Here is a 56,696-nt window from a genome sequence, read left to right as displayed (position 1 = left end):
AACCTCCAGCAGCTACGTCCAGCAAAACATCGCCGACTATCTCGATGACCTCGTCTCGCTTGGGGTATCCGGATTCCGCATCGATGCCTCGAAGCACATGCCCGCAACGGACCTCGAAGGCATCAAATCCAAGATGAAGAACCCCGGCGTGTACTGGGTGCACGAGGTGATCGGGGCGTCGGGTGAACCGATCCAGGAAAGCGAGTACCTCGGCAGCGGCGACTCGCACGAATTCGACTACTCGCGACAGCTCAAGCATGATTTCGACGCGCAAATCGCCAACTTGCGCTTCATCGGCGACGGCAAGCTCACCAGTGACCGGGCCGGGGTTTTTGTCGCCAACCACGACACCGAACGCAACGGCGAATCCATGAACTACAAGTGGGGCGCCAAGTACCTGCTGGGCAATGTTTTCATGCTGTCCTGGCCCTACGGGTCACCCACCGTGTATTCCGGATACGCGTTCACCGACAAGGATGCAGGCGCTCCGGGCGTCAGTGACGCATCGGTACCCAATGCCGACTGCGACTCCTCCGCCTGGACCTGCGAACAGCGGCAAGATGAAATCACCGGAATGGTGGGCTTCAACAACGCCGTCGGCGACGCGGCTGTCAGCAATTGGTGGGACGATGGCGGCAACCAGATCGCATACGGCCGCGGCAATAAGGGCTTCGTAGCCATCAACAACACCTCGGCGGCAACCACCCGCGAATACACCAGCTCGCTGGCCGGTGGCACCTATTGTGACGTGGTGTCCGGAGGCGATTGCTCGAAGACCATCACTGTGGGCGCCGACGGCAAGTTCACCGCGACACTGCCTGCCTACGGTGCCTTGGCCCTGCACATCGGTGGCGTATCCGATGGCGGATCAGGAACGCCGGATCCGGTCGAGGACACCGCTGATGTCAGCGTCGCGGTCACCGCCCAAACCGTCATGGGGCAGAACATCCGCATCGTCGGCAACCAGCCGGAACTAGGCAGCTGGGATCTGGCCAAGGCGCCACAGCTATCAGCTGCCAGCTACCCGAGCTGGAGCGGAACGGTGGACCTTCCGGCAGGAACGCAGTTCGAATACAAGTACGTCAAGTACGACCAGAGCGGCAATGCCACGTGGGAATCAGGGGCCAACCGCGTCGCGACCGTGAATGCGGACGGTTCCCTGAACCTGAACGACAGCTGGCGCAAGTAGCCACAAAAAAATGATCCCGCCCCAGTTCACACTGGGGCGGGATCATTCTAGGTTCAGCTACTTTTCGGTTTTGGCATTCAGCTTGTCCAAGGTTGCCTGCTTGGCTTTTTGCAAGGCCAGGCCTTCCTCGTCCAGCTCGACCTGCACCGGCTCGGCAGCCTGGGCAGGAAGACCGCGCCACAGGAAGTAGCCGTACGCGGCGGCCAGGGCGATGAAGACGTAGAGGCCAAGCATGCCCAGCATTGGCGAAATCAAGAAGTACACCACCAGGTCCGCGATAGCTGCCACAGCCAGCAGCAGCCAGCCTTCGCGAACGCCGCGCGCAATCATGACGAAGGAAGCGAAAATGGCGGCGTCAGCGAAATACATCACCCAGACTTCCGGGGTGGCGGTCAAGAAGCCGGAGTTGAAGAGGAAGGGGCCGAAGCGCAAGGCCACCAGCAGGATCAAGCCGACAACCATGCCCACGGCAGACCAGAGGTGGTCAAGGTGCGTTCAAGTAGTGCAATCTCGTGTGCATTTCCGGTCATCACCGACTACCTCCTTTAGGTGGTAGTGAGCCGCACCACCCTCATTTTAGGATACAGGCTAAGGGTTCGTGACGTGGGTCACGGGTCGAGGTAAGAGTAATGATCAGGACAACACAACGGAGTGCCACGCATGACTGCAACACTGACACGACCAGCGAACTCGCCGGTTCCCGAAGCAATCCCTGTCGTAAGTCCAGCGAAAGACATCATGGCAGATCCGGCAGCGTTGGGACTTGGCGCTTTTGCTTTGACTACCTTCGTTTTGAGTCTTGCCAATGCGGGAATTCTACCTGAAGCAGGTTCCGTGGTTCTCACCTTGGCATTGTTCTACGGTGGTATCGCCCAGATATTGGCCGGCATCATTGAATTTATCAAGGGCAATGTCTTTGGCGCGACGGCCTTTACCTCCTACGGAGCCTTCTGGTTGGGCTTCTGGTGGTTGGAAACCAACCCAACGGTCGCCGAAGCTGCCGGTTCTGTAGGTCTTGGCGCGTTCTTGTTGGCGTGGGCAATCTTCAGCGTGTACATGACCATTGCATCGCTGCGCACCAATGGCGTGCTGATTTCAGTGTTCGTTGTGGTCACCTTGACCTTCTTCGCCCTGTCGATTGGCGCCTTCAGCGGAGTCCACGCAATTCATGCACTTGGTGGTTGGTTGGGTCTGCTGACCGCATTCCTAGCTTGGTACGGTTCGGCCGCCGCCGTCATCAACGCCACGTGGAAGCGTTCGGTGCTTCCAACCTGGGCTAAGTCCTAACGCTGGGCGGCTGGAGCGCCGCAAAATCCGTCCCGAAGCTCGGCGAGCAATGGGGCGGATCCTGCGTTAACGGGCAAAATTAGGCGAACATGCTCGCCAATAACGAGGTGAACAGTGAATCGGCGTCTCTCGGCAGGCCTTTGGCGGTAAACCATTCGCACATGTTTACGCAGTCGCGATGGAGGTAATCCAAGCCTTGCGGATTGCCTGCCAAATCAACGCACTGCGGCACGTCGATAACTACTAGGCGCTCGCCGGCGACAAGTAAGTTATAGGCCGAGAAGTCTCCATGGGTTAGTCCCAATGTCACAAACTTCTCCATGGTCTCTGCCAGTTGATCCCATAGGGTGGCCAGCCTTGGGTCGTGGCGGGCCAGTTGTTGTAGCCGTGGTGCGGCGGCCGAGGGGTTCAGCGGATCTTCGATGAATTCCATGAGGATTTCGGTCCCGTCGATTTGTACCGGGTAGGGGACCGGGATGCCTGCTTGATGGCACCGGCGTAAATATGACCATTCGGCGTTAGCCCACTGCAGCGCGGCAACTTCACGCCCGTAGAGAGAATTGTTGCTGACGGCGCGGTTATCGCGCGAGCGCCGTGCGGCACGCCCTTCGGTATAAGACTGCGAGCGACTAAATTGAAGTTGCTCGCGGCGTCGATAGCGTTTAGCTGCAAGAAGTACGCTGCGTTGAGTGGTGGCTCGTTCAACAAGGAAGACATCGCCTTCCTTGCCGGTTTTGAGAACGCCTAGCTCGGTATCAATGGCCGCCGCATCCTCAATGATCCAAGCTGGGTAGGGTTGCGGGCCACGGGCAAGTTTTTCGATAAAGGGCCAGCTGGAATAGCGTTGCTCGGAGCCTAAATCATCGATGGTGGATTCGTTCCAAACGCGCGGTGAGCGCCGTGTGCGAACGTAGGATTGTGAGTCGTCTAGATTGGCGAACTCTGCGGAGTATGAAGACACGTTAAGTCCTTGAAAAGTAGGGGTGTTTGCTTGATTGGGGACAAAGCACTCATTGTTACCCCTCCTTCTCGTAGACTAATTGGCATTTACCAATGACTTGGACTCTACAGTACCGATTCTCTGTGATGCAATGGGTTCTATGAGATCTGTTCCTGAATATCGTCCACTGCCAAACGATATGTTTTGGGAGGGCGCAGTTAATGCGCGCTGGATTACCGGGGCGTTCTACCGCATGGGACGTCATGAATGGCTCACGGACCTGGGCTGGCAACAAATGCGCGGGGATGGAATAGCTCGCGTCATTGACCTGCGCAATCCCGGGGAAATCAAGCGCCGTGAACATGATCCGGTGCTGGACCATGAAGGTGTCGAAGGAGTGCAGGTTTTAGAGCTGCCCTTGGAAACCTCGGACAATGAGCGCTTTGCTTCGGTTGCGGTACCGTATATGAACCACACCAACATGTACCGGCTTGTGTGTGAAGAATTTGGGGATCAGCTGCGCGCGGTCTTCGAGGCGCTGAGCGAAACAGCAGAACACGATACGGTCATTCATTGCTCCGCCGGACGAGACCGTTCAGGACTTATCGCAACGCTGCTCCTGGACCTAGCGGGCCGCCGCGAAGACATCGTGGCGCATGATGAGCTGGCGGTACGCGGCATCAATGAATGGCACCGCGTATCCCCTAGAAAACACCCCTATGAGTCGTACCAAAACGAACCTGAACTGCGTCGCAACATCGCCGAGCGGGCGCAGGGGCTACAAGAGTTCCTACAGTGGTTGGGCAGCGCTAGAGATTTCTTATCCTCCTGCGGCATGCAAAGCGAAGACCTAGATCAACTACAAAATTTGGTCCGGCAACCAAAGCCGTGACAGTTACTCACGGGCGTTGTATGCTCGCGGCATGAGCACTCATCTACTACACCATGCGTTCAACTACATCGAGCTGACCGTCACTGACATGGAAGTGGCCAAGGCTTTTTATACGCGAGCATTCGGTTGGTCCTTCAAAGATTATGGCCCCAACTACGCAGGAATTCTCTCTTCCACCATCGACGGCGAGGAAGTTGGCGGACTAGCGCTCGCCGAACAGCCACGGCCCGCCGGGGGACCGCTGGTCCTGCTGTACTCCAAGGATCTAGATGTCACCAAGCAGGCGATCTCCGTAGCTGGCGGCCGCATTGTGCAGGGGCCCTATGAGTTTCCCGGTGGACGCCGATTGCACTTTGCAGACCCCAGTGGCAACGAACTTGGAGTCTGGTCAAAGAGCTAAAGTTGACTTAGTGCTTTGGCTTGTCAATCACTAGATTGGTGATCCGCATAGTGCAGATTCTACGTTCTTGCTCATCGGTGATCACCACGTCGTGACTTGTCATGCGCCGACCCAATTTAATCGGCGTGGCGGTAATAAAAATATAACCTTCGGTGGCCGAGCGGTGATGGGTGGCATTAACGTCCACGCCGACCACTACCTTGCCGAAGGTTGAGGCATACTTCACAGCGGCCCATGAACCTACCGCTTCGCCGACCGCCAGCGAAGCGCCACCATGCAACAGGCCGAAGGACTGGGTGTTTCCCGCTACCGGCATGCGCGCTACAACTTTCTGCACGGATTCTTCGAGGATTTCAACTCCCATCTTCTGATCTAGTGAGCCAAGCTCGATGATCCATGGCTCTAGTACTGGGTTGTTTGTTGACTCTTTTGTCATTGTTTCGTCTCCTGAGTGTCTTCGATCACGCGGTGCTGTTACTGTTAATGGTAATACTGACCGATCGTTCAGGAAGGAATTGTGTCGATGTCGACATCCCAGATTGGTGTGGTCCCAAGTTTCATTGCCGGGCAATGGCAGACCCCCGAAGCAGCCGGAGGCACCGAGGTTCTCGATGCCAACACCGGTGAGCTCATCACCATCGTCACCGGTGGAAAACTAGATATCGCGGCAGCCGTGGCATACGGCCGTGGCGTAGGACAGCGTGAACTGTCCAGCCTTTCGCTACATGAGCGTGCCTTGAAGCTCAAAGAGCTGGCCATGTACCTCAACGAGCGTCGTAAAGACCTCTACGAGGTCTCCTATAAGACCGGCGCCACGAAAATTGACTCAATGGTCGATATCGATGGTGGCATCGGTGTGCTCTTCACCTTCTCTTCAAAGGGCCGCCGCGAACTTCCCAACAGCAATGTCATCATTGACGGTACCGCTGAACCACTGAGCAAGGATGGTTCCTTCCTCGGCTCACATATTTACACCGCCATTTCAGGCGTGGTCGTGCAGGTTAACGCGTTCAACTTCCCGGTCTGGGGAATGCTTGAAAAGTTTGCTCCGGCCTTCATCGCTGGTGTGCCAACCATCGTGAAACCAGCAACACCCACCGGCTACCTGACCGAAGTTGCCGTGCGCATGATCATCGAGTCCGGCATCCTGCCTGAAGGATCCTTGCAGCTGATTTCCGGCTCTGCCCGAGACCTGATGGATCACCTGGACTACCGCGACATGTTCTCTTTCACCGGTTCGGCCGCTACTGCCAGCCGCTTGAAGTCACACCCGAATGTGATTGACGGAGGTGTACGTTTCAGCGCCGAAACCGACTCGCTGAACGCCGCAATCCTGGGACCAGACGCGGTAGAAGGCACCGCAGAGTTTGACGCCTTCGTCAAGGTTGTAGTCACAGAAATGACCTCAAAGGCCGGACAGAAATGTACTGCGATTCGTCGCAACATTGTCCCTGCCGCACAGGTAGATGCGGTGATTGCAGCCGTTGGCAAACGTATCGAAGAGCGAGTAGTGCTCGGAGATCCGCGCGTTGAGGGCGTCACCATGGGCGCACTCGCCTCGGTGGAGCAGATGCACGATGTGCGTGCTGCGGTACAGGACATGATTGATGCCGGTGGCGAGCTAGGCTTCGGTAATTTGGACGCACCAGTAGTTCGCGTAGCACCGGAGCGTGACGCACTGGCCGCAGGCGGCGCCTTCATGTCGCCGTTGGTCTTGCGTTGGGCCGATTCACGCAATCCGATCTTGCATTCGCGTGAAGCCTTTGGGCCGGTCTGCTCGGTCGTTGGCTACGACTCGGTGGATGAAGCCATTGAATTGGCAGCTATGGGAGCTGGCTCGCTGGTTGCTACGGTCTGCACTAACGATCCAGCAGCCATGCGCACCCTGACCCTTGGTATTGCCGCTCATCACGGGCGTGTGCACATTCTGAACCGTGAAACCGCAGGCAGCACCACCGGTCACGGCTCACCGGTTCCACACCTGGTTCATGGTGGTCCGGGCCGTGCAGGTGGCGGCGAGGAACTGGGCGGTATCCGCTCGGTAAAGCACCACATGCAGCGTACCGCCGTGCAGGGCTCACCAAATATGCTCACCGCACTGACCGGCGTCTGGCACACCGGTGCCGCTCAGCAGCTTGCGGGCAGCGAAAAATTTGGCGCTCAGCCAGGTAACGTACACCCGTTCCGTAAGTCACTGGCCGAACTGAAAATCGGTGACGGTCTAGCCTCGGATCTACGTCAGGTAAATCAACAGGAGATCACTGCATTCGCCAACGAAACCGGTGACACGTTCTACGCACACGTAAATCCAAAGGCTGCTGAAGCCAACCCGTTCTTCCCGGGAACCGTAGCTCACGGCTACCTGCTAGTTTCTTGGGCAGCAGGACTGTTCGTGGAGCCAGCTCCGGGACCCGTACTGGCGAACTACGGGTTGGAAAACCTGCGCTTCATCACGCCGGTAGCCGCCGGAGACTCGGTACGAGTGACCTTGACCGCGAAGAAGATCACCCCGCGCGTCACCGACGCGTACGGTGAGGTCGCTTGGGATGCCATCTTGCATAATCAAAACGATGAGATCGTCGCAACTTACGACGTGCTGACGTTGGTGGAGAAGGAAGACACCACCTACGCTAACTGGCAGGACTAGTACTAGCCCGGTTGGTAACAAAAAGGCGGTGGCTACGGAAATTATTTCCGTAGCCACCGCCTTTTGGCGTATCCGAGGATTAGAGCCTATTCGGTGACGGCCTGGTGATCCGCTAGCTGCGCGGTGGCATCACGGCGTGGCAGCACGCGCCACATGAACCATGCGTAGAGCGAGGCGATGACCATGAATACCCAGACGAACAACAACGCGAAGGCCGGGTTGTTAGTGAACAGGGTTGCCACGTAAACGGCCGAGGCCAGCGCCATCAGCAGCCAGCCGGAGCGGATGCCTTGAGCGACCAAGAAGAAGGCCATCAAGACCGCGGCCTCGGTGATGTAAGAAACCCAGATGGTTCCGGTCCCGGCAGTGAAAGCAAAACCAGTGGTGAGCATTTCACCTAGGTGAAGCGCGGTCAACACGGCTATGCCGAGCACCGTGGTGATGATTGCCGAAAGACCCAGCGGGGAACGAGTGACCTGCCGCGTGAACTTACCCTGGAAGCTATAACGGGAGAACCGCCAGAGACCAAAGACGCCGACAAACAGCGCAGGGATCGCATAGATCAAGAACAGCATGTCGTACTGCATGGCAATGACTAGCGGTCCGGCGAAGACCGCGAGGATCTGTGCCCACCAACCTAGGTCGTTACGATGCGCCAACAGAATGCATGCGACCAGCGAGAGAAGTGCGCTTAGTGCATAGAGTGCAACCTGCATGCCTGATTCAGTACCTGGCAGCTGGGAGAAAAGAGTGTAAAAAAGTTCTTCCACGACGCTTCTTTAAGTTTGACTGGGAAATGATCGGGTAGGTGCAAAATGCACCCTCTTGATGCTATCGCCGAAACCTGTGAAGACGAATAGCTCGGTACTGCGAAGCGACATAGAACATAGTTCGGCCCCGACTCCTGTAAGGTAAAAACGCATCAGGAACCGGGGCCGAAGCTATGAAATTACTTCTGTGTGGGGTGCAATCCGTCAAAGACCAAGGTAATTGCCTGGTTTTCCAGATCTTCGGCCTCAATCGGACCATCTTCGCGGAACCAATCCACAACGGAGTTGATCAGACCGAACAGCAAACGGGCGGTAGCCCGAGGATCAAGATCCTCGCGAAGCCTGCCGGTGCTCTGCGCTTCGGTGACCAGCTGTGCCAGCTGGCGGTCCATAGCGCGACGGCGATCCAACGCATTGCGTTCAAGCTCTGTATTACCGCGCAAGCGCAACAGCAAGGTGACGTAGCTACGCTTGGAAATCAAGATGCGGAAGGTGGCCCGCAAGAAGAAATCTAAGCGCTCATCGGCACTTCCCTGATGTACCTGAACCTCATCGATGACAGCTTCCAAAGGAATCAGTGCCTCGTCAAGGGCGAGCCGCAACAGATCTTCTTTCGAAGAAACGTGGTGGTAGATGGCGGACTTACTGATACCCAGCCGGTCCGCCAATTTACCCATCGACGTCGCTTCATACCCGTGTTCGTTAAAAGCTTCGACAGCAATACGAAGTACGGAATCCTGATCGTAGCCGGGGCGACCGCGCTTCACAGGCATGCGCGATTTTTCGATAAGTTTCATGATCCCTTAATTATCCCACGCTAGGTGGACTTTACTTGTCTCGCATGTCGAAGATGCGCTTGAGCTTGCCCATAGAACGCTCCAGCGTCTCCGGGTCAAGAACTTCAATGGCACATGAAGAACCAACATGGATCTTGATGAGCTTGGCCAACTCGCCGCCGGCCTTGGTAGCGTCCTCGGTGCTTATCCCGGCACGGCGCTCAACCTTGACCGCGAGCTGATCCATGCGGCCCGGGCGGGTGAGTACCAGCTGGAAGTGTGGTGAGAGTGCCGGCAACTTCAAGATGAGCTCTTCGATCTGGCTTGGGAAGAGGTTCACACCGCGCAAAATGATCATGTCGTCACTGCGTCCGGTAATACGACCCATACGACGGTGTCCTGGGCGAACCGAACCGGGTAGCAACCGGGTCAAATCATGGGTGCGGTAACGGATGATAGGCAAGGCCTGCTTGGTCAGTGAGGTGAAAACAAGTTCACCGTGTTCGCCGTCGCCAAGAACCTTCGTTGAGTCATAAGCATCCACGATTTCTGGGCGGAAGTGATCCTCCCAAATATGGCTTCCGTCCTTGAGCTCGCCAGATTCCCCGGCCACACCTGGGCCCATCACCTCGGAGAGTCCGTAAATATCGCAGGCATCAATGCCGAACATTTCTTCCAGCTCGTGACGCATTTCTTCGGTCCACGGCTCTGCGCCACATACGGCAACCTTCAAGGAGGTTTTGCGTGGGTCAAGTCCCGCACGCTGCATCGCGTCGCCGATAGTCAACAGGTAGGTCGGCGTGCACAAGATGGCATCCGGCTCGAAGTCCTGAATCATGGTGATCTGTTTATCGGTTTGTCCGCCAGACATCGGAATGACGGTGGTGCCTAGGCGCTCGGCTGCGGCGTGCGCACCCATTCCGCCGGTGAATAAGCCGTAACCGTAAGCGTTATGAACCTTCCAGCCGGGCTTTACGCCGGACAGGCGCAAGCAACGTGCACCCATTTTGGCCCAGTCATCGAGGTCCTGCTGCGTGTAACCAACCACCGTGGCTCGGCCGGTGGTTCCTGAAGATGCGTGGATGCGCGCTACCTGGTGCTGTGGAACAGCGAACATGCCAAAGGGGTAGCTTTTGCGTAGATCTTCTTTTTCGGTGAAAGGGAAGATCTTCAGATCTGCCAGTTCCTTCAAATCGCTAGGGTGCACACCGGCGGTGTCGTACTTGTCCTTATAGTAAGGAACATTGGTGTACGCATAGTCCAGAGTCTCTTTGAGACGGGTGAGCTGAATCGACTCGATCTGGTCCCGGCTCATGGTCTCTTCAGGATCCAGTGGATTAGGCAGGTTATCGCGGTCAGTTGTCTGTGACATGCTCATTCTTTCGTGTGGTGTGGAACGCTTAGCGGTTTTTAGGCTGTGGGACGGTGCGTGAGCGGCCGCGGAATTCGGCTACGGTTTCGGTACCGCCATCGCTCGTGGGCTGGGTGACGGTAATGTCATAGATCCCGCTGCGTCCTTGCTGGGAGACCCGGCGGCCCGTAGCAGTCAACAATCGACCAGGAATTCCTGGCTTGAGGAAGTTGATATCCACTCCGGAGGCCACGGTGATGGTGTCCTTGGAACCTTCGGCAGGGTTGCAGCTCAGTGCGAAGGCGGTGTCTGCAAGGCTGAAGATCATGCCACCGTGGGCGATACCAAAACCATTAAGCATTTCTTGGCGCAGTGTCATCGTAATGACCGCGTACCCGTCACTGACCTCGACAACTTCGATGCCCATCCACTGGGTTGCATAGTCGTTGTGCAAGATTGCGTGGGGCAATGCTTTATCTATTTGGGTTTCGCTCATAGGGACCTCCGCCGAATTAGTTACCGAACGATCATTAGGTAATACTAGATTGTGACCCATATCAAGCCCTGCTGTCTAATGGTAGGCGTCACAAAGGTGTGAATTTCTTGAGTCCCGAAACCGAAATCTCGCCGTGAGCAGGCCTCTAGGTGGGTCGAATTAAGCCGAAGAATCTTTATGATTGCGTTGACTGTCCCTGCACCGCGCAACGTGCAGTTAAAGACCACGGCGGCCCGCCGAACCTAGTTAGTGATCCTCACCAGGTCCTGCAGGCCGCCGCTTGTAGAGTTCGCTAAGCGAGCTACTTGGCTGAGCCGGTGTTTTTGCCTAAGGCGTCCAAGGCGAAGGCGTAGTCCCACGCGCGGTTCTTCCACGCTTCGTAGCGACCCGAAGCGCCGCCGTGCCCGCCTTCCATTTCGGTCTTCAGCAAGATCGGTTCACTGCCCGTGCCCACCTCGCGCAGCTTGGCCACCCACTTAGCTGGCTCAACATAGAGCACTCGGGTGTCATTCAACGAGGTAACCGCGGCAATCCGTGGGTAACTCACGGCGGTGACATTCTCATAAGGGGAGTAGGACTTCATGTAGTCGTACACTTCCTTATCCTCAATGGGGTTGCCCCACTCTTCCCACTCCAAAGCAGATAGCGGAAGCTCTGGATCAAGAATTGAAGTCAGTGGGTCCACAAAGGGAACCTGAGCAATGATCGCGGTGTATAGCTGTGGTGCCAAGTTAGCGATGGCACCCATCAGCAATCCTCCGGCAGAGCCGCCTAGCGCCACAATCCGTGCTGGGTCTGCCCAACCGGTGTCGATCAGGTAGTTAGTTGCATCGACAAAGTCGGTGAAGGTGTTCTTCTTGGTCAGTTTTTTACCCTGCAGGTACCAGTCGCGTCCCAGCTCGCCGCCGCCGCGCACATGGGCGATGACAAAGATGACGCCGCGGTCCAGCACACTCAGTCGTGGAATTCCGAAGCCTGGGTCCATCGAGGCCTCATAGGATCCGTAACCGTAAAGCAAGACCGGGTTAGGAACCGAGGTATCCAAATCTGCTCGACGCATCACAGTCAGCGGAATCTTGGTGCCGTCGGCAGCGGTGGCCCATTCACGAGTGGACAGGTATTGCGCCGAATCATAATCATTGACCGGGGTTTGCTTGCGCAGTACCAATTCCAGGTCGTCGAGCCACAGGTCATAGACCCGCGCAGGAGTGAAGTCCGAGGTATATCCAATGCGGATCAGCGGTGCTTCCAAGTTCGCGAAGGTCGCCGCGGCGGTAAAGAGTTCTTCGTCAAAGGCTGGCTCAATAATCGCTTGCTGGGACTCGGTGCCCAAAGACTCCAACACAATCAGCTGCACTCGTTCGCAGGTATCGCGGCGCACCGAAAGTACCAGGTGAGTTGCCGTCAGTGCCGTCCCTTCGACCTTCACCGTTGATTCGTGAGCCAACACCGTGGTCCAGCTAGCCGGATCGGTGTCGGCGCCTAGCTCGCTGAGCTCCGCCAGGGACACCATATTATTGGGGGCCTGGTAATCGTGGGTGATCACCGCACGAGCATCGGCGCCCGGTAGCAGATCCACCCCGTGAAGCAGTCGCAGTGAACGCGGTACGAGTAGTCGAACCTGCGCCTGCGGGTCATTCAAATCTAGGACGCTGGTCTCGGCGTATTCGGAGTTGCCACTGGAAATCAAAAGCTGCTGGTGATCTGTGCTCAGATCAAAGCCGAGCCACATGCCCGGGTCATCTTCTTGGAAGATGACAGTGTCGGTGGCTGGGTCGGTCCCCAATTTGTGTGCACGCACCTGATGTGGGCGCCAGGTGTCATCTACCACCAAGTAGTACACGGTGGATGAGTCCGGGGAGAAGGTCAGTCCGTAGAACACGCCCTCAATGACGTCGGGAAGTAGCTGACCGGTTTCTAAGTCCTTGATGTACAAGGTGAACCGTTCATCTCCCTGAGTATCGATGCAATAGGCCAGCAGGTTGCTTGGCTCATTGATGGCCATGCCGCCAAGCGAGAAGAACGATTGACCTTCTGCCAGCTCATTGCCGTCGAGTAGTACTTGCTCGCCTTCAAGTGGCTGTACCGGGTCGATTTCCGGTGGTGTCCAATCTTTACGTGCATCAGCTGAATCCTCGGCCTTGACGCGGCACTGAATGGTGTACGGTTTGCCCTCAACTGAGCGGGTGTAATACCACCAGCCGCGTCGACGCGTGGGAACCGACAAATCGGTTTCCACGGTGCGTGACTTGATTTCTTCGAAGATATCGGCGCGCAGTTGCTCTTGATTTGAGGTGACCGAGTCGGTGTACGAATTCTCGGCTTTCAGGTGGTCAAGTACCTGATTGCTGGTCTTTTCACGCAACCATTCGTAGTTGTCGGTGAATGAGTCGCCGTGGAATTCGCGGGTGGTTGGAATCTTTGCAGCCAGCGGTGCGCCGGCGGTCATCGAATCAGAAGTCATACATCTATTCAATCTCACGGTGAGCTGTTCTGGGGTTGGCTATGCTCAGCGCGGACAGGATGAGCCCGAAAAATTTACTAATTAAGGCGCGGACATGGACGGAAAGGGTGCCCGCTCAGCTCTATTGGTCATAGGCTAGCAAGCATAAGAATCGAACTGCATCCGGGGCACAAGGCCCTACTCGCAATAGAAAGTGATTCAGCAGTGAAAAACACACGCACAACTTTGAGGTCGAGGCGTATAACTCGGTGGATCGCTGCGGTATCCATCGGTTTCATGGCGCTGGTAGCCGGAGCACCCGGAGCATTAGCTCAGGGAAATGAAAGTGTCGACGGACAAACCTACGTTGTCGGCACCGATACTACCTTCGCGCCATTTGAATTCCGCAAGGATGGCAAGCTGACAGGTATCGATATGGACCTGCTCAACACCATCGCTAAGGATCAGGGCTTTAATGTCGAGATCCGTTCCCTAGGCTTCAGTGCCGCATTGCAGGCGCTGTCGTCAAATCAGGTTGATGGTGTGATCGCCGGTATGTCAATTACCGACGAACGCAAGGAGATCTATGATTTCTCCGAGCCATACTTTGAATCTGGCATCCAAATGGCAGTTGACCGTGATGATGAAGCGGTCAAGGGTTATGAGGACCTGAAGGGCAAGACCGTCGTCGCGAAGACCGGTTCCGAGGGTGAAACCTACGCGAAGTCCATTGCTAATGAATACGGGTTTAAGGTCAAGTCCTTGGACCAGTCGGCCACCATGTATGAATCGGTCAAGGCTGGCAGTGCCGTAGCGGTCTTTGATGACTACCCAGTGCTGGCCTATGGCATTGCACAGAACAATGGCCTGAAGACCGTTACCGATAAGGTGCCTGGCGGCTCTTACGGCTTCGCGGTGAACAAGGGTGAAAACACCGCCCTGCTCGCAGCATTCAACGATGGGCTAGCCGAGCTGAAAGCTAACGGCGAATACGACAAGATTCTAAACACCTACCTGGCTGATCCAAGCGAAGCGGTGCCAAGTAACTTCTTTGACCTGGTCGCCAAGTCCTTGCCGGCCTTGATGACTGGTTTGGGTAACACCTTGCTGGTAACCGCGATTTCCTTCGCGGTGGCCATGATGCTGGGTCTGGCCTTCGGGTTCATGAAGATTTCGGGCAACATTGTGGTGCGCGGAATTTCGACTTCCTTCGTCAATATCTTCCGTGGCACCCCGCTGCTGCTCTGGGCGTTCATGTTCTACTTCGGTCTGCCACAGCTGACCGGCTGGGATGTCAGCATCTGGGTTGCCGGCGTGCTGACCTTGTCGCTGAACTCGGCCGCATATATTGCCGAGATTGTTCGCGGCGGTATCCAGTCAGTTGATCCGGGACAGCTTGAGGCTTCGCGTTCACTGGGCCTTGGCTACGGTAAGTCAATGCAGAAGGTCGTTGTTCCGCAGGCTTTCAAGATGATGACACCGTCATTGATCAACCAGCTGATCATCATGCTCAAAGACTCCTCATTGTTGCTTGCCATTGGTTTCGGCGAGCTGCTCTACCAGGGTCAGCAGATTTACGCGGCGAACTTCCGAGTCACCGAGACTCTGATTATCGTCGGCTTCATTTACTTCGTAGCCATCATGGCCCTGACCAAATTGGCAAACTTTGCCGATCGGAGGTTTAACAAATGAGCACCGTAAGCGAAAAGACCACGACCTCCAAGATTCAGGTCAAGGATCTACGTAAGTCCTTCGGGTCTAACGAGGTCCTGCAGGGGATCAATCTTGACGTGGCAGAGGGTGAAGTAGTTTGTGTGATCGGGCCTTCGGGTTCCGGCAAGTCCACGCTCTTGCGTTGCCTGAACAAGCTCGAAGAGATCACCGCCGGCAAGGTGGTTGTTGACGGCTTTGATGTCACCGATCCAAAGGTTGATATCAACGAGGTCCGCCGCCACGTGGGCATGGTCTTCCAGCATTTCAACTTGTTCCCGCATATGTCGGTCGCGGAAAACATCATGTTGGCTCCGGTGGAGCTTAAGAAGATGAACCGCACCGAGGCACGAGCCAAGGCTGAAGAGCTATTGACCCGTGTGGGATTGTCCGACAAGGCTAATGCCCGTCCGGCGTCCTTGTCCGGCGGGCAGAAGCAGCGCGTGGCTATCGCCCGCGCGTTGGCGATGTCTCCTGGAATCATGCTCTTTGATGAGGCAACCAGTGCCTTGGACCCGGAAATGGTCGGCGAGGTTTTGCAGGTCATCAAGGAACTGGCGGACTCTGGCATGACGATGGTCTTGGTCACTCACGAGATGGGCTTCGCCCGCGAGGTGGGGGACCGGGTGGTCTTCATGGACGGCGGCGTCGTGTGTGAAGAAGGTAAGCCAGAAGAATTGTTTGGTAACCCTCAGCAAGAACGTACCCGCGATTTCCTTTCCAAGGTTCTCTAGGACTTTCTCGCCTTGAGCGTAGCTTCGGCCCGCCCCAACTCAACTGCTTGAAAGTTGAGTTGGGGCGGGCTTTTTTAATCCGTGAACAGGTGCACGGCAAGGCCACACCCATCTGCCTGAGCCAGTGCAAATCGTTGAGTTCCGCAACATTAGTTGAAGATTAAAGTAATTTGTCCTAGGGTGTAACTCGGAGCTCGCGCCGAACCGTCGGCGGCGAAGCTAATTGTTCGATATCCGAAATTAGTCGGATCTACTGACCAGGAGTCACCTATATGAACGCTTTTATCGAGAACCCTCGCCTGCAGACCGCTGCGCGCACGCTGTTGCGCTTGGCTTTCGGCTTCCTTTTCTTGGCCCACGGTTGGCAGAAATTCTTCCAGTTCACCATCGAGGGCACCGTTGCCGCTTTTGGTCAGATGGGCGTACCGGCGGCTGGCCTGATTGCTCCGGTGGTAGCAACCCTTGAAATCGTCGGTGGTATCGCTATTATTCTGGGGCTACTGACCCGAGTCTTCGCTGGCCTGCTGGGTGTCCAGATGGTCGTTGCGCTATTCATGGTGCACGCGCCGGGCGGAGTCTTTGTCGAAAATGGCGGCTTTGAGCTTGTATTGGCGTTGGCCGCCGGCGCATTGGCGCTGTTCCTCGTGGGACCGGGCCGCATTTCCTTAGACGCACTGTTCTTCAAGAACAAGCAGGCAGATAAGGTCCTCATTAACGCGTAACTATTCGCGTAGTGGCAAGCGCTGTGAGCCGCGCTGGTACTACTGAGCAATCCCTTGGTGTCACCCCATTCTTTGGGTGTGGCAGCAGGGGATTTCTGCGTTTCCGGCGAGGGTTTTCGAACCGGATATCTCCAGTTTTGATCGGTTGTGGCGCAATAATCGGCATTAGCGAGGGGAGTGGGGTGGGTCTGAAGTGGAGGATGCGAAGTATTTATGCGCAAGCATGACGCGTGCGGTTGACGTGATCGAGGGCACCCTCATATACTGAACGAACGGTCAGTATGTAAATTAATTTTCAGTGAGGTGAACCATGGCCCCGACCACACCGCAGGAGCCGGGACTAAGTGCCGTCCCAAGCTATGAAGAGCAGCAATCCCAGTCGCGTTTCGACGCCCTGATTGGCGACGATTCTCGGATTGAGCCCCGAGATTGGATGCCTGAGCCATACCGCAAGACGCTCACCCGTCAGATCTCCCAGCATGCGCACTCCGAAATTATCGGAATGCAGCCGGAGGCTAACTGGATCACCCGTGCTCCATCACTGAAGCGTAAGTCCATTTTGATGGCCAAGGTTCAGGACGAAGCCGGTCACGGGCTCTACCTGTATTCGGCTGCCGAAACCTTGGGCACCGAGCGCGATGAGCTCAACGATCAGCTACTGACCGGACGCGCCAAGTACTCCTCAATTTTCAACTACACCGCACGCAACTGGGCAGATATGGGCGCCATTGGTTGGCTTGTTGATGGTGCAGCCATCGCTAACCAGGTGCCACTGTGCCGCGCCTCCTACGGTCCATACGGCCGTGCCATGGTGCGAGTGTGCAAGGAAGAATCATTCCACCAGCGTCAGGGATTCGAAATCCTCCTCTCGCTCTCGCGTGGCACCGAGAAGCAGAAGCAGATGGCGCAGGATGCGATCAACCGCTTCTACGAACCATCGCTGATGATGTTTGGCCCACCAGATGACCAGTCCCCAAACTCCGCCCAGTCCATGGCGTGGAAGATTAAGCGCTTCTCCAATGACGAACTGCGCCAGCGCTTCGTAGGAATGATCGCCGAGCAGGTCAAGGTCTTGGGCCTGACCCTGCCTGACGAGAACCTGCACTTCGACGAAGAGAAGAAGCAGTGGATCCACAAGGATCTGAACTGGGACGAATTCATGAACGTTATCAAGGGCAATGGTCCAGCCAACGCCCAGCGACTCGAACGTCGCCGCGAGGCCCACCGCGAAGGTGCCTGGGTCCGTGAAGCCGCTACCGCTTACGCCGCAAAGCAAGAACAAAGTGAGGTTGCCTAACATGAGCCAAAAGAGCAATTGGCCCCTGTGGGAAGTATTCGTCCGTTCCTCCCGAGGACTTTCACATGTCCACGCAGGATCGCTACACGCACCGGATAAAGAGATGGCACTGCGCAACGCGCGAGATCTCTACACCCGTCGCAATGAAGGCGTCTCTCTATGGGTAGTGCGCTCCACCGACATCATCACCTCCGACCCGGATAGCAAGGATGCGTTCTTTGAATCCCCGCAGGGCAAGGACTACCGTCACGCGACCTATTACAAGGCCAGCGAAGGAGTGAAGCACCTGTGAACCACGAAGAACTCGACGCATCACTGGACAGCTTCGGCGACGCGCTGGCATCAGCCACTCGTGTCACCCCGGGTAACGCACTGCGTCCGGAAGATATTGCCGTTGCCGGTGCCAAGCCAAGTGACGAGGTCGCACAGTATGCGTTGCACCTCGGCGATGACGCGCTCATCTTGGCTCAGCGCCTCTCTCACTGGATCTCCCGCGCCCCAGAAATCGAAGAAGATATTGCCCTTGGCAACATCGCCCTTGATGTTCTGGGCCACGCCCGTTCCTTCTTGACCTATGCCGGACTGGCCTGGGACAAGAGCGAAGATGACCTGGCCTACTGGCGCGAGGAAGAAGACTTCACCTCACTACAGATCGTTGAGCAGCCTAACGGTCACTTTGGCGTCACAATTATGCGCCAGCTGATTATCTCCATCTATCAGCACTTGCTCTACAGCAAGCTCTTGGAATCCACAGATGAGACCATCGCGGCAATCTGCGCCAAGGCAGTCAAGGAAGTTGACTACCACCGTGACCACTCGGCCGCTTGGACTATCCGTCTGGGCCAGGGCACCGAAGAGTCGGCAGCAAAGATGCGTCACGCACTGGAAGTACTTTGGCCTTACACCGGCGAAATGTTCCAGGACGAAGAGCTTCACCGCACCCTAGGTGACGTGGCGGTACTGCCCTCTACCTTGCGCGAAGCGTGGGAAAAGGAAATCACGGACGTGCTGGCAGAAGCCGGACTAGAAATTCCTAAGTCAGGAATGGCGATGGCACACGGACGTGTCGGCGAACATTCCGAACATCTGGGCTTCATCCTGGCCGAGATGCAAGTACTTGCCCGCAAGCACCCCGGTGCGAGCTGGTAACCGATTCCCTAATCCGTTTGAAGGGAGCAACAGTCTTGAACAACGTCATGACTAACGCCGAGGAACTCTTTAGCATCGCCGCTAAAGTGACCGACCCAGAAATCCCAGTGCTTTCCATTGCGGACCTGGGCATTCTGCGCGAGGTGAACGCCAACGAAGACGGCAGCGTCCAGGTCATCATCACCCCGACCTACTCGGGCTGCCCAGCCATGGACGTGATCACCCAAGACCTCTACCTCGCTTTCGGCGAGGCAGGAATCGAGAAGGTAGACGTCAAGCTGGTACTGACCCCAGCATGGTCTACCGACTGGATGACCGAGGACGGTAAGCGCAAACTCGAAGAATACGGGATTGCGCCGCCCACCGGCACCGGTCACAGCGGACGGGTAACTCTGGGCATCAGCGTTAAATGCCCACGGTGTCACTCGCTAAATACCCGAGAGCTTGCGCGTTTCGCCTCGACCTCCTGCAAGGCGTTGTACACCTGCAAAGACTGTTTAGAACCCTTCGACTACTTCAAGGTGCTTTCATGAGCGAACAAACTATTCCCACCCGTCGTCGGGCCACCTTCCACCGTCTGACGGTTTCCGAAGTGCGCCGGCTGACCAAGGACTCGATCGAAGTAAGCTTCGCGATTCCCGAAGAGCTTTCTGCCGACTTCGATTACGTCGCCGGCCAGTACGTGGCGTTGCGTAAGGAACTGCCAAACGCAGAAGGTGAACTCGTCGAGGTTCGCCGTTCTTACTCAATCTGTGCTGCTCCCACCGGTAAGCAGATAAAGGTAGCCATCAAGAAAGATCTTGGTGGACAGTTCTCTACCTGGGCCAATGAGGAACTCGTGGCCGGGGACCAGATTGATGTGATGAGCCCAACCGGCGCATTCATTTCCAAGCACAAGCTCACCGGAATGAATGATCCTTCCACGGTGGATACCGTGAACCAGGATCAGTTCGTTGCGGTGGCCGCAGGCAGTGGCATCACCCCGGTGCTGGCTATTGCACGCACCATCTTGGAAGCCAACGAGAACACCCGTTTTGATTTGATCTACGCCAATAAGGCCGCCATGGACGTGATGTTCCTGGAGGAACTGGCAGATCTCAAGGATCGCTACCCCGCACGCCTGGCACTGCACCATGTGCTGAGCCGCGAACAGCGTATTTCCCCGTTGCTTTCCGGACGTATCGACGCAGAGAAGCTTTCGGCCTTGCTCAACAACGTGCTGCAGGCGCCGAAGGTTGACGAATGGTTCCTCTGTGGGCCGTTCGAACTGGTGCAGATGGTCCGTGATGAACTCAAGGTCCTTGAGGTCCCGGCCGACAAGGTGCGCTTTGAGCTATTTAGCACCGGTGAGCCGAACCGTCCGCAGGGACAGGTGGGCCGTCCGGTATTGGTGGATGAAAACGAGACGAGCTTTGAAATCACTTTCACCCTTGACGGGTTGCAAGGTGAGGTGAAGTCGCCTGTGCGTGCAAACGAAACGGTGCTAAATGCCGCCCTTCGAGTCCGCCAAGATGTTCCGTTCGCTTGTGCTGGCGGCGTGTGTGGCACCTGCCGCGCAAAGGTCACCTCAGGCTCGGTGACCATGTCGGAGAACTATGCACTGGAACCAGAAGAAGTTGAAGCCGGCTACGTGCTGACCTGCCAGTCGCACCCAACCAGCGACAAGCTCAGCGTCAACTTTGATTCCTAGGGGATAACAGATGATTGAACTTAGCATCAGCGAAGGCATCGCCACCGTGATGCTTAACGCTCCAAAGAAGATGAACTCTTTGGATCCAGCCGGCTTGCAAGAACTCTCTAAGGCCTATGACAAGGCAGCTCAAGGGGTCTCCGAGGGCACCGTACGAGCCCTGGTGCTACGCGGCGAGGGCCGCGGGTTCTGCGCAGGACGCGACATCTCTGGGGTGAACCCGGCTGATGACGACGTCATGGGCTACCTTGACGGGCTAGTCCAGCCATTGTTGGAGAAGATGTCCAGTTTCCCGGCACCCACCTTTGCCATCGTGCAGGGTGCTTGTCTTGGCGTGGGGCTCGGTCTAGCCGTGGCCACCGACGTGGTGTACGTGGCAGAGAACGCGAAGATTGGTTCTCCGTTTGCAAACCTCGGCGCGACCCTCGACTCCGGCGGTCACTGGTTGTTCACCGAGCGTCTCGGGGCACACCGCACCCTGGACATGATCTACACCGCACAGCTGATCTCCGGTGCCGAAGCGGTACGTTCGGGGCTCTTCTCCCGAGCATTCCCTGCAGAGGAACTAGTGGAGCGTAGCGAAGAAATTATCGCCAAGGTGGCGCAGGGCGCTACCCAAGCGTTCATCGCCTCGAAGAAGCTGGTGGCGCAGATCCGTGACGAGCGCGCAGGCCTCTGGGCCTCGATGCGCACGGAAAACAAAGCACAAGCAGCATTGTGCGACACGAGCGACTATGCCGAAGGATTTAAATCCTTCCAAGAAAAGCGGCCACCGGTCTTTACCGGCGGAAACTAAAAGTACAAACAAAGCAGGCGAGACGGAAGCTACTCTCTCGCCTGCTTTGTCATACCCGCGCTTAGCGAGTATCCGAGTCTTCGAAGATCAATAAGGTCTGGGTATCAAGCACCGTCGGCAAAGATTGCAATTGTTCAAAAACAACGCGTCGTAAATCCAAATTGTCTTTGGCGCGAACCAGGAGAATCACATCAAAGTTTCCGCCGACCAGTCCAATATGCTGCACCTCGGGAATCGCGGCGAGGTGGTCACGCAGTTCCCGCCAGGAGTGCTGACGCAGTTTCAGCGTCACGTAGGCACTGGCCTTCAACCCTGCTTTGACCGGATCGATTACGGCGGTATACCGGGTAATAACCCCGGCATCTTGCAGCTTTGCGATGCGTGAATACGCGTGTGCCCGAGAAACGTGGACGCGCTGAGCTACCGTGGTCACCGATTGCCGGCCGTCATTGGTCAGCTCTGCCAGGATTGCCCGGTCAACGTCGTCCAGCTTTAGTTCCGCATCCGCGGCCATTTGTTCTCCTTGCAGGGGGTAGGACGAGAATTCGCCAAACCCATTTTGAGCGTACTAATCGTCTACAAGTATACGTATCCTATGCTCAACTTTCTACGATTTTGGAGCGGACTGGATACAAAATGATCCGACTGCGCATAATTGATGACAAATGATGTTCGGGTGAGTTGAGTCACAAGACGTCGTTTCTTAGCACTCAACCAGATAACGAAAGGCGTGATGGCATGAGCACCGAAGCTCACGAAGATCGCATCTCATCGGTCAGCAAAAAGTTCGGGATTACCCCCGAAGATTACATGCTGCCAGCACGGCATATGATCAATCTGCTCAATGTTGATGGAACCCTCCGCGAGGAAAGCGACCAGGGGACCGAACCAGGGCACGAATACCCCTTGCCGAGCCCGGCCGAGCTGATGGATGCCTACTCCGCGCTCGCCGTGGGACGCCGTGTTAATGACCAGAACTCCGCCCTGGTCCGCCAGGGTCGCATGGCCGTTTACCCTTCCAGCCATGGACAAGAAGCCTGCCAGGTGGCAGCCGCCCTGTGCCTGGAGGAGAGTGACTGGCTCTTCCCGACCTACCGCGACACCGTGGCCGTACTCACCAAGGGTGTGGCTCCGATGGAGGTTATGACTAGCTTCCGCGGTGAATGGCACTGTGGTTATGATCCAAAGGCTTATAACTGCGCCCCGATGTCCACCCCGCTGACCACTCAGCTGTTGCACGGCGTCGGTGTGGCCCATGCGGCCAAGCTGCGCGGTGAAAAGACCGTAGTGGTTGCCATGTGTGGCGACGGTGCTACCAGTGAGGGCGACTTCCACGAGGCGCTGAACTTCGCCGCGGTCTTCAAACTCCCGGTGATTTTTTTCGTACAGAACAATAAGTACGCCATCTCGGTGCCACTCTCGCAGCAGAGTGCCGCACCATCGCTGGCACATAAGGCCGTCGGTTACGGTATGGCTGGCGAACGTGTTGACGGTAACGACCTGATGGCCTTGATGGCAGTGATGCGCCGTGCGGTGCGCCTAGCCCGTGAAGGCAATGGCCCGCTACTGATCGAAGCGCACACCTACCGCATGCAGGCACACACCAACGCCGATGACGACAAGCGCTACCGTGAGGACTCCGAGGTCCAGGAATGGATCGCGAAGGACCCGGTCACTCGCATGCACGCCTACCTCGACGATGCCGGGCTACTGACCGAAGAAGCCCAAGCAAAAATCACCGAGCGCGCCGAAGCTATCGCCAAGAAGCTACGCGACGGCATGAACCAGGACGCAAATACCCCGCCAAGTGAACTCTTTGAGCACGTATTTGCGTCCAAGACCACTCAGCTGGCCGAGCAGCAGGCGCTGCTGGCCGACGAACTAGCCCGTGAGGAGGCCTAGCCATGACCGCCACGACATCACACGTCAACCCAAATGTCAGCGATGCAACCGCACGCGCAGCTGCTAAGGCAGCAACCCAAAATCAGCCGGTCACCTTCGGCAAGGCACTAAACACCGCCCTGGCAGATGCCTTGGTCGCTAACGACTCGACGGTCATCTTCGGTGAAGATGTGGGAACCCTCGGTGGCGTTTTCCGCATCACCGACGGGCTGACCGCACGCTTTGGTTCCGAACGCTGCTTTGATACCCCGCTGGCCGAATCGGGCATCGTGGGCATGGCCATCGGCATGGCAATGAACGGCATGCGTCCGGTCATTGAAATGCAGTTTGACGCTTTCGCTTACCCGGCCTTTGAACAAATCGCCTCGCACGTAGCTAAGATGCACAACCGCACCCGCGGCAAGGTGGATCTGCCGATGGTGATCCGCATCCCATACGCTGGCGGCGTGGGCGGCGTGGAGCACCACTGCGATTCCTCCGAGGCCTATTACGCGCACACCCCGGGACTCAAGGTATTCACCCCGGCCACCGTCAAGGACGCCTACCTGATGCTGCGCGAAGCAATTGATTCGCCAGATCCAGTGATCTTCTTCGAACCAAAGAAGCTCTACTGGTCCAAGGAACAGGTAGATCTGCAGGTACTGGCCAGCGACTACGAGGCCAAGCGGGCCGCAACCACCGAGGGGGCCGCGCGCATTGCTCGTGCCGGCTCAGACGCCACGTTGATCACCTACGGTCCCAGCGTCTCTACCGCCATGGAAGCGGCAAAACTTGCCGCCGAAGAAGGCATCAGCTTGGAAGTCATTGATATCCGCACCATCGTGCCCTTTGACGATGAGACCGTCTGCGCCTCGGTGCGTAAGACCGGGCGCGCCATCGTGGTGGCCGAAGCCCAAGGGTTTGTCTCGGTGGCCAGTGAAATTGTGGCCCGCGTGCAGGAGAGGTGCTTCCATTCGCTGGCGGCGCCGGTGCTGCGCGTGACCGGCTTTGACATTCCTTATCCGGCACCAACCTTGGAAAAGTACAACTTGCCAAGCGCCGAACGCATCCTCGATGCGGTAGATCAACTTCAGTGGGAGGCGTAAATTGAGCGTCAAGACCTTTCTGTTACCCGACCTAGGTGAAGGACTCACCGAAGCGGAGCTGGTGCGTTGGATGGTCGCCGCGGGGGACACCGTCGCGGTTGACCAGCCTATCGCTGAGGTAGAAACAGCTAAATCGTTGGTGGAGATCCCTTCGCCCTTTGAAGGTGTGGTCGCTACCTTGCACGGTGAAGCCGGGCAGATGATGCTCGTTGATAAGCCGTTCTTCTCGGTGAACACCGGCGGGGAGGATGAAGCGCCGGCGCAGCAGCCAGCCGAAGGCGCGCAAACCTACCTCGAAGAAGAACTTGCCGGCACGCAGGTTCCCGAGGAAGAAGACGAAGGCAGCGGTAACGTGCTGATCGGTTACGGAACCGGTGGAGCCAAGACCAACACCAGCCGGCGTCGTCGCCCACGCGCCGGAATTACCACCGCGTCCGCCTCCAGCGAGACCACCACGGTTGCCACCAAGGTCATCAATCCTTTGGTGCGCAAACTGGCGAAGGAAAACTCGGTGGATATCACTCAGGTCACTGGCACCGGACCTGACGGTTTGGTGCTGCGCGGTGACGTGGAAGCATTGATCGGCCAGGGCTCGGAGGCTGCAGCACCATCGGTTCAGGCGACCGCCGCACCGGTAGCGCCTACCCAAGCTCCGGCTGTGGCAGCGCAGACTACTGGTGAGGATTCACGCACCGCACTTCCAGTGGCAAGCTCGCAGGTACTGACCGGGGTGCGCCGCACCATCGCAAACGCGATGGCTACCTCGCGCCGCGAAATCCCAGAAGCTACCGTCTGGGTGGACGTTGATGTCACCAAACTGCTCAAGCTACGGTGCAAGTTGAAGGAAGCTCAGGGCAGTGCGCCAAGTATGCTCGCACTGATCTCACGCTTCGCCATCGCAGGGCTGGCACGTTTCCCAGAAATGAACAGCCGCATCGACACCGAAGCCGACGGCGGACTGCGCCATACCCTCTTCGAGGGGGTCAACTTGGGCTTCGCAGCGCAAACCGAGCGCGGACTGGTTGTTCCCAACGTGCGTGAGGCGCATAAGCTCAACGCCGTGGAACTCTCGGCCGAGTTTGCCCGTCTGGCAACTTTGGCTCGCGAAGGTAAGGCCGGGGTCCGCGACCTCTCGGGCAGCACCTTCACTATCAACAACTACGGGGTGTTCAACGTTGACGGTTCGGCAGCGATCATCAACTACCCAGAAGCAGCGATCCTCGGCATTGGTAGGGTCGTAGAAAAGCCGTGGGTAGTCAACGGCAAGATCAAGGTTCGCTCCATCTGTGAGCTGACCCTGAGCTTCGACCACCGTGTTTGTGACGGCGGAACCGCCGCAGGCTTCCTGCGTTACGTCGCGGACGCGATGACCGATCCAAAGGCCGCCTTAGCAGCCCTGTAATCGGAAGTAAGTAAAAGGGCATCGCCCGGCCAACAGGCCGGGCGATACCTTTTTACCCTGTATTCGTTGTATTTTTTGCAAGTCAACGCGGGTTTACTAGACTGTACTAAATACTTCGGCCGGAGGTTCTAGGTCGCAGCGACTACCGCGTACTGCCCAGGCGCGCACCGACGAGCGAGGACTAGACTATTTCCATGCCACACTACGAGGTCAAGCACCGCTCGTTACTTACCCTCTTGTTGGTTCTGCCGAGCCTCATAGTGCTGGGCACCCGGCTACTTCTAGGAACCAGTCTGCCGGCGATTACCGCGACTCACTGGTCGGGCAGCGCATACCCTGATGGATTCACCGACACGCGTGTTTTTGTCACTGTGTGCATCTCACTTGCCATTGGCGGTGCAGTTCTCGGATTTATTTCTTTCTCGCTGTCACACAAGCCAGTGCTCCATAGCCTCTTGCTCTTTGTTGGCGGACTCGCGGCATGGACTAGCGCCGGACTGTTCGTCAGCTGCGCGGTTCCTTCTGCCCTGGCCGGAGACCCGACGCAGGCACTGCTAAGCGGCGGTTTCACAGTACTGAGCATTGTGGCCTCATTGGTTGGTTTGCTTCCCGTCTGGATCGCCGGGGTGTATCAGCAGCATGCCAAGGAATCTCAGGCCAAGCGGCGTCAGCGTGTGGCTCAGGCTCAGGGCCGAGATACTTCGGTACCTGTAGCAAACACAGCAACGACATCTTCCGCGCAGGGCTTCAACCAGACTGCCAGTGCCTCGTGGTGGTTTTGGCTTTTGGGCCTGTTCCCGCTGGCCATGGGCATCGTGATGTTGACCGTGTTGAAGGGTGATGATGAGTCAGAAACTCTCATCATGCTGATTTCGGGACCGCTTTTTGTCTTGATACTCACTCCACTGATTCTGGGTCTGTGCAAGATCCGCGTACGAATCACCGAAGATCAAGTACGTGTTTCGTCGGCAATCTTTGCTTTCCCACTACGAACCATTTCTGTAAATCAGATCAAGGAAGTCCGCAGTGAAGAAATCTTGCCGATGGAATGGAGCGGCTGGGGGTGGCGCTTCTTCCCGGGCGGCTCGGCGGTAGTGCTACGCCGGAGTGAAGGGCTGTCTTTTGATCTGGAAGATGGCAAGCGATTCGCGGTCACCATCCCAGATTCGCAGCGCGCGGCGGCGATATTGCACTCCAAAATGAACCGAGTATAACTTTGCTGCCCGTAGCCTTGCGTGGCTAACCGCAGGGCTCAATGCCGGCGGATTGCCGTGCCGTAGCGGCAAGATGCGGCATCCGTTGTCTAAGACCTCAAGGCAGGCAGACTCTAAGGACTACACCTGAGGCTTCCGCATGGGCCCGGTAACCACCGAACGCAAACACAGGCTGGCAATGAGCGAAGCCACTGTCACATGAACCAAGCCGAGCACCGCATAGGTGATCAACAAAATATCCGGGATACGCTGGATATGTGGATGCGGTAGCCACATCGAAGCTGCCAAGACCAACACCCAGAGAACCAGACACGTGGCACCAGTCTTCCTAGACCAGCCGGACTCCCGAACCACTGGACCCAACGGCTGGATACGTTGCAAGATCGCACTGACCAAGACCAGCCAGAAGGCGGCAATCATAAAGCCGCCGGCGATGTCACTGGGACGGTGCCAACCACAAACGAGCGTTGCCAATCCGGTCACGGTGGCAAAGATCCAGGCAATAGGTTGCACCACTGGGCGCAGTTTTGGCGGCGAAATCAGGTACATCAGTCCCATGGACGCCGCAGCCACGGTGGTGTGTCCGGAAGGGAAAGAGTTGCCCACGGTACCGAAGTTAAAATCGGGGCGTTCTAACAATAAGTGTTTAAGTAGCTGAGTACTGAGCAACGCGGCAGCTACCGCGGCCACGGCGAGTGCGGCACGTAAGAAACTACGGTCGCGAATCACTCGATAGAGCAAGAAAATGCCGGACATTCCAGCACAAATCCAGGGTAAAAGATCCAAGAATTCACGCATTGGATCCAGTATTTTTGTTCGTGGCCACCATTGCGTCCAGCCAACAAAAGCCGCTTGGTCAGCCCATTGTCCAGAACGAAGCTGGACAAAGAACAGGTACTCGACGACAAAAAGCCCGGCGAGCAACGGCAAAGCCCACCACCAGCTCAGGTGGCGTGGGGAGCTTAGAATTGACCGCGGACTCATGACTCTAGAATGTCACATTTTGGTGTAGGTGCCCTATGAACCGGGTCTGTAAGCCTAGACACTATAGCTAGGCTTAGGGTATGAACTTTGCTTTGCCACCGGTGGAAGAACTGATAGCCAACGCGCATGTAGTGCGCTTACCCATGAGGGTGAAGTTTCGTGGTGTCACCGAACGCGAAGCGCTACTCATTCACGGTCCTGCCGGGTGGGGTGAATTCTCGGCCTTTCTTGAATACGGCCCAGCCGAAGCCTCCCGCTGGCTCGCAGCTGGCATTGAAGCCGCCTACACGGACTTTCCCACGCCCCTGCGCACCAGTATCCCGGTGAACGCCACACTGCCTGCGGTGCGGGCGAACCAGATCGCCGGTGTCCTAGCGAATTACGATGCACCGCACACCATCAAAATTAAGGTCGCCGAAAAGGGACAACATCTTGACGACGATATCGCTCGGGTGGCAGAGACCCGGCGACTGTTCCCAGACGCTGCGCTACGCGTGGACGCAAACACCGGCTGGGGAATCGACGAGGCGGTAAGCGCATTGCTGAAGCTTTCTGAATTCGACCTGCAGTATGCCGAGCAGCCTGTGCATGGCATTGTTGGCTTGGCGCGGGTCCGTGAGCGGCTGCGCTCCCACGGGGTTGAGCTAAAAATTGCGGCAGATGAAGCGGTACGCAAACATTCTGATCCATTAGAAGTAGCCCGGCTGGGGGCAGCTGATCTGATGGTGATCAAAGCACAGCCACTGGGTGGGATCCAAGCGGTCCTCGACATCGCCGCGCAGTCCGGATTAGATGTTGTCGTTTCCAGCGCCTTAGATACCTCGGTAGGTTTAGCGCAGGCAGCCGCCCTCGCCTCGGCGGTGCCGCAGCTACCGTACGCATGTGGGCTTGCCACCGGATCGTTATTTGCCGAAGATGTCACCGCAACACCGCTGCTGGCCACCGCCGGACAGCTTCCGGTACGCCGGGTAGCTCCAGACGAAGACAAGTTGCGTACCTTGAGCGTTACTACCGAACGCAGGACCTGGTGGGAGCAGCGGGTCAGAGAGTGCTACGAACAATTGATGGCCCCCGAAAGTCACAATTAAGGTGTTTACCTCAAGTTAACCTGCACGTCGACGTTGGCTCATTTCCCAATGACAAGCTCAATTCGTTCGTTCCCCTGAACGTGAGCTAAAGAATGAGGAAGTGCCGCAGTTATGAATCCCATCCGTACCTTGTTGCCAATGCTGGGCCACACCCGCGGCGGACGCTCCGCAGCTACCTGCCACTTCAAATGTGGTGATGCTTGCGTCAAACCAGAGTGCAATACCTCGGGTAATAGCTACTTCAAGGATGTCGCAGATCAGGCACTATCTCGTCGAAACGTGCTGGGACTTGGTGCGGTTGGCGCCTCGGCACTGGTCATCGGCCCACAGTTGTTCGGTGCTCCGAACGCTGTAGCAGCACCATTGGTAGACACCGGCCGCGGCAGGGGTGGTCACCTGAAGTTTGACGCTATCGACCCGGTTTCACGTTCCGTGGACAATATGAGCGTCCCAGAAGGTTATGACTGGCACGCAATTATTCGGTGGGGAGATCCACTATTTGCTAACAGCCCGGAATTTGATTCGAAGGAGCAGTCGGCGAAGTCGCAGGCAATGCAGTTTGGTTACAACTGTGATTACCTGGACATCATTGCCGACAAGTACTCCGGACGCACCGGGGTGTTGGTAGCTAACCACGAGTATTCAAATGAAGACATGATGTTTGATGCAGCGTGGTTTGCCGCAAACACCGATGAAGCTCGCCGTATCGCCATGAACTCCCACGGCTTGAGCGTGGTTGAGATCAAACGCAAAAAGCATGATCAGCGGTGGACCTATGTAGTGGGCGGCGAACGTAACCGCCGTATCACGGCAAGCACCCCGTTTGCCGTTGATGGGCCGGCCGCAGGAAGCGACCTGCTCAAGACGGTTGCAGACCCTACGGGCAAGCTTGTCTTGGGTACCTTGAATAACTGCGCCGGCGGTACCACCCCCTGGGGAACAGTACTTTCCGGTGAAGAAAACTTTGATCAGTACTTCCAAGGCCGTGGAACCGCTGAAGAAGCACGCTACGGCATCGGTACCGGGGCAACAGACCGAGGCTGGGAACTAACCGACCCACGCTTTGGTTTGAACCATGCAGGCTACGAGAATGAAGCGAACCGTTTCGGCTGGATTGTCGAAATTGACCCGCAGAATTCGGATTCTACCCCGGTTAAGCACACGAGCCTGGGCCGATTTAAGCACGAAGGCGCGACCGTACGCATTGCCAAAAACGGCAAGGCAGTGGCGTACTCGGGTGATGACTCGCGATTCGAATACATCTACAAGTTCATTTCGAAGGATACCTACCGGAAGAACGATCGCCGGCACAATATGACCCTGCTCAACGAGGGTGACCTATATGTTGCCAAGTTCGCCGGAAACTCACCGGCATCCGAATTTGACGGAAGTGGCCAGGTTCCTTCTGACGGTGCATTTGATGGCACCGGACAGTGGTTACCACTGGTACGCAACGGAAAATCCATGGTCGCAGGAATGAGTGTTGACGAAGTCCTGGTCTACACCCGCTTGGCAGCAGATAAAGCTGGCGCCACCAAGATGGACCGTCCAGAGGATGTTGAACCAAGCCCGGTCTCGGGCAAGGTCTACGTCGCACTGACCAACAACACCGACCGTGGCAAGGCCGGCAAGGAAGGCGCCACAGAGCAGAACCCACGTATCGCCAACCGCGATGGTCACGTACTGGAAATGACCGAGGCCGGCAATGACGCGACAAGCACCCGATTCACCTGGAATATCTTGCTTGTTGCCGGAGACCCACGAGTAAATGACTCCACCTACTTCTCCGGTTACCCCACCGACAAGGTATCTCCAATCTCGTGCCCAGATAACCTGGCCTTTGATTCGGCAGGTAACCTGTGGATCTCCACCGATGGTGCTCCCGGAGTCATTGGTCTGTCTGACGCTTTGCACAAGGTCAGCCTGCACGGCAAAGACCGCGGACGTGTTGAGCAGTTCCTCGCCGTTCCAACCGGCGCAGAAACCTGCGGTCCAGTGGTACACGATAAAGACAACTCGGTCTTTGTCTCGGTCCAGCACCCGGGTGAAGGCGGAAGCTTTGCCCAGCCAGCATCACTCTTCCCAGACTTCATCAAGTCGCCACAGTCTGCGGGTAAAGGCCAGTTCTACGGCCCACGCCCATCCGTGGTCCAGGTCTTCAAACAGGGCAAGGGCAACAACGGAAACAACGGCAATGGCAAGGGCAACGGCAAGAACAAAGACTAGATAACGCCCTTCTAGACCCCGGTGCAGGAACTCAAGAACATCTTGAGTTCCCGCACCGGGGTTTTTGTCTGTCACCTTCGGCATAGACTTGAACCGATACTTTCAAGGGATACTTCAGGGGTGAAGCACGGCGTGAGTGCACGGCACGAGGACGGACAACCAGCAATCGATACGGCCCGCCAAGTATTGGCAGGGCTCATCGTTGCAGGGGTGCGCGAGATTGTACTTTCACCAGGTTCACGCAGCGCACCACTGGCTTACGCCGCGGCCGAGGCTGAAGCCACCGGAGTGCTACGCATTCATGTACGTATCGATGAACGCTCCGCCGGTTTCCTCGCCTTAGGGCTCAGCCAAGGTTCACAGACCCCGGTGGCGCTTATCGCGACGTCGGGCACCGCCATAGGTGAGTTGTTACCTGCCATCATGGAAGCGAACCACACCGCAACACCGCTGCTGGTGCTCTCTGCAGATCGTCCCGACGAATTGTTAGGAACCGGGGCGAGCCAAAGCACCGACCAGAAACAACTTTTTGGTACTCATGTGCGTACAGTGCTCAACGTTCCCGCCGGGGCAGACCCGAGCCAAGCACTGACCGAAGCACTCTCAGCCCTTGCCGGGTCGGCAACACGCCCAGGCGGTCCGGTACAGCTCAACTTACAGTTCCGTGACCCGCTGACCCCAGGGCCGACAGATACCGTGGCAAACCAACGCTGGACCGAACTAGACGCTGCGTTGTGGCAACAGTCTGCGCAGCCGGTCAACTGGTCCGTACCTGAGGGGCTCGAAGAGCGACGTACCGTGGTGGTAGCCGGGCATGACACGGGCGGCGAAGCGCAGGCCTTTGCGCGACAGCTCGGACTTCCACTTTTTGCCGAACCATCTTCCAACGCGCGCTTCTCTGCCCACGCCATCGGGCATTACCGCCCCTTGCTCGCAGTGGGGGCAGCACAAATCGAGCGGGTAGTACTATTTGGACGCCCCACACTAAGCCGGCCGGTCGGCAGACTGCTGGCTGACCCGGCAGTGACTACCGCTATCTGGCAACCAACTCCGGTGTCCTGGTATGAGCCTGGCCGTCGCCGCGAAAGAATAATTAGCACTCCCACAGAGCTGCTCAGCTTTGCCGGCAAAGCACCAGAGCATTGGCTGCGCAGCTGGCAGGAACTTGACGCCCAAGCGCTCGCCGTCTGCGAAGAACTGTATGGCAGTGAGCAACTCACCGGGCCAAGCGTTGCTCAGACTGTGTGGAGCACCGTGAACGGGCCGCTGTTGTTGGGCTCGTCTAATATCATCAGGGATTTTGACCTTTGTGCTGCCCCTGCTGCGGCCGCTTCAGGGCAGGTCTTTGCTAACCGGGGGCTGGCCGGTATCGATGGAACCATTTCTACGGGCTTAGGACTGGCGCTGGCCACCGGGAAACCAACGGTGAGCATCATGGGGGACATTACCTTCCTGCATGATGCCAGTGCGATGCTCTGGACTCCGGCGGAGCCGGCTCCAGATCTGGACGTGGTGGTCTATAACGATGGTGGGGGAGCCATCTTCTCCACCTTGGAACATGGGCAGGTCGCGGAGTCCGGGCGTTATGGGCAAGCTGTTGAACGGCTCTTCGCCACCCCGCAGAACGTTCAATTGCAGCCGCTGGCAATCGCCTACGGTTGGGACTATCAACAAGCAAGTACCCAAGCGGAATTGCGCCAAGTGCTACGTGCCCCCAAGCCGGGGAAACTGCGACTAATCGAAATCACCGCGGACCGCAGCACGCTGCGTGAAATGAACCTAGAACTGATCAGTCGCATCGCGGAGCTGCGCTGGCCGGCGGGAGCATAAAAAACTGTGGCGTGGAATCGGTAAACACCGATTCCACGCCACAGCTTTTGATAGTTTCTAGAGCTTAGATATCCACGTGCGTTGGATCAAGGACGCGTCGCAAGAAGTCCTGCGTACGCGGCTGCTGCGGGTTGCCAATAACTTCCACAGCTTTGCCTTCTTCCACCACTACGCCACCGTCCATGAAGACCACACGGTCTGCAACTTCCTTGGCGAAGCTCATCTCGTGGGTGACCACAAGCATGGTCATGCCGGATTTTGCGAGGTTCTTCATAATTGAAAGTACCTCACCGACGGTTTCTGGATCCAAGGCGCTGGTGGGCTCATCAAAGAGCATCAGTGTTGGTTCCATCGACAGCGCGCGGGCAATAGCAACACGTTGCTGCTGACCGCCGGAGAGCTGGTCTGGATAGCGGCCTCCAAAGTCACCCAGGCCTACCCGCTCCAGATTTTCCCGAGCCGTCTTTTCGGCGTCCTTCTTGCTGCGCTTGAGCACCTTGAGTTGTGCCACCGTGCAGTTTTCCAGCACGGTCAGGTGTGGGAAGAGGTTGAACTGCTGGAACACCATGCCTACATTTTGGCGCATCTTATCCAGGTTCACCTCCGGATCGGTGGTTTCGAAGCCGGCTACGTGGATGGTTCCACCATTAGGCTGTTCGAGCAGGTTGACGCAACGAAGCAACGTTGACTTGCCCGAACCTGAGGGGCCAATCAAACAGACCACTTGGCCTGGTTTGACGGTCAGATCGATGCCCTTGAGGACCTCATTTGAGCCGTAGGACTTGCGCAGTCCGGCAATGTCTACGCCGGAGGCTTTGACCCGAAGCTCATTGTTTGGAGTCGTCATTCTCTATTCCTAACTATCGCTGGGTCCGCGCGCTGCGTGACTCAAGTTTACGGGCAACCAGGCTCAACGGAATGGTGATAACCAGGTAGAACAGGCCTGCGACAACCAGCGGGGTGATACCGGCGTCAAGCGATGAAATGCCGTCGCGACCAAACTTGGTCATCTCGTACTGGGCGAATGATGCACCGAGAATGAACGCCAAGGAGGTGTCCTTGGTCAGCAGGATAATTTCGTTGGTCATCGGTGGCAGCACAATCTTGAAGGCTTGCGGGATCACGATGGTGACCATGGCCCGCCATGCTGGCATACCCAGGGACCGAGCAGCTTCAGTCTGCCCCTTAGGCACTGCCTGCAAACCTGCACGCAGGGTTTCTGCGATATATGCCGACGAGACCAGACCCAACGCGAACATCACGTTGACCGGCTGTGGCCAGTTAGTTCCGAATGCCTGAGGTAGACCAAAACCGAAGGCCAACAGCACCAGAATGGCCGGAATACCGCGGAAGAATTCAATAAATGCCGTGGCAAACCAACGGTAGGGTGCGAAAGACGCCATCTTCATCAATGCCAAAATCAAACCCAGAACGAGGCCGAAAGCAAAGGAGATTATGGTGTAGAAAATGGTGTTCTTTAGACCGATGAGGATCATGTCTGGGAACATCGGTCCCAATTTGTCGAAGGAGAAGAAGGCGTACGCCGTCTTATCCCAGTCCACGGCTGCGATGACGGCAACGATGGCGATGACAAAAATGCCTATTTGGATGGTCTTGCTCATGCGGGCGCGCTGACTGGTGGTCATTGCCATGCTGAATTACCTCTCATAAAGGGAGCGGGGATAGGCCCAACACCGTTGGTTTGCGGCCTATGCCCCGCTCGCTTTGAAAACTGTTAGTGGCGGAGGATTATTTCTCGCCGAACCACTTCACAGTTAGTTCTTCCATGGTGCCTGCATCGGTCAGACGCTTCAGGGTGCCGTTGACGAGGTCCAGGGTCTCGGACTTGTCCTTTGGAACCGCGACGCCTAGCTGCTCGCCGGTCTTGAAGTCGGCGACAACCTTGTAGCCTGGCTTGTCCTTGATGGTGTAGCCGAGCACCGACTGGTTACCCAGTAGTGCGTCAACCTGACCTGCAAGAAGCGCCTGGGTCTGGAGGCCCGCATCCTCGTAACCGATGGTGTCCTTCAGGCCCTGTTCCTTGGCGTACTTCTCGCCGGTGGTTGCCTGCTGAACGCCGACCTTCTTGCCCTTGGCGGACTCGATGTCGGTAACTCCGGACCCGTCGGCGGCGATCAAGACCAGATCATCGTCCATGTAAGGGGTAGAGAAGTCCATCTTTGCCTTGCGAGCATCGGTGATGGAGACCGAGGAGATTGCCACGTCGCACTTGACGCTGAACAAGCCGGATTCGATCGAGTCGAAGCTAGCATCGATGACATTAAGTTCCAGCTTGGCATCCGTGGCGATTTCTGCGGCGATGTCCATGTCGAAGCCGACGTTCTTGCCGTCCTTGACGAATTCGAAGGGCTCGTAAGGAATATCGGAGCAGACGGTGAACTTTCCGGCGTTGACCGGGAAGCCGGAGCTTGCCTCGTCGGAGGAGCTGTCGCTTCCGCCCGAGGAGCCGCATGCGGTCAGTGCTAGTAGTGCCACCGAGGAGACGGCGAGCGTTGAGACGAAGTTCTTCTTGATTCGACGCATAGGATCAGAACCTACTTTCGGTAATGCGAGTGGATCAGTGCGTAGGCACAATCATAACCACGGACACACTAGACCGAGATTTCCATCACACAAGTCGGCTCAAGCGTAAGTATTACTTATGCTCAGAATCTGTGAAAAAACACCATGCACAAGACTCTATTCGGCCTGTAAGGCTTGACGCATCGGGCGCATTTTTGCCCAAGATTCGGCAAGTTCTGCTTCTGGCACCGAACCGGGGACGATGCCGCAACCGGCGTAGAGCCGCATCATGTTCTCGGTTTCAAGCATGCCGCCGCGCAAAGCGATGCCGAATTCTCCGTCACCACGGCTATCTACCCAACCCACCGGACCCGCGTAAGGCCCGCGGTCTAGACCCTCAAGTTCACGAAGAAGCACCCCGGCCCGCTTAGTAGGGGTACCGCACACCGCTGCCGTTGGATGGAAAATCTCCGCGACGTCCAATGCGGAGGGCAGTTGCCCCTCGGCATCCGCGCGCAATTCGGCGCGCACGTCGCTGGCAAGATGCCAGACATTGGGTAGCTGCAAAATGAAAGGTTCTTCCGGGGACTGCATGCCGTGCGAGATCGGGTTCAGGGATTCGGTGAGCGAATCGATGGCCAGCTGATGCTCGTGGCGCTGCTTGGGATCTTCGAAGAGCTGCGCGTGGGCATACCCGGTAGCGTCTGCCCCGGCGGTGGCACGATCCAAGGTTCCAGCCAAGACACGCGCCTCGGCAAGTCCGTTGGTGACACGTACCAGCATTTCAGGGGTCGCACCTACCAAGCCATCTACGGCGTAGGTCCAGCAATTGCCGTACTGCTCGGTCAGCGTGCGCAACACGGAAGCCAGATCAATCGGGGAGCTGCTGCGGGCCACAATATCGCGCGCCAAGACCAGTTTGGAGATACCACGATCTTCAAACTGTCCCAGCGCCTTGGTGACGGCTTCCAAATAGGAACCTGCGGTGAGCTGTCCGGTGGTTAGTTCAATTTCACCCGGAGCGCTGGCCGCAATGGCGGCCTGCGCCAGCTTGACCTCGGCCAGCGCCAACGCGTCGGCAAACTGCATCCCGGCAAGCTTCTCGGCCGTGCCGGTCACGGTAATCCATGCATGCTCGCCATCTTTGCCGAGTACCACTTCGGGGATCACCAAACGTGAGGCGAAAGAGCTAGTGAAAGAAAAAGCGAAGGAACCGAAGGCCACCAGTCCACTGCCCGGTCGGGTGATCGGGTCCGTGATTTGTGCCAGCTTGATGATCTGCGCGAACCACGCCCGTGCCTGAGCGAAGCGCTCTTCACCTTGAGTATGGATTTGGGCGGCCACGCCGAATCCAACGAGGCCATTTCCATTTCGAGTCCACACCATCGCGTGGTGTCTTAAGGAGTCGGAAATAAGTGACTGCGCGGCATCCTGGAATTTGAAGGTGACACTGGTCAAAGCCGGTGCCGGGGATTGGTGCGCGGTGGGGGTGAGTGCGGTCGAATCGGCAGACATGATAGGGCTAAGCCTACCGCGGCGCACCCGCGTTGGTCAGCGCTAGGTGTTGCTGCTCACCCATGTGAGATGTAGCGGGTCGGTGTCGCACACTATGGATCAACCGGTAAACTCAGGGACAAATACAGTTCTGGTGCTCCGCCGGTCATCAACGGCGGTTGCGGAGTGCCCGAAGACGCTCAGTGGTAAGCATCGGCTAGAGTGAAGTTTGCGTGCATTTGGCATGCAAGGAGTCTTCGTTCTTTGCGATGACCAACCCGATGAAAGATAAGTAAGCCGTAAAACAGTGACTGATTCCAAGAGCAACTGGACCGCAGCCGGCCACGAGGTGTCCGACTCGATTGAGCTGAATCCTGAAACCGCGGTACTTGCTGCGGCCATAAGTCTTCCGTCGGGCTTCGCGCTGATTGCCGAAGACCCGGAGTTTGGCCCTGCCATCTCCGTGGGTATGGCCAAAGTTGAGAAGCTACTGCGAGACGCGATAGCCAACTCCGACCCGCTAATTGATGCCACCAGCCGTCACCTCGTCGAGGCCGGCGGAAAGCGTGTGCGCCCACTGTTGGTGCTGCTCACAGCACTTTTGGGCGACGGCATCAACGACGACGTGATCAAAGCCGCCGCAGTGGTCGAACTGACCCATCTGGCGACCCTTTACCACGATGACGTGATGGACTCCGCGCCGATGCGTCGCGGGGCACCCACCGCCCACGAGGTGTGGGGCAACTCCGTGGCGATCCTCGCCGGCGACTTGATCTTCGCCCGCGCTTCGGTCTTCGGATCCGAGCTTGGCCCAGAGGCCGTGCGCTGGCAGTCACGAACCTTCGAGCGGTTGTGCCTAGGCCAGCTGCACGAATCGATTGGGCCACGCGAGAACGACGATGCGATCACCCACCATATTCAGGTGATCAGCGATAAGACTGCCTCATTGCTGGCAACCTCCGGAGCCTTCGGCGCCAAGTTTGGTGGCAGCCCACAGTTTGTTGAGGTGCTGCGCGAGTATGGCGAAAAGGTCGGTGTGGCTTTCCAAGTTGCCGATGACGTCATCGATATCGCTTCCGAAGAATCAGATTCGGGCAAAACCCCCGGAACCGATCTTCGTGAAGGCGTCCCGACCCTCCCGATCCTGCTGTTACGTCAGGCAGCCGAGCACGGTGACACCCAGGCGCAAGCCGCGGTGAAGCTGGTCGATGCGGATCTAAGCACCGATGAAGCATTGGCACAGGCGGTCACCGCCGTAGCCGCGCACCCGGCAACTCAGGAAGCCTGGAACGTGGCCCGCCGGTGGGCAGATGATGCAATTCAGATTCTTGCGCCGCTACCCGAAGGAACTATCAAGCAAGCGCTGATTTCCTTCGCTGATGCGGTTGTCACCCGCGAGGCCTAAGTTTTAAACACCAACGCTGCCTGTTCTTCTTCCGAAGAGCAGGCAGCGTTTGTTTAAGTATTTTTAGCGAACCACGTCGGTGTCGGTCAGCCGGTAGGGGTGCTCGGCGGAGAATAAGGCGCTACGAAGCTCCAGAGCCTTGCGTGCGCGGTCTTCAACCGAGACCCGGTGGCGTAGCTGGCGGTACAGCTCATCGTCTGCGTAGCGTGGAAAAACATGCTGGTGATAATGCCAGACATGCTGATTGCCTGCAGGCTCGTTGTGTTGTCTGGTACTGGTGCCCGCGGGATTCCACGCCAACTTCATCGCCAAGGCAACCCGTTTGGTTTCCCACATGATGGCAGAACCCGTTTGCTCATCCAGATCATAGAGCGCCTCCAGATGGGCGGTGGGAATGATCATCACGTGACCGCCATAATTCCCGAAGCCATCACAAGCCATGATGGCGGCAACTAAGGGCGTGCGATAAATCAGGTCGCTTGGCGCGCACAGATTATCTGGGCTAAAAGGCTGGTCGTTGAGCAATTCGCAAAACGGGCACTGATAGTCCGTTGGTTCGTGGGAGCTATGGAGCACTAGTCATCCAGTTCAGCTGCTAGTTCTTCAAAGACCCAGCTGAACATGTCAAAGGTGAATTCGCTGAAGGTGCCTTCTTCGCTGGTCCATGTTCCCTTCGAGTTATTACGGCGGTAAACGATTGGATCTGGCACCGAAAGCTGCGAAGTTTTGAAACCCCACACGTATTTTTCTTCTTCGTCTTCTAGGAAGAGCAGGTATTCCCCGTCAATTTCTAGTTCTTCGGGATCAAAGAAGAAGTGGTAGGCCTCGGTGAAGTCTTCGTTGTTACCTACCGCGAGGTAGAACTCTTCGAGGACAAACGGGATCGAGACGCCGGACTGGGCTAGGCCCTCGGCCAGCTCCTCGGCGTTCAACCCGTCAGCTTCATTCCACTTGTCCTCAAGGTATTTCGGGACGAGGGAACGGAACTTCTCAAGAAACATGTCAGCCATGTCTTTATCCTATCGAGAATTAGCCCAGTTCAAGTGCGCTCAACGCGATCCACAGCTGGACCCGATCACTGGTGATGTTCGGATCGTATCCGGACAGTTCGGCGATTTGTTGCAATCGGTAGCGCACTGTATTGCGGTGCAACCCTAATGATTCAGCGACTGCGCCGACCGAACCATCACGATTTAAGTACTCGCGCAGTGTTTGTTCTAGATCTGAATCGTGAGTTGCATCAAATTTTCTGATGGGACCTAAGGCCTCTTCGGCGAGGTCTTGGAGTGGCACATCACGTGCGGCAAGCAAGAGCGAGGTCAATGACAACTTATTTGGAACATTAACACGATCACCATGACTCAGTGCTTCCAAGGCCTCAAAGTAGCTCCAGCGGATGCCGGTGGTGTTTGGATAGCGTCCGCCATAACCTACCCGAGCGGTGATCCCGGCGTCGTTTAGATATGTATCCAAGCGAGCCACCGACGCCTGGAGCTGATTGTGCGCCACAATAATCGCTAGGCGATCCTCCACGATCACCGAAACCTGTGAGCTGAGCTCGGCCGGCAACGGCAAGGCGTGCAATCGTTCTGGTTGAGAGGTGGTCTGGATGAGGATCACCGCATGCTCGCGCTTTGGGTTCAGCCCCAGGGCCCCGACACGGACCGCCGCGTCCGCTCCGGTGAGTGTGCCCGCGGCGAGATCCGCTAGTACCTGCCCATTGGACTGACGTTCAGAGGAAAGTAGTCGGGCGTTATTGGCCACTTCCAAACCAATCAATGACTGTGCGTACTCGACGAGCGGGTCTGCCGCATAGGGCTTGGCGAGGTGCAAGACACATTTATCGCGAATGCCGGTGGCTACCGGCAGACTATTCCAATCGCGCTGTGGATCGAAGTCACCGCTGATGCATTCGCCATATAAGGTCAGTGCGACATCGGTATTGAGGATTCGCGCTAGTTCGCCAAGCATCGTTTGCAGATCTGAGGAGAGCAGCGCCCGCGTCAGTTTCTGGTGCGAACGTAGGAGGCGTTCGAGGCGTTTGAGGTGGTCGGCATTCAGTGCCTCGGCGATCACCCGGGTGATCGCGGCAAAAGGAATTTGGTAGGGGACCTCAAAGACGGGCAACCCAACTTCGTTTGCTGTCTGTAGGATTGTGGCTGGAACATTTTTATGTCCCAGCCCGGTGCCGAATCCCAAAGCCACCACATCGTTCTCGGCAAGGGTTCTCACGAACTCGCGTTGACTTGCAGTAGTTTTTTGCCGGACACCCGTGGTGAGGACAATTTCACGGCCTGTGAGAAAATGCGCTGGGTTGAGAAGTTCGGTAACCGCGCCCCAGGTGATTGCGGTGTTGTTGGCTGTGGAATGATCGTTTAGTGGACGTAAGTCCAGCTCGTCAATAGCCAATAGGGCGCGTAAAGTGATTGCCATAAGGCAATTCTAGAGTGCTCGGTAAAGTTCCCGAAAAACTAACTTGTTCAGATACTGGACATTGTTATCAAAAAATTGCCCATAATGTGAACTATTTAGGCTAGTTTAGTGCCATGAGCACTCCATCTTTGAAAAAGGGCGCTCCACTCGCTGAAGGCAAGCGCGAGACGTTCTCGTCGCGCAAGCTTTTTATTCTCTCGGCGATTGGTTCAGCCGTTGGTCTGGGAAACATCTGGCGTTTCCCCTATGTCGCCTACGAAAACGGCGGCGGCGCATTCCTTATCCCATACCTTGTCGCAATACTTTGCGCTGGTATCCCACTGCTATTTTTGGACTACGCGATCGGCCACCGCTACCGCGGTTCGGCGCCGCTGGCGTACCGCCGAGCTAACCGCAAAGCAGAAGTGCTTGGTTGGTGGCAGGTACTAATCTGTTTTGTTATCGCGATCTACTACGCGGCCATTATCGCGTGGGCCGCCATGTACTGCTGGTTCTCCATCACGAAGGCTTGGGGCGACGATGCCGCGACCTTCTTCATGGAAGACTTCTTACAGGTTGCCCCGGAGGCCGGTGTCTCCTTGGATATCGTCGGTGGCGTCTTCGGCCCAATGCTCGGCGTCTGGCTCGTGGCGATCATCATCATGGTGGCAGGCGTCAACAAGGGCATCTCGCGTGCCAACGGTATTTTCATGCCGTTGCTGATCGTGATGTTCGTGATCCTCGTAGTTCAGTCGGTCTTCCTGCCTGGCGCAATTGACGGCCTGAACGCATTCTTCACGCCGAACTTCGAAGCGTTGCAGAACCCAGGTGTGTGGGCTGCGGCCTTCGGTCACATCTTCTTCTCGCTGTCCGTAGCCTTCGGCATCATGGTCACTTACTCCTCCTACATGAAGCGCAAGAGTGACCTGACCGGTTCGGGTTACGTTGTAGCTTTCGCTAACTCCAGCTTCGAATTGCTTGCAGGCATTGGTGTCTTCGCAGCTCTTGGCTTCATGGCATACAACGCGAACTCTGCCGTTGGCGACGTAGCCACCAGTGGTATCGGCCTGGCGTTTATCGCCTTCCCGACCATCGTCTCGGCCGCACCATTTGGTTCGGTCATCGGCGTGCTGTTCTTCGGCTCGCTGGTCTTCGCAGGGTTGACCTCGTTGATCTCGATCCTTGAAGTAATCGTTGCCGCGTTCCAGGACAAGTTGGGCTGGAACCGCAAGTCCGCCACTTTGGTGGTTACCGTTCCGGTGGCGTTTATCTCGATGGTTCTCTTCCCGACAACCACGGGCCTCTACCTGCTGGACACCATGGACGCTTTCGTGAACCAGTTCGGCATCCTCGCATGCGCCTTGGTTATCGTGATTGTCTTCGGTGCCGGTCTGGGCATGTTGCCGCGTTTGGCTAAGCACCTGAACCGTCACAGCTCGATCAAGTTGGGTACCGGCTGGATGGTTCTGGTTGGCGGTGTGGGCCCGGCTGCGCTGGGTTACATGTTGATCAATGAAGTCCAGACCAAAATTTCCGAGTCTTACTCGGGCTACCCGGTCTGGTTCAACGGTGTCTTCGGTTGGGGCATGGCTGGTGCGCTGATTGTTGGCGCGGTATTGATGTCCTTGGTCCCATGGAGCAAGAAGTCTAAGCTGAATGATCCAGAATTTGAGGAACACCAGCAAAAAGTTGAGGCAGAAGAGTTGCCAGACCCAGTTGGAAAGGAGTACTAGCCATGAGTGGAATCGCAATTACCTTCATGATCATCTCCATGCTGACCATTTGGGGCGGCTTGGCGCTAAGCCTGTGGAATCTATCCCGCCATCCCGAGAAGCAGGATGACGATATAGAGCTCGCCCCAACGGGTAACGAGTAACCACAAAGTCATCTGGTCTCCACCCCGCGAATTCTAGATTCGTGGGGCGGAGACCTTTCTTGTGCAAGTGCACTATGAAGGTGGTTCATTTTTGTGCCGGTATTGGTAGATCGATACGAATCCCGGCCATAGTGTTCTATCTAGAGTCATACCGGCCGAACTAGAGCCGGATATTTTTTTGAAAGGAATCACGGTGGACGTTACTTACCGCATCGAGCAGAAGCGCCAGATTAATGGCGCCTTCCCAGGTCCAAAGTCCCAGGCACTGGCCGCCCGCCGTGCCAAGGCAGTCGCAGCCGGCGTTGCTTCTAGCCTGCCGGTCTACGCAGCCGATGTAGACGGTGGAATCATCGTTGACGTGGACGGAAATCAGCTCATCGACCTCGGCTCGGGTATCGCGGTCACTACCGTCGGTGCGTCGAACCCAGCGGTAGCCAAGGCTGTTGCCGAGCAGGCAGCTCGATTCACCCACACCTGCTTCATGGTGGCACCGTACGAGAATTACATCGAGTTGGCCGAAAAGCTAGCGACGATCACTCCGGGCCACTTTGAAAAGCGCGCAGTATTCTTCAACTCGGGCGCCGAAGCAGTAGAAAATGCGATCAAGGTTGCTCGCGTAGCCACCGGACGCCAGGCAGTGGTGGCCTTTGACCATGCCTACCACGGCCGTACAAACCTCACCATGGGCTTGACCGCCAAGGCCGCCCCCTACAAGCGTGGCTTCGGCCCGCTGGCTCCTGAGATCTACCGGATGCCAATGAGCTACCCATACCGCGAAGAAAACCCCAACATCTCAGGTAAAGAAGCCGCAGAGCGCGCAATCTTGGCCATGGAGAAGCAGATTGGCGGAGATCAGATCGCCGCGATCATCATCGAACCGATCCAGGGCGAGGGCGGCTTCATCGTTCCCGCCACCGGCTTCCTGCCACGCGTGGCTGAGTGGGCCAAGGAAAACGGCATCGTGTTCATTGCAGATGAAGTCCAGGCAGGCTTCGCCCGCTCGGGCGCATGGTTCGCCTCGGACATCGAAGGTATCGAACCAGATCTGGTGACCGTGGCTAAGGGCATCGCTGGCGGCATGCCGCTGTCGGGCCTGATTGGTCGCGCCGAACTATTGGACTCGGTCCACGGTGGCGGACTGGGCGGCACCTACGGTGGCAACCCTGTGGCCGTGGCTGCAGCGCTAGAGAGCATCAAGTTCATGGAAGAGCAGGATCTGGCCGGGCGAGCCCGCCAGATCGAAGAGCAGTTCTTCACTCGCTTTGGTGTTATCCGAAAGGAAATCTCCGCACTGGGTGACATCCGTGGACGTGGCGCAATGGTCGCCATTGAATTCGTCAAGGCTGGCGGCAAGGAACCAGACGCCGCACTGACGAAGAAGATTGCCGAGGAATGCCTCGCAGAAGGTGTTCTGATCCTCACCTGCGGTACCTACGGCAACGTAGTGCGCCTACTGCCACCATTGGTGATCAGTGACGAGCTGCTCAGCGAAGCATTTGACGTTCTTGAAGCGGCGATTCGCAAGCACGCCTAATTCTTGAGTAAATAATTCGGGGGCTGGTTCTAAACGAACCAGCCCCCGCGTTATTTAATGAATGAATTGATCAGCTGACTTTTTTGGGTTCAGGCCCCGGGCCAACACGTGGGGTACGCACCATGTCCAAAACAATGAGTACTACCGCTACCCAGACCAGCGCGAAGCCAATCCAACGCTCCGCCGGCATTGACTCACCGAATACCAGTAGGCCCAGGATGAACTGCATAATCGGTGCCAAGAACTGCAAGGAACCTAAGGTGCTCAGTGGAAGACGACGGGCCGCTCCGCCAAAGAGCAGTAGCGGTACAGCCGTGATAATGCCACTGATGGCGAGCAAGGCAAAGGTTGGGACATCTACGGAGGTAAACACCGAGGTGCCGTGGAACATCGTCCAGCCCAAGAAAATGAGTGATAGCGGGGTCAGCAGTAGCGTTTCCATGGTGAGCGCACCCAACGCGGTGCCACTTTTGCCGACCTGATTTTTGACCAGCCCATAGAATCCAAAGGAGAAAGCCAAGCCCAAGGAGATCCAGGGGACCCGGCCCAAACCGACCGTCAATACGATCACTGCAAGCGCGGCAACGGCCAAGGAAAGCCACTGCAGGCGACTGAGCTTTTCCTTCAAGACGATCACGCCCAGGACAATCGCGACGATGGGGTTAATGAAGTACCCCAACGAAGCCTCTAAAACGTGGCCGGTGAGTATCGCAAAGGCGTACAGCGTCCAGTTCACCGCAATCAGAACGCTGGCAAGGCCGAGTCTGCCCACCGTTTTGCCGTCTCTGAACATGCTGATGAACAGACGAATCTGTTTGGTGGCTAGCAACAGCAACATACAGAAGATCAGCGAGAAAACGATCCGCACAGCAACAAATTCAAAGGCTGAGATCTGCGGTAAGAACAGGAAGTACAGGGGGAGTAAACCCCAAATGAGGTACGCTGCGGTGCCTTGGATCAGGCCCAAGGAATGTTCGGAGCGAACTGGTTTATTGCTGCCGGAACTCATGAGTTATTCGTGTCTTCTTCCGCCATGTCTTGAAAAGTTCACGCGATCCGCAGACCCGCGCATTATCTGTTGATCGTATGTCCCGCAGCGCCTCACAGTCACACTAGGTGATAGTAGTCACCTTAGGGCCCGCGCAGCGACTCGTCGGGGAACAAACCTTTCGGGCCGGTCGTTCAAATACACTAAAGGTATCGGGATTACGGACACGGGGAGTGGACCTAAGTGCATAAACATAACAATGGTTTTAAGACTGCGCTATTGCTCGGCGGCATGTTTGCCCTGTTGCTTGCGCTCGGCTCGCTCATTTCCGTCGGTAGCGGCAATAGTTCCTTTATCTGGATCTTTGCGCTGGTCGGTCTGGGCACCACTGCCTACGGATACTGGAACAGCGATAAGATCGCGCTGCGCTCTATGCAGGCCTATCCGGTCACCGAGGCGGACCAGCCAGGCATGTACCGCATTGTCCGTGAGCTGTCGATCAATGCGCAACAGCCGATGCCGCGCCTCTACGTCTCGCCAACTACCTCACCTAATGCTTTTGCCACCGGCCGAAACCCGGAAAACGCCGCGGTCTGCTGCACGGAAGGGATCTTGCAGCTGCTCGATGAGCGTGAACTGCGCGGAGTACTGGGCCACGAACTAATGCACGTATATAACCGTGACATCCTCACCTCCTCGGTGGCCGCCGCGGTAGCAGGCGTCATCACCTCTGTTGCACAGTTCATGTTGTTCTTCGGTGGACGCGATAACCGCAACGTTAATCCCATCGCGTTGATTGCTATGTCCTTGTTGGCCCCGCTGGCCGCCTCGATGATTCAAATGGCAGTCAGCCGTACCCGCGAGTTCGACGCGGACGAAGATGGTGCCAAACTCACCGGTGATCCACTGGCGCTGGCTAGTGCTCTGCGCCGCTTGGAGTCGGGCATCAGCGCCGCCCCGCTGGCACCCCAGGATCAGAAGCTGGTCAACAGCTCACACCTGATGATTGCTAACCCTTTCGGTTCGCGTCTGAAGCAGATGTTCTCCACACACCCGTCGATGGATGACCGGGTGGCTCGACTTCAAGCGATGGCACGCGGGCAGTAATAGCTTGTGAAACAGCAAAGGGCGTCGTTGCCAAGAGTGGCAACGACGCCCTTTATGCGTGTGGCTTAGAAGCCTTACGCGGTGTGCGTCTAGCGGAAGTTCACAAACTGTAGGTCTGCTTCGTCGAAACCACGAAGCAGCGTCATAGTGGCCTGCAAGTCATCGCGGGACTTCGATGATACGCGCAGCTCATCACCCTGAATGGTGGACTTGACTCCCTTGGGTGCCTCATCACGAATGAGCTTGTTGATCTTCTTGGCAACATCCTGAGCAATACCCTCAACGATGGATGCTTCGATGCGGTATTCCTTGCCCGATGCGTAAGGCTCGCCGGCGTCCAAGGACTTCAGGGAGATGTTGCGCTTGACCAGCTTGGACTGGAAGACATCCAGTACAGCCTTGACGCGCTCTTCAGAGTTCGCCTTCATCAGGATCTTCTCGCCGCTGAAATCAACTTCTGCGCCGATGCCCTTGAAGTCGTATCGCTGGACGATTTCCTTCTGAGCCTGGTTCATTGCGTTGGCGACTTCTTGACTGTCTACCTTGCTGACAACATCAAATGTGGAATCGCTAGCCATGTGATTTCTCCTTGGTGTTCTACGGGTCCAATTCGCTTCATAGCCTACCGGTTTAGCGAGAAGAATTTCGGCTGTGATCAGGCTTACATCAAAAATGCCCCTCTCGATTTCACAAGCTACAAAAACTCCTGTAGAGTTATTTCTCGTTCCGACGTGAACAAACATGGCAGATTACCCGAGTGGCCAAAGGGGGCTGACTGTAAATCAGCTGGCAACGCCTTCACTGGTTCGAATCCAGTATCTGCCACAGATAACTCCCAGATCGAAAGATCTGGGAGTTTTTTGCATCCCGAAGACATTACTTAAAAGTCTTGAATTTTGTGCTTTGCTACTGCGTCCAATCTCTCCAAGCTACGTACTTGCGGATAAATTCAGATACCGTGTAGGCATGGCAACTAAAAATGTGAGCGAAGCAGAATTCGCCCAGCTGATTGCAGACAATGACATTGTGCTCGTTGATTTCTGGGCAGCGTGGTGCGGTCCTTGCCGTCAGTTCGCCCCGGTTTATGAACAGACTTCGGAAAAATTCCAGGATGTCGTGTTCGCCAAGGTTGATACCGAAGCGGAGCAGGGTTTGGCACGAGCAGCTAACGTGACCTCGATTCCTACCGTGATGGCGTTCCGTGAAAAGGTCCTCGTCTTTTCGCAGCCTGGTGTTTTGAACCAGGCTCAGCTTGAAGATCTAGTCACCGCGGTGAAGGGCATTGACATGTCTGAGGTACACGCGCAAATCGCCGAGGAAGCTGCACAGGCGGAGTAATACACAAAGCACTATTAATAGCTTCGGGCTGCTAACGACCTCGGTGATCTAACGGGGCGTAGCGTGGCCCGAAGCTTTGTTTTTTCTGTCCCGAAAGCTGCAACAGCCGGATCACCCGTTGCCGATGATCCGAAAAAGGCTGAAGAAGCTCAAGCATCTTCAGATCATCAACCCGACGCCCAATAAGTACTTGGCCGACAAAACCAGCCAGATGGTAATCGCCAACGGAAATATGGTCGGGTGAACCATGCGAACGTTGCAAGGTTTCTGCCACAGTCCACGGTCCGACGCCCGGCAAAGATAACAGTGCTGACTCAATCGTTCCTGCGCCTGAAGTATGGGGCTTTTCTGCTCTCAGATCTCTGGCAGCCCACCATTCTAGACGGCTCGCCGCCACCGCAAGCCTGCCTAGGGCTTGTGCGCGTTGTTGTTCTACTCGGGCGGCCTGCCAGTCCCACCTTTTGAGCCTTGCAAGTTCTTCGGGGCGAGGAAAAAGCGCTAGTCCCTGCGGTGCCGGCCCCGGAGCAGGACGTCCATGGTGCCGGATCAGCCAACGCCAGGCATAGTTCGCTTCGATGCCGGTGACTCGTTGTTCGAGGATAGCCCCGGCGGCGTGGTCAAAAATTCTATTGGTTCGCGGCAGCACCAAGTCGCGGTGTAGTACACGTTGATGCCGGACCAACTCGGGCAAAGAAGAAAAAAATTCCGGCTCATCAAAGCCAGACCAATCATCGGAGGCACCCAGGAGATCCGGTGCGTGCTTGATGGCCCAGGGTGCCCCAGCACCCCACGCTTCACAGTGTGCGGCAGAGTTCAGCGAGTGTTTAGTGATGCGCAACGTGGCATCGCCGAACGGGCTGGCGAACGCCAGCCAGGCCTCGGCTTCGGTTAGCCGGATCGTTGGGTCGCCCAGACCACGACGCAAAATCCCTAACGACTTCTGCAGACTTACCGGACGCTGCGGGTCGTAAGAGCCGGTCATGGCATCAAAGTGCATACTGTCAAAACCCTTCCGCTCACTAACATTTCCCATACTTTCACGCTATTGCATGACGCAAAGCTACGTACCGCCACGACATGTGTGACAAGCGCCGGTAAAGTTCTTGACATGAAGTATGCGTCTACAGTTCTAGATCTGATTGGCAACACGCCACTCGTCAAACTCAATCGGGTGACCGACGGTATCAAAGCCACCGTGTTGGTCAAGCTGGAATACCTGAACCCGGGCGGATCTATCAAGGATCGCATTTCCTTGAAGATGGTTGAGCGTGCCGAACAAAGTGGCGAATTGAAGCCTGGCGGAACTATCGTCGAACCAACCAGTGGCAACACCGGTGTGGGGCTGGCGATGGTGGGTCAGCTCAAGGGATACAAAACAATTTTTGTCACTCCCGACAAGGTGGGCGAAGAAAAACGCGATGTTTTGCGAGCCTACGGCGCCGAGGTGGTGGTGACGCCGACAGCGGTCGCCCCAGAATCTGAAGAATCCTATTACGGCGTCTCGGACCGGCTGGTCCGCGAGATCGACGGCGCATACAAGCCAGACCAATTTTCTAACCCAGCAGCTCCCGATAGCCACTTCGAATCAACCGGCCCAGAAATCTGGAACGACACCGACGGCTTGCTCACCCACGTAGTAATTGGTGCCGGCACCGGCGGAACGATCACCGGCACCGGACGTTACCTGAAGCAAATATCTGCTGACCGAGCCAGCGGCCCGGTCAAGGTGATTGCCGCAGACCCAGACGGTTCGGTGTACTCCGGCGGTACCGGACGGCCATACTTTGTCGAAGGTGTCGGCGAGGACATGTGGCCAGGCAACTATGATCCGGCCGTACCCGATGTGGTGGAGCCGGTCAACGACGCAGAGTCCTTCGCGATGACGCGCCGTCTGGCCAAGGAAGAAGGGCTGCTACTTGGCGGTTCTTCGGGTATGGCGATTGTCGCCGCGCTACGTGTGGCTCAAAACTTGAGTGAAGACGACGTCGTGGTGGTCATTGCTCCCGACGGTGGACGTGGCTACCTGGCAAAGATTTTTAATGACTCGTGGATGCTGACTCAAGGCTTCACCGGAGAAGAAAACACGCAGCTGGCGCGAATTGCTCGCGCATTGGCCACTCAGCCTCAGCCAACTGTGAGCGCAGAAACTACCCTGGCCGAAGCCGCAAAGAAGCTGCGCGAGTCCGGAGCCGAAGCACTGGTGGTTGGCACCGCGCAGTTACCTGCACGTATCGGAGAGATCCGTGCGGTGATCGGTGCAGCCACGCTCACCGACGCCCTTTTGGCCGGCGCCGAAGCTACCAGCACATTAGCTGAGCTCGAACAGCTTCCCATCCCACTGCTGGGCGTCGGCGAAAGCCTAGACCGTGCCCAGGAACTACTTGCCACGCACCCGGCGGTCTTGTTGACCGACGGTGGCGAAATTCAGGCCGCGCTGACCGCGTCGGACCTGCTGGCCTACGTAACCCGCTAAACATTGACTCAACAGGACAGGAACGTCATGACCGAAAACATTCAGGGATCAAACACTCGTTTCGTACACGCCGGACAGGAATTTGAACCGCACACCGGCGCCGTCGTCCCACCGGTACATTTCTCCACCACTTATGCGCAGGAAGCCATCGGCAAGCTGCGCAACGGCTACGAATACGGCCGCGGAACCAACCCGACCCGTGACTCGCTGCAGGCACAGCTAGCCGGTGCAGAACTGGGCAAGCACGCTTTTTCCTTTAGCTCCGGTCTGGCCGCCGAAGATTCACTGATCCGTGCAATCCTGCGCCCCGGCGATCACATTGTCTTGGGCAATGACGCATACGGTGGATCCTTCCGCCTAATTGACCGCGTCCTTGGTGCGTGGGGCATTGGCAACACTCCGGTGGACATGTCAAATGAGCAGGCATTAACCGCTGCAATTGAAAAGAACAAGGCCAAGCTGGTTTGGGTTGAGACTCCTTCAAACCCAATGATGACCATCACCGACATTGCGAAGGTCGCACAAATCGCGCACGCCGCAGGCGCACTGCTGGTCGTTGACAACACCTTCGCCAGCCCATTCTTACAGCAGCCGTTGACCCTGGGCGCAGATATCGTGGTGCACTCCACGACCAAGTACATCGGTGGGCACTCCGATGTTGTTGGCGGAGCGGTCATCGTGAAGGATGATGAGCTGGCCGAGAAGATCGGATTCATCCAGTTTGCCGTAGGTGCCGTCTCGGGCCCCATGGATGCCTTCTTGACCACTCGTGGTCTGAAGACTCTGGGTGTGCGCATGCGCGCACACAACGAAAACGCTGAAAAGGTGGCCCACTGGCTACGTGAACGCAAGGAAGTTGAGCGCGTGCTCTACCCAGGCTTCGAAGATCACCCAGGTCACGACATTGCCAAGAAGCAGATGAGTGGTTTTGGTGGCATGGTTTCCGTGCAGTTCTCCGGTGGTGAGGCTGCCGCGCGTAAGATCGCCGAAAGCACCAAGCTGTTCACGCTGGCAGAGTCCCTCGGCGGAATTGAATCGCTGATGAACTACCCATCGGAGATGACCCACGCGTCGGTCAAGGGCACCGAGCTGGCAGTTCCGGTAAACCTGCTTCGTCTGTCGGTAGGAATCGAAGATGTTGCAGATCTGATCGATGACTTGGATCGTGCTTTCGGCGCGTTGTAAGCCATAAAATACTGTGGGGCTCGTGAACCAATTGGTTCACGAGCCCCGCAGTTTTTAACGCCGGAATTATTTTTGTCTGGTTTTCGGTGAGGTGAGTTTGAAGTATTTGATACTTGCCGGGGTCCACATCAGCAGCACCGCGAGAAGCACCACCGCGGCGAGGATCGAATACCGTCCCATGCGCAGCAAAGTGGGTAGAGCCGCGATTAAGCCAATCCAAGTCAGTTGGGCGCGTGCGGAGCGTTCGCCCTTCCACAGTCGTACGGCTAAGAAACAGATAGTTATTCCGGCCACGGCCAAGAGCACTACTAGTGCCAGCGGGCCAAGATCTAAGGGCCGAACATCGAAGACATCGAAGGCCAGATTCGCGGCGAAGCCTAAAAAGAGCACCCCGGCCAAGATCCAAACGAACCGCGAAATGCGCAAGGCACCGGGTGTTGGCAGGGTATTTGGCGGGGGAGTTACGGGCTTTTTCACGTCTCCCAGCCTAGCGTCAAGACCTAGTGTTACGGCCCACTTTGCAAGCGGTGCCCGAACTCACACGGCTCCCACGCTGACAAATGAGCCTACTTGTCGATAGTATTAGGTGTTCGCGAACATCAGGGTTTCCTTGCATCTAGCCCAATTTTTGAGGCAAGAGCCTTCTCGTGTTGTATTTCTTCCGCCAAGTGTGTGCGCGGTTTTTATGTCATAGGGGAGCGCTTGATGAGCGTGAGTAGTTTTCTTACTGTGTAGCCTATGCGTCGTTCTTAAATTGGGGACGGGTAGGCCCTCCCCAAACGAATGAGGTAATTCTTCGTGTCATCAGACATGCCCGTAAACACCAATGACGAAAAGACCACCGAAGAGCCGACCGTGCTTTTCAGCGAACTTGGTCTTGACGCCCGAGTGCTTGCAGCACTAGCCGACCTAGGCTACGAGAAGCCATCGCCAATCCAGGCAGCCACCATCCCACTGCTTCTTGAAGGCCGTGACGTAGTTGGTCTGGCACAGACCGGTACCGGTAAGACCGCAGCCTTCGCGCTGCCGGCACTGTCCCGCATGGCTGAGCTTGCAGACCTTAACGGTCCAGCTCGCACCCCACAGATCCTGGTTCTAGCTCCAACCCGCGAGCTGGCTCTTCAGGTTGCTGAGGCTTTCACTTCTTACGCCAAGTACCTGAGCGACTTCACCGTCCTTCCGGTATACGGTGGCTCGCCATACGGCCCACAGCTTAACGGACTGCGCCGCGGCGCACAGGTTGTTGTCGGTACCCCAGGCCGCGTCATCGACCACATCAACAAGGGTTCGTTGGACCTGTCCAACCTTCAGTACGTAGTACTGGATGAGGCCGACGAAATGCTTCGCATGGGCTTCGCCGAAGAGGTCGACAAGATCTTGGAGTCGACTCCAAAGGACAAGCAGGTTGCACTGTTCTCCGCAACCATGCCACGCACCATTCGCCGCATTGCTGCCGAATACCTGCGTAACCCACAGGAAGTTTCGGTCAAGTCGAACACCTCGACCGGCACCAACATCACCCAGCGTTACCTGCAGGTTATGGGAGCTCACAAGCTCGACGCCATGACTCGTATCCTGGAATCCGAACCATTTGAAGGCGTTATCGCCTTCGTTCGCACCAAGATGGCTACCGAAGATCTTGCCGACAAGCTGAAGGCTCGGGGCTTCACCGCCGCAGCTATCAACGGTGACATCCCACAGCAGCAGCGTGAGCGCACCGTCGAGAACCTGCGTTCGGGCAAGATCGACATCTTGGTCGCAACCGACGTGGCTGCCCGTGGCCTTGACGTGGAACGCATCTCCCACGTCATCAACTACGACATCCCACACGACACCGAGTCCTACGTGCACCGCATTGGCCGTACCGGCCGTGCAGGCCGTACCGGCGACGCGATCCTCTTCATGACCCCACGCGAGAAGTACCTACTGCGTGCCATCGAAAAGGCTACCCGCCAGCCAGTGACTCAGATGCAGCTTCCTTCCCTGGACACGGTCAATGACCGTCGTATCCAGCGTTTCACCGATCGCATCGATCAGACCATCAGTGGTCAGGATCTGAGCACCTTCCGTGAAATCGTGGAGCGTTTTGCTGCAGAGCACGAAGACCTAGACCAGCTTGAAATCGCTGCTGCACTGGCACTGATGGCTCAGGGTGGTCGCCCACTGCTGATGACCGAGCCAGTGATCCCACCTTCGAAGAAGGCTCGCATGGACCGCGAAGGCGGACGTGGCGAGCGTGAAGGCGGACGCGGCGAGCGTGCCCCACGTGGTCGTAAGACTGCAGCGGAAGGCAACGCAATGTACCGTTTGGCCGTGGGTCGTCAGAACCGCGTTCAGCCGGGCTCCATCGTTGGCGCACTTGCCAACGAAGGCGGCTTCAACTCCTCCGAAATCGGTGGCATTGATATCCGTTCGGATCACACCTTGGTCGAGTTGCCAGCAGAGCTGACCAAAGACCAGTGGCGTGCACTGTCTAACACCCGCATTGGTGGCGAAGCCATCAACCTGGAGCTAGACAACGGTCGCAGCCCAGCTGAAGATTCGGACCGCGGTGGCTACGGCGACCGTAAGCGTTCCGGTGGCTTCGGTGGCGGACGCGGCGGCGGACGTGGCGGCTTCGGCGGCGGCGGTGGACGCGGCGGCTTCGGTGGCGGACGCGGCGGTGGCGAAAAGCGCTTCGGTGGCGGAAGCCGTAGCGGTGGACGTCGCGACTACTAAGTCTTAAAACCTAAGAGCACTCCCTTGAATCGTGAAAACGGCTCGCGGGAGTGCTTTTTTGTGCCTAAAACGCGACATAGACAATGCCAGGAAAGTTCGCGCTGAGAGTCCCAATAAGGCCTGGACGAACTCTGGGCCTAGCCTCCTCGCTCTAACGCGTGCAGAGGCCACACACAGCGCCTCACAACGTTTGGGCAGGGGGATACCCTGACCATTAGTTTGATCAGTGTTGTCGTCGCAAGTCTGATTCAGGGTAGGCACGGTGATGAAACAGTAGGAGATGTCCCCTGGGCAGGTAGAGAATCTAGGTTCTCCGAGAACTATTCACGTTGCCACCGATATCCATACGGAAGAATCGGAGGGATCACGTCTCGTACTACTCCCGTTGCTGGTGGTGCCAAAGACTGATAAATAGCGCCATCTCCGGGATTGATTCGCATCGAGTGCGGTTGTTCGTGCACCACAATCTCAAACCATCCCGGTTGTTCCTTGGCAAGATTGCACCATTGACACCGACCGTCAGCATTTTTTACATTTGTCGGGCCACCAAGATAATGCTGCATCACGTGGTCAACGTTTTCTATGATTCCATCGCAATATGGTGTCCGACAATGAACATCTCGGATCTTGATGAATTCCTTCATTGCGTCCGGGAACTCGCGTGCTTTGGAATCCATGGCAATTAAATCTTGATTTCCAGGGGCTGTATACAACCGCTGGATTTCAGGGAAGGTGAAGATTCGTAACGCTAGGTCGTCGTGTTCCGGATACTCATGGAAGTAATCGTTGACCCGTATCTGCGCCCCCGCCACTAGTTCGCGCGCATATTGGGAAGGAATGATCCCGTACCCGGGTAGATTTGCCGGTTCGCGATCGCCCATGAGCAAACTCTTATCCGTCATGATCAGTTTAATATCAACGAACAAGGGGAGCTTGGGAGGGAAACCCTCAATCTGACTGCAAATCAACATGTCAGCCATCAGCTGATCTTTTGTTCGTGGGTCTCCGCTACGACGCAGTTCGTTGACCCGCTGCTTGATTGACTTACATAAGGCGGTGCCTTCTGCGAGCGGGAGTTTAGCGCTGAGCATGACACAATTTCCGCTCTTGCGAAATCGTGAGTATCGCTTCGAGGCTTCATCTTCAGCCTGGAACGCCTTCGTGGTGCTTTCAAAACGTTCGGTGAACTTGCGAACTGTGTCGCCGATTGCCTTGACGCCGAGCCCTTCAAACATTTCCGGATGGGTGCGAAACAGCTGGTCGAACTCCCTGCGATGTTCAGCATTAACTTCTTGCAAAGGGGACGTAGCGGCGAATATCTGTCGCTCCGAGAGATCACCTAGATCAAGAGCTAGTAAAAGATTCGGCATATCTTCTACCAGTATCCGACAAGATTTCATGTAGCTTCGGGCACCTGTCGGTGGCTGACGACGGCTCATTGCCACCGCAGAAGCGGCACCACGTTCGCTTTCATCTATGAAGACGCCGCGTTCCTCATGGTCGCGAACGACTTCTTTTTCGAAAAGGTAAGCCATCTTTATCTGAGCTGCGCAGAAACTAGCTTTGGTGCGTTCCAACTCATTCAGTGCTGCTGAGTATGCGGACCTGCCGCCATGAGCGATGAGCTGGCCCAGATTGTCGTTAACTTTCCCCACCAAGGCTTCACAGCCTTCGTGAAGTCCATTGTCTGGAGGCCACTTAGGAGCCTCGTTTTCGAAGTTATCGCGATCGTCGCATCCGTCTTCGTACATAACTCCATTTTATAGTGCGTTACAGACGTTTTAGAGGTAAATTTTCGACCTGTGGATTACGGAACTTCGAAAGTTTCGCCGGTTCTGGGTCTGGTCGAAAGGGATGTTAAATAAAGCAAGAGGGAGAGAATCTATCAAAGATTCTCTCCCTCTTATCTGAGCCCCCTGCCGGAATCGATCCGGCGACCTCGTTCTTACCAAGAACGCGCTCTACCACTGAGCTAAGGGGGCAACAGATAAATACTTTACACACATTCAAAGGGTTTTCAAAATCGCCCTAGGGTGAGTGCCAGAAGTCACAAAATCGGATCTCATTAGGCGTTCTGCGCCTCGAGCTCGGTGTCGCGGATTCATGGATTCTCGCGAAGTAGAGGAAAGTATTTGTAGCAAAGTTCGACTTTCAATCCATTGACGTTTGCATTTGAATCAATGGCCATCACGTTCCTGCACAAGTAGTGAAGTGTTGACTAACTTCGTGAGTAGCGTCACTGGCCAAGTTTTCTTTGAAGTTCAGAAACGAAGCACCAGTTCGAAATTCGTATCCGCTTCTGACTTGGCTATATAGGTGATTTGATGGATTTTGATTCGACGTGGACTGCGATTTTTCTTTGCTGAGAAATCCGTGTAGAGTATTTACTCGTTGCCCCCTTAGCTCAGTGGTAGAGCGCGTTCTTGGTAAGAACGAGGTCGCCGGATCGATTCCGGCAGGGGGCTCTGAGTGGGAAGTCATCTTGGCTTCTACAGGATGGTTTCCCACTTGTGGCGGCGTAGCTCAGCTGGTTAGAGCGCACGACTCATAATCGTGAGGTCCCGGGATCGAGTCCCGGCGCCGCTACCGACAAAAGCCTCGAAAACTCCTAGAGTTTTCGAGG

General features: G+C 56.5%; 52 protein-coding genes and 4 tRNA genes (1 of these 56 cut by a window edge). 33 read left to right on the top strand and 23 right to left on the bottom strand.

The features are described from left to right. Window positions 1–1,189: the 3' portion of a carbohydrate-binding module family 20 domain-containing protein gene (locus ACX5K5_RS12035; RefSeq protein WP_459174438.1), read on the top strand. The gene continues 587 nt to the left of window position 1, outside the view; only the last 1,189 of its 1,776 coding nucleotides appear in the window; its start codon lies off the left edge, out of view; it ends in the stop codon at window positions 1,187–1,189. A 57-nt stretch (window positions 1,190–1,246) separates the two neighbouring features. On the opposite strand, the gene ACX5K5_RS12030 is transcribed toward ACX5K5_RS12035, so the two are convergent. Beyond that, complete coding sequence (locus tag ACX5K5_RS12030; protein ID WP_096257000.1) at window positions 1,247–1,651, bottom strand: nicotinamide mononucleotide transporter; 405 nt, start codon at window positions 1,649–1,651, stop codon at window positions 1,247–1,249. Window positions 1,652–1,849: 198 nt separating this feature from the next. Between ACX5K5_RS12030 and ACX5K5_RS12025 the strand changes: the two genes are divergently transcribed. Further along, on the top strand, window positions 1,850–2,476 hold the full coding sequence (locus tag ACX5K5_RS12025; protein WP_096256999.1) for an acetate uptake transporter: 627 nt from the start codon (window positions 1,850–1,852) through the stop codon (window positions 2,474–2,476). Between the two features lie 79 nt (window positions 2,477–2,555). On the opposite strand, the gene ACX5K5_RS12020 is transcribed toward ACX5K5_RS12025, so the two are convergent. Next, window positions 2,556–3,437 carry a serine protein kinase RIO gene (locus tag ACX5K5_RS12020; protein ID WP_096256998.1) on the bottom strand — a complete coding sequence of 294 codons (882 nt, stop codon included), beginning with the start codon at window positions 3,435–3,437 and terminating at the stop codon, window positions 2,556–2,558. Window positions 3,438–3,576: 139 nt separating this feature from the next. Between ACX5K5_RS12020 and ACX5K5_RS12015 the strand changes: the two genes are divergently transcribed. Both ACX5K5_RS12015 and ACX5K5_RS12010 read left to right on the top strand, forming a co-directional pair. After that, window positions 3,577–4,308 carry a tyrosine-protein phosphatase gene (locus tag ACX5K5_RS12015; protein WP_459174437.1) on the top strand — a complete coding sequence of 244 codons (732 nt, stop codon included), beginning with the start codon at window positions 3,577–3,579 and terminating at the stop codon, window positions 4,306–4,308. A gap of 31 nt (window positions 4,309–4,339) precedes the next feature. Then, window positions 4,340–4,708: a VOC family protein gene (locus tag ACX5K5_RS12010; protein WP_096256996.1), complete on the top strand. Its 369-nt coding sequence runs from the start codon at window positions 4,340–4,342 to the stop codon at window positions 4,706–4,708. 7 nt (window positions 4,709–4,715) lie between these two features. Here ACX5K5_RS12010 and ACX5K5_RS12005 read toward each other — a convergent pair whose 3' ends face one another. After that, complete coding sequence (locus ACX5K5_RS12005; protein WP_096256995.1) at window positions 4,716–5,144, bottom strand: hotdog fold thioesterase; 429 nt, start codon at window positions 5,142–5,144, stop codon at window positions 4,716–4,718. 87 nt (window positions 5,145–5,231) lie between these two features. Between ACX5K5_RS12005 and paaZ the strand changes: the two genes are divergently transcribed. Next, complete coding sequence (gene paaZ / locus ACX5K5_RS12000) at window positions 5,232–7,355, top strand: phenylacetic acid degradation bifunctional protein PaaZ (protein WP_096256994.1); 2,124 nt, start codon at window positions 5,232–5,234, stop codon at window positions 7,353–7,355. Between the two features lie 86 nt (window positions 7,356–7,441). Here the strand turns inward: paaZ and ACX5K5_RS11995 are convergent, their stop codons facing one another. The 5 genes from ACX5K5_RS11995 to ACX5K5_RS11975 all read right to left on the bottom strand — a co-directional run bounded on the left by ACX5K5_RS11995 (window position 7,442) and on the right by ACX5K5_RS11975 (window position 13,212). After that, the gene (locus ACX5K5_RS11995; protein WP_096256993.1) at window positions 7,442–8,125 is read right to left on the bottom strand and encodes a nicotinamide mononucleotide transporter; all 684 of its coding nucleotides are present in this window, start codon (window positions 8,123–8,125) and stop codon (window positions 7,442–7,444) included. 179 nt (window positions 8,126–8,304) lie between these two features. Further along, a complete protein-coding gene (locus tag ACX5K5_RS11990; RefSeq protein ID WP_170947903.1) occupies window positions 8,305–8,922 on the bottom strand; it encodes a TetR/AcrR family transcriptional regulator in 618 nt (205 codons plus the stop codon). A gap of 31 nt (window positions 8,923–8,953) precedes the next feature. After that, entirely contained in the window at window positions 8,954–10,273 is a 1,320-nt protein-coding gene (locus tag ACX5K5_RS11985; RefSeq protein ID WP_346059289.1) for a phenylacetate--CoA ligase family protein, read from the bottom strand. A gap of 28 nt (window positions 10,274–10,301) precedes the next feature. Continuing rightward, complete coding sequence (paaI, locus tag ACX5K5_RS11980) at window positions 10,302–10,748, bottom strand: hydroxyphenylacetyl-CoA thioesterase PaaI (protein WP_096256991.1); 447 nt, start codon at window positions 10,746–10,748, stop codon at window positions 10,302–10,304. 301 nt (window positions 10,749–11,049) lie between these two features. Beyond that, window positions 11,050–13,212 (bottom strand): S9 family peptidase, encoded by a 2,163-nt coding sequence (locus tag ACX5K5_RS11975; RefSeq protein ID WP_459174436.1) that lies wholly within the window; start codon window positions 13,210–13,212, stop codon window positions 11,050–11,052. A gap of 276 nt (window positions 13,213–13,488) precedes the next feature. On the opposite strand from ACX5K5_RS11975, the gene ACX5K5_RS11970 reads away from it, so the two are divergent. The 9 genes from ACX5K5_RS11970 (at window position 13,489) to ACX5K5_RS11930 (ending at window position 21,289) form a co-directional block, all read left to right on the top strand. Beyond that, the gene (locus ACX5K5_RS11970; protein WP_096256989.1) at window positions 13,489–14,883 is read left to right on the top strand and encodes an amino acid ABC transporter substrate-binding protein/permease; all 1,395 of its coding nucleotides are present in this window, start codon (window positions 13,489–13,491) and stop codon (window positions 14,881–14,883) included. Next, on the top strand, window positions 14,880–15,635 hold the full coding sequence (locus ACX5K5_RS11965) for an amino acid ABC transporter ATP-binding protein (RefSeq protein WP_105675655.1): 756 nt from the start codon (window positions 14,880–14,882) through the stop codon (window positions 15,633–15,635). The genes ACX5K5_RS11970 and ACX5K5_RS11965 overlap by 4 nt, the downstream gene beginning before the upstream one ends. A gap of 272 nt (window positions 15,636–15,907) precedes the next feature. Then, entirely contained in the window at window positions 15,908–16,357 is a 450-nt protein-coding gene (locus ACX5K5_RS11960) for a DoxX family protein (RefSeq protein ID WP_096256987.1), read from the top strand. 310 nt (window positions 16,358–16,667) lie between these two features. Beyond that, a complete protein-coding gene (gene paaA / locus ACX5K5_RS11955) occupies window positions 16,668–17,654 on the top strand; it encodes a 1,2-phenylacetyl-CoA epoxidase subunit PaaA (RefSeq protein ID WP_096256986.1) in 987 nt (328 codons plus the stop codon). Between the two features lies 1 nt (window position 17,655). Then, the gene (paaB, locus tag ACX5K5_RS11950; protein WP_105675651.1) at window positions 17,656–17,946 is read left to right on the top strand and encodes a 1,2-phenylacetyl-CoA epoxidase subunit PaaB; all 291 of its coding nucleotides are present in this window, start codon (window positions 17,656–17,658) and stop codon (window positions 17,944–17,946) included. After that, window positions 17,943–18,803: a 1,2-phenylacetyl-CoA epoxidase subunit PaaC gene (gene paaC / locus ACX5K5_RS11945; RefSeq protein WP_096256984.1), complete on the top strand. Its 861-nt coding sequence runs from the start codon at window positions 17,943–17,945 to the stop codon at window positions 18,801–18,803. The genes paaB and paaC overlap by 4 nt, the downstream gene beginning before the upstream one ends. Window positions 18,804–18,850: 47 nt before the next feature. Further along, window positions 18,851–19,336 carry a 1,2-phenylacetyl-CoA epoxidase subunit PaaD gene (gene paaD, locus ACX5K5_RS11940; RefSeq protein ID WP_096256983.1) on the top strand — a complete coding sequence of 162 codons (486 nt, stop codon included), beginning with the start codon at window positions 18,851–18,853 and terminating at the stop codon, window positions 19,334–19,336. Further along, window positions 19,333–20,493, top strand: coding sequence for a 1,2-phenylacetyl-CoA epoxidase subunit PaaE (paaE, locus tag ACX5K5_RS11935; protein ID WP_188685153.1), 1,161 nt, complete (start codon window positions 19,333–19,335; stop codon window positions 20,491–20,493). The genes paaD and paaE overlap by 4 nt, the downstream gene beginning before the upstream one ends. Before the next feature lie 10 nt (window positions 20,494–20,503). Further along, window positions 20,504–21,289 (top strand): enoyl-CoA hydratase/isomerase family protein, encoded by a 786-nt coding sequence (locus ACX5K5_RS11930; protein WP_096256981.1) that lies wholly within the window; start codon window positions 20,504–20,506, stop codon window positions 21,287–21,289. 61 nt (window positions 21,290–21,350) lie between these two features. On the opposite strand, the gene ACX5K5_RS11925 is transcribed toward ACX5K5_RS11930, so the two are convergent. Beyond that, window positions 21,351–21,803 carry an Lrp/AsnC family transcriptional regulator gene (locus tag ACX5K5_RS11925; protein ID WP_096256980.1) on the bottom strand — a complete coding sequence of 151 codons (453 nt, stop codon included), beginning with the start codon at window positions 21,801–21,803 and terminating at the stop codon, window positions 21,351–21,353. A gap of 224 nt (window positions 21,804–22,027) precedes the next feature. Here ACX5K5_RS11925 and pdhA point away from each other — a divergent pair, with 224 nt between their 5' ends. The 4 genes from pdhA (at window position 22,028) to ACX5K5_RS11905 (ending at window position 26,892) form a co-directional block, all read left to right on the top strand. Beyond that, complete coding sequence (gene pdhA / locus ACX5K5_RS11920) at window positions 22,028–23,191, top strand: pyruvate dehydrogenase (acetyl-transferring) E1 component subunit alpha (RefSeq protein ID WP_346059286.1); 1,164 nt, start codon at window positions 22,028–22,030, stop codon at window positions 23,189–23,191. Window positions 23,192–23,193: 2 nt separating this feature from the next. Beyond that, the gene (locus ACX5K5_RS11915) at window positions 23,194–24,276 is read left to right on the top strand and encodes an alpha-ketoacid dehydrogenase subunit beta (protein WP_096256978.1); all 1,083 of its coding nucleotides are present in this window, start codon (window positions 23,194–23,196) and stop codon (window positions 24,274–24,276) included. Window position 24,277: 1 nt separating this feature from the next. Next, window positions 24,278–25,678, top strand: a complete 1,401-nt coding sequence (locus ACX5K5_RS11910; protein WP_459174435.1) for a dihydrolipoamide acetyltransferase family protein — start codon at window positions 24,278–24,280, stop codon at window positions 25,676–25,678. Window positions 25,679–25,872: 194 nt separating this feature from the next. Beyond that, window positions 25,873–26,892, top strand: a complete 1,020-nt coding sequence (locus ACX5K5_RS11905; RefSeq protein WP_096256976.1) for a hypothetical protein — start codon at window positions 25,873–25,875, stop codon at window positions 26,890–26,892. A gap of 120 nt (window positions 26,893–27,012) precedes the next feature. Here ACX5K5_RS11905 and ACX5K5_RS11900 read toward each other — a convergent pair whose 3' ends face one another. Further along, on the bottom strand, window positions 27,013–27,876 hold the full coding sequence (locus tag ACX5K5_RS11900; RefSeq protein ID WP_188685147.1) for a phosphatase PAP2 family protein: 864 nt from the start codon (window positions 27,874–27,876) through the stop codon (window positions 27,013–27,015). 80 nt (window positions 27,877–27,956) lie between these two features. Between ACX5K5_RS11900 and ACX5K5_RS11895 the strand changes: the two genes are divergently transcribed. The 3 genes from ACX5K5_RS11895 (at window position 27,957) to menD (ending at window position 33,020) form a co-directional block, all read left to right on the top strand. Continuing rightward, window positions 27,957–28,964 (top strand): o-succinylbenzoate synthase, encoded by a 1,008-nt coding sequence (locus ACX5K5_RS11895; RefSeq protein ID WP_346059283.1) that lies wholly within the window; start codon window positions 27,957–27,959, stop codon window positions 28,962–28,964. 111 nt (window positions 28,965–29,075) lie between these two features. Continuing rightward, a complete protein-coding gene (locus tag ACX5K5_RS11890) occupies window positions 29,076–31,190 on the top strand; it encodes a PhoX family protein (protein ID WP_459174434.1) in 2,115 nt (704 codons plus the stop codon). 132 nt (window positions 31,191–31,322) lie between these two features. Then, window positions 31,323–33,020, top strand: coding sequence for a 2-succinyl-5-enolpyruvyl-6-hydroxy-3-cyclohexene-1-carboxylic-acid synthase (menD, locus tag ACX5K5_RS11885; protein ID WP_459174433.1), 1,698 nt, complete (start codon window positions 31,323–31,325; stop codon window positions 33,018–33,020). Window positions 33,021–33,084: 64 nt separating this feature from the next. On the opposite strand, the gene ACX5K5_RS11880 is transcribed toward menD, so the two are convergent. From ACX5K5_RS11880 to ACX5K5_RS11865, 4 genes are all read right to left on the bottom strand, one after another. Then, the gene (locus tag ACX5K5_RS11880) at window positions 33,085–33,867 is read right to left on the bottom strand and encodes an amino acid ABC transporter ATP-binding protein (protein ID WP_443448688.1); all 783 of its coding nucleotides are present in this window, start codon (window positions 33,865–33,867) and stop codon (window positions 33,085–33,087) included. Between the two features lie 13 nt (window positions 33,868–33,880). Next, entirely contained in the window at window positions 33,881–34,672 is a 792-nt protein-coding gene (locus tag ACX5K5_RS11875) for an amino acid ABC transporter permease (RefSeq protein WP_096256971.1), read from the bottom strand. A gap of 97 nt (window positions 34,673–34,769) precedes the next feature. Continuing rightward, entirely contained in the window at window positions 34,770–35,564 is a 795-nt protein-coding gene (locus ACX5K5_RS11870) for an ABC transporter substrate-binding protein (protein WP_459174432.1), read from the bottom strand. Between the two features lie 156 nt (window positions 35,565–35,720). Further along, on the bottom strand, window positions 35,721–37,058 hold the full coding sequence (locus ACX5K5_RS11865; RefSeq protein ID WP_188685137.1) for an isochorismate synthase: 1,338 nt from the start codon (window positions 37,056–37,058) through the stop codon (window positions 35,721–35,723). A gap of 286 nt (window positions 37,059–37,344) precedes the next feature. Between ACX5K5_RS11865 and ACX5K5_RS11860 the strand changes: the two genes are divergently transcribed. After that, window positions 37,345–38,442, top strand: coding sequence for a polyprenyl synthetase family protein (locus tag ACX5K5_RS11860; RefSeq protein ID WP_096256968.1), 1,098 nt, complete (start codon window positions 37,345–37,347; stop codon window positions 38,440–38,442). Between the two features lie 63 nt (window positions 38,443–38,505). On the opposite strand, the gene ACX5K5_RS11855 is transcribed toward ACX5K5_RS11860, so the two are convergent. Genes ACX5K5_RS11855 through ACX5K5_RS11845 form a run of 3 tightly spaced genes read right to left on the bottom strand, consistent with a single transcriptional unit; the run spans window position 38,506 to window position 40,875 of the window. Further along, window positions 38,506–39,018 carry an HIT family protein gene (locus tag ACX5K5_RS11855; RefSeq protein ID WP_096256967.1) on the bottom strand — a complete coding sequence of 171 codons (513 nt, stop codon included), beginning with the start codon at window positions 39,016–39,018 and terminating at the stop codon, window positions 38,506–38,508. Further along, a complete protein-coding gene (locus ACX5K5_RS11850; RefSeq protein WP_096256966.1) occupies window positions 39,018–39,452 on the bottom strand; it encodes a hypothetical protein in 435 nt (144 codons plus the stop codon). Before ACX5K5_RS11850 ends, ACX5K5_RS11855 begins: the two co-directional genes overlap by 1 nt. Before the next feature lie 19 nt (window positions 39,453–39,471). After that, window positions 39,472–40,875 carry a PucR family transcriptional regulator gene (locus ACX5K5_RS11845; protein ID WP_459174431.1) on the bottom strand — a complete coding sequence of 468 codons (1,404 nt, stop codon included), beginning with the start codon at window positions 40,873–40,875 and terminating at the stop codon, window positions 39,472–39,474. 113 nt (window positions 40,876–40,988) lie between these two features. Here ACX5K5_RS11845 and ACX5K5_RS11840 point away from each other — a divergent pair, with 113 nt between their 5' ends. The 3 genes from ACX5K5_RS11840 (at window position 40,989) to gabT (ending at window position 44,264) form a co-directional block, all read left to right on the top strand. Continuing rightward, on the top strand, window positions 40,989–42,587 hold the full coding sequence (locus tag ACX5K5_RS11840; RefSeq protein WP_096256964.1) for a sodium-dependent transporter: 1,599 nt from the start codon (window positions 40,989–40,991) through the stop codon (window positions 42,585–42,587). A 2-nt stretch (window positions 42,588–42,589) separates the two neighbouring features. Beyond that, window positions 42,590–42,730: a methionine/alanine import family NSS transporter small subunit gene (locus ACX5K5_RS11835; RefSeq protein ID WP_096256963.1), complete on the top strand. Its 141-nt coding sequence runs from the start codon at window positions 42,590–42,592 to the stop codon at window positions 42,728–42,730. Between the two features lie 193 nt (window positions 42,731–42,923). Then, a complete protein-coding gene (gene gabT, locus ACX5K5_RS11830) occupies window positions 42,924–44,264 on the top strand; it encodes a 4-aminobutyrate--2-oxoglutarate transaminase (RefSeq protein WP_188685129.1) in 1,341 nt (446 codons plus the stop codon). Between the two features lie 70 nt (window positions 44,265–44,334). On the opposite strand, the gene rarD is transcribed toward gabT, so the two are convergent. After that, entirely contained in the window at window positions 44,335–45,273 is a 939-nt protein-coding gene (gene rarD / locus ACX5K5_RS11825; protein ID WP_096256961.1) for an EamA family transporter RarD, read from the bottom strand. 222 nt (window positions 45,274–45,495) lie between these two features. Between rarD and htpX the strand changes: the two genes are divergently transcribed. Then, entirely contained in the window at window positions 45,496–46,359 is an 864-nt protein-coding gene (gene htpX, locus ACX5K5_RS11820) for a zinc metalloprotease HtpX (protein ID WP_096256960.1), read from the top strand. Window positions 46,360–46,448: 89 nt separating this feature from the next. Here the strand turns inward: htpX and ACX5K5_RS11815 are convergent, their stop codons facing one another. Next, complete coding sequence (locus tag ACX5K5_RS11815; protein ID WP_096256959.1) at window positions 46,449–46,937, bottom strand: YajQ family cyclic di-GMP-binding protein; 489 nt, start codon at window positions 46,935–46,937, stop codon at window positions 46,449–46,451. A 165-nt stretch (window positions 46,938–47,102) separates the two neighbouring features. On the opposite strand from ACX5K5_RS11815, the gene ACX5K5_RS11810 reads away from it, so the two are divergent. Further along, window positions 47,103–47,184: transfer RNA gene (locus ACX5K5_RS11810), tRNA-Tyr, on the top strand. Between the two features lie 141 nt (window positions 47,185–47,325). Beyond that, the gene (gene trxA, locus ACX5K5_RS11805; protein ID WP_096257081.1) at window positions 47,326–47,697 is read left to right on the top strand and encodes a thioredoxin; all 372 of its coding nucleotides are present in this window, start codon (window positions 47,326–47,328) and stop codon (window positions 47,695–47,697) included. Between the two features lie 31 nt (window positions 47,698–47,728). On the opposite strand, the gene ACX5K5_RS11800 is transcribed toward trxA, so the two are convergent. Next, a complete protein-coding gene (locus ACX5K5_RS11800) occupies window positions 47,729–48,694 on the bottom strand; it encodes a DNA-3-methyladenine glycosylase family protein (RefSeq protein WP_459174430.1) in 966 nt (321 codons plus the stop codon). Between the two features lie 111 nt (window positions 48,695–48,805). Here ACX5K5_RS11800 and ACX5K5_RS11795 point away from each other — a divergent pair, with 111 nt between their 5' ends. Beyond that, a complete protein-coding gene (locus ACX5K5_RS11795) occupies window positions 48,806–50,170 on the top strand; it encodes a pyridoxal-phosphate dependent enzyme (protein WP_459174429.1) in 1,365 nt (454 codons plus the stop codon). Window positions 50,171–50,197: 27 nt separating this feature from the next. Beyond that, on the top strand, window positions 50,198–51,355 hold the full coding sequence (locus tag ACX5K5_RS11790; RefSeq protein ID WP_096256957.1) for a cystathionine gamma-synthase: 1,158 nt from the start codon (window positions 50,198–50,200) through the stop codon (window positions 51,353–51,355). Window positions 51,356–51,421: 66 nt separating this feature from the next. Here the strand turns inward: ACX5K5_RS11790 and ACX5K5_RS11785 are convergent, their stop codons facing one another. After that, entirely contained in the window at window positions 51,422–51,832 is a 411-nt protein-coding gene (locus ACX5K5_RS11785) for a hypothetical protein (protein ID WP_096256956.1), read from the bottom strand. Window positions 51,833–52,165: 333 nt separating this feature from the next. On the opposite strand from ACX5K5_RS11785, the gene ACX5K5_RS11780 reads away from it, so the two are divergent. Beyond that, window positions 52,166–54,073, top strand: coding sequence for a DEAD/DEAH box helicase (locus ACX5K5_RS11780; protein WP_096256955.1), 1,908 nt, complete (start codon window positions 52,166–52,168; stop codon window positions 54,071–54,073). Between the two features lie 320 nt (window positions 54,074–54,393). On the opposite strand, the gene ACX5K5_RS11775 is transcribed toward ACX5K5_RS11780, so the two are convergent. Both ACX5K5_RS11775 and ACX5K5_RS11770 read right to left on the bottom strand, forming a co-directional pair. Further along, entirely contained in the window at window positions 54,394–55,824 is a 1,431-nt protein-coding gene (locus ACX5K5_RS11775) for an HNH endonuclease (RefSeq protein ID WP_188685124.1), read from the bottom strand. Window positions 55,825–55,983: 159 nt separating this feature from the next. Next, window positions 55,984–56,055: transfer RNA gene (locus tag ACX5K5_RS11770), tRNA-Thr, on the bottom strand. Window positions 56,056–56,466: 411 nt separating this feature from the next. Here ACX5K5_RS11770 and ACX5K5_RS11765 point away from each other — a divergent pair. Together ACX5K5_RS11765 and ACX5K5_RS11760 are read left to right on the top strand one after the other, a co-directional pair. Next, a tRNA-Thr gene (locus ACX5K5_RS11765) sits at window positions 56,467–56,538 on the top strand. Between the two features lie 47 nt (window positions 56,539–56,585). Continuing rightward, window positions 56,586–56,659: transfer RNA gene (locus tag ACX5K5_RS11760), tRNA-Met, on the top strand. The last annotated feature ends 37 nt before the right edge of the window (window positions 56,660–56,696 follow it).

It is taken from the genome of Glutamicibacter bergerei, assembly GCF_054495185.1.
Note: the sequence above shows the minus strand (reverse complement) of the source record. Positions and strands in the feature narration are given on the sequence as shown.

What these genes read in the sequence shown, in the direction of transcription:
- ACX5K5_RS12030 (WP_096257000.1), bottom strand. Translation starts at nt 1,651, where the DNA reads ATGGTTGTCGGCTTGATCCTGCTGGTGGCCTTGCGCTTCGGCCCCTTC.
- ACX5K5_RS12025 (WP_096256999.1), top strand. Translation starts at nt 1,850, where the DNA reads ATGACTGCAACACTGACACGACCAGCGAACTCGCCGGTTCCCGAAGCA.
- ACX5K5_RS12015 (WP_459174437.1), top strand. Translation starts at nt 3,577, where the DNA reads ATGAGATCTGTTCCTGAATATCGTCCACTGCCAAACGATATGTTTTGG.
- ACX5K5_RS12010 (WP_096256996.1), top strand. Translation starts at nt 4,340, where the DNA reads ATGAGCACTCATCTACTACACCATGCGTTCAACTACATCGAGCTGACC.
- ACX5K5_RS12005 (WP_096256995.1), bottom strand. Translation starts at nt 5,144, where the DNA reads ATGACAAAAGAGTCAACAAACAACCCAGTACTAGAGCCATGGATCATC.
- paaZ (WP_096256994.1), top strand. Translation starts at nt 5,232, where the DNA reads ATGTCGACATCCCAGATTGGTGTGGTCCCAAGTTTCATTGCCGGGCAA.
- ACX5K5_RS11990 (WP_170947903.1), bottom strand. Translation starts at nt 8,922, where the DNA reads ATGAAACTTATCGAAAAATCGCGCATGCCTGTGAAGCGCGGTCGCCCC.
- ACX5K5_RS11985 (WP_346059289.1), bottom strand. Translation starts at nt 10,273, where the DNA reads ATGTCACAGACAACTGACCGCGATAACCTGCCTAATCCACTGGATCCT.
- paaI (WP_096256991.1), bottom strand. Translation starts at nt 10,748, where the DNA reads ATGAGCGAAACCCAAATAGATAAAGCATTGCCCCACGCAATCTTGCAC.
- ACX5K5_RS11975 (WP_459174436.1), bottom strand. Translation starts at nt 13,212, where the DNA reads ATGACTTCTGATTCGATGACCGCCGGCGCACCGCTGGCTGCAAAGATT.
- ACX5K5_RS11970 (WP_096256989.1), top strand. Translation starts at nt 13,489, where the DNA reads ATGGCGCTGGTAGCCGGAGCACCCGGAGCATTAGCTCAGGGAAATGAA.
- ACX5K5_RS11965 (WP_105675655.1), top strand. Translation starts at nt 14,880, where the DNA reads ATGAGCACCGTAAGCGAAAAGACCACGACCTCCAAGATTCAGGTCAAG.
- ACX5K5_RS11960 (WP_096256987.1), top strand. Translation starts at nt 15,908, where the DNA reads ATGAACGCTTTTATCGAGAACCCTCGCCTGCAGACCGCTGCGCGCACG.
- paaA (WP_096256986.1), top strand. Translation starts at nt 16,668, where the DNA reads ATGGCCCCGACCACACCGCAGGAGCCGGGACTAAGTGCCGTCCCAAGC.
- paaB (WP_105675651.1), top strand. Translation starts at nt 17,656, where the DNA reads ATGAGCCAAAAGAGCAATTGGCCCCTGTGGGAAGTATTCGTCCGTTCC.
- paaD (WP_096256983.1), top strand. Translation starts at nt 18,851, where the DNA reads ATGACTAACGCCGAGGAACTCTTTAGCATCGCCGCTAAAGTGACCGAC.
- paaE (WP_188685153.1), top strand. Translation starts at nt 19,333, where the DNA reads ATGAGCGAACAAACTATTCCCACCCGTCGTCGGGCCACCTTCCACCGT.
- ACX5K5_RS11930 (WP_096256981.1), top strand. Translation starts at nt 20,504, where the DNA reads ATGATTGAACTTAGCATCAGCGAAGGCATCGCCACCGTGATGCTTAAC.
- ACX5K5_RS11925 (WP_096256980.1), bottom strand. Translation starts at nt 21,803, where the DNA reads ATGGCCGCGGATGCGGAACTAAAGCTGGACGACGTTGACCGGGCAATC.
- pdhA (WP_346059286.1), top strand. Translation starts at nt 22,028, where the DNA reads ATGAGCACCGAAGCTCACGAAGATCGCATCTCATCGGTCAGCAAAAAG.
- ACX5K5_RS11915 (WP_096256978.1), top strand. Translation starts at nt 23,194, where the DNA reads ATGACCGCCACGACATCACACGTCAACCCAAATGTCAGCGATGCAACC.
- ACX5K5_RS11905 (WP_096256976.1), top strand. Translation starts at nt 25,873, where the DNA reads ATGCCACACTACGAGGTCAAGCACCGCTCGTTACTTACCCTCTTGTTG.
- ACX5K5_RS11900 (WP_188685147.1), bottom strand. Translation starts at nt 27,876, where the DNA reads ATGAGTCCGCGGTCAATTCTAAGCTCCCCACGCCACCTGAGCTGGTGG.
- ACX5K5_RS11895 (WP_346059283.1), top strand. Translation starts at nt 27,957, where the DNA reads ATGAACTTTGCTTTGCCACCGGTGGAAGAACTGATAGCCAACGCGCAT.
- ACX5K5_RS11890 (WP_459174434.1), top strand. Translation starts at nt 29,076, where the DNA reads ATGAATCCCATCCGTACCTTGTTGCCAATGCTGGGCCACACCCGCGGC.
- ACX5K5_RS11880 (WP_443448688.1), bottom strand. Translation starts at nt 33,867, where the DNA reads ATGACGACTCCAAACAATGAGCTTCGGGTCAAAGCCTCCGGCGTAGAC.
- ACX5K5_RS11875 (WP_096256971.1), bottom strand. Translation starts at nt 34,672, where the DNA reads ATGGCAATGACCACCAGTCAGCGCGCCCGCATGAGCAAGACCATCCAA.
- ACX5K5_RS11870 (WP_459174432.1), bottom strand. Translation starts at nt 35,564, where the DNA reads ATGCGTCGAATCAAGAAGAACTTCGTCTCAACGCTCGCCGTCTCCTCG.
- ACX5K5_RS11865 (WP_188685137.1), bottom strand. Translation starts at nt 37,058, where the DNA reads ATGTCTGCCGATTCGACCGCACTCACCCCCACCGCGCACCAATCCCCG.
- ACX5K5_RS11850 (WP_096256966.1), bottom strand. Translation starts at nt 39,452, where the DNA reads ATGGCTGACATGTTTCTTGAGAAGTTCCGTTCCCTCGTCCCGAAATAC.
- ACX5K5_RS11845 (WP_459174431.1), bottom strand. Translation starts at nt 40,875, where the DNA reads ATGGCAATCACTTTACGCGCCCTATTGGCTATTGACGAGCTGGACTTA.
- ACX5K5_RS11840 (WP_096256964.1), top strand. Translation starts at nt 40,989, where the DNA reads ATGAGCACTCCATCTTTGAAAAAGGGCGCTCCACTCGCTGAAGGCAAG.
- ACX5K5_RS11835 (WP_096256963.1), top strand. Translation starts at nt 42,590, where the DNA reads ATGAGTGGAATCGCAATTACCTTCATGATCATCTCCATGCTGACCATT.
- rarD (WP_096256961.1), bottom strand. Translation starts at nt 45,273, where the DNA reads ATGAGTTCCGGCAGCAATAAACCAGTTCGCTCCGAACATTCCTTGGGC.
- ACX5K5_RS11815 (WP_096256959.1), bottom strand. Translation starts at nt 46,937, where the DNA reads ATGGCTAGCGATTCCACATTTGATGTTGTCAGCAAGGTAGACAGTCAA.
- trxA (WP_096257081.1), top strand. Translation starts at nt 47,326, where the DNA reads ATGGCAACTAAAAATGTGAGCGAAGCAGAATTCGCCCAGCTGATTGCA.
- ACX5K5_RS11800 (WP_459174430.1), bottom strand. Translation starts at nt 48,694, where the DNA reads ATGCACTTTGATGCCATGACCGGCTCTTACGACCCGCAGCGTCCGGTA.
- ACX5K5_RS11795 (WP_459174429.1), top strand. Translation starts at nt 48,806, where the DNA reads ATGAAGTATGCGTCTACAGTTCTAGATCTGATTGGCAACACGCCACTC.
- ACX5K5_RS11790 (WP_096256957.1), top strand. Translation starts at nt 50,198, where the DNA reads ATGACCGAAAACATTCAGGGATCAAACACTCGTTTCGTACACGCCGGA.
- ACX5K5_RS11780 (WP_096256955.1), top strand. Translation starts at nt 52,166, where the DNA reads ATGCCCGTAAACACCAATGACGAAAAGACCACCGAAGAGCCGACCGTG.
- ACX5K5_RS11775 (WP_188685124.1), bottom strand. Translation starts at nt 55,824, where the DNA reads ATGTACGAAGACGGATGCGACGATCGCGATAACTTCGAAAACGAGGCT.